47 protein-coding genes and 1 pseudogene (1 of these 48 only partly in view) are annotated in these 45,722 nt (G+C 42.1%); 40 read left to right on the top strand and 8 right to left on the bottom strand.

The window, feature by feature from the left end; translation table 11 throughout:
• Positions 1–366, top strand: a 366-nt coding sequence (locus tag ABID27_RS05865) for an LPXTG cell wall anchor domain-containing protein (RefSeq protein ID WP_354280906.1), incomplete at its 5' end; no start/stop codon positions are given.
• 316 nt (positions 367–682) lie between these two features.
• Here the strand turns inward: ABID27_RS05865 and ABID27_RS05860 are convergent.
• The 3 genes and pseudogenes from ABID27_RS05860 to ABID27_RS05850 all read right to left on the bottom strand — a co-directional run.
• On the bottom strand, positions 683–1,549 hold the full coding sequence (locus ABID27_RS05860; protein ID WP_354280904.1) for an IS982 family transposase: 867 nt from the start codon (positions 1,547–1,549) through the stop codon (positions 683–685).
• Positions 1,550–1,790: 241 nt separating this feature from the next.
• Positions 1,791–2,291 (bottom strand): SIS domain-containing protein, encoded by a 501-nt coding sequence (locus ABID27_RS05855; protein WP_354280902.1) that lies wholly within the window; start codon positions 2,289–2,291, stop codon positions 1,791–1,793.
• Positions 2,292–2,567: 276 nt separating this feature from the next.
• Positions 2,568–3,033 (bottom strand): annotated as a pseudogene (locus ABID27_RS05850) (amino acid permease); the annotation flags it as partial.
• A 95-nt stretch (positions 3,034–3,128) separates the two neighbouring features.
• On the opposite strand from ABID27_RS05850, the gene pynA reads away from it, so the two are divergent.
• The 29 genes from pynA (at position 3,129) to ABID27_RS05705 (ending at position 29,272) form a co-directional block, all read left to right on the top strand.
• Positions 3,129–3,815, top strand: coding sequence for a pyrimidine 5'-nucleotidase PynA (pynA, locus tag ABID27_RS05845; protein WP_354280900.1), 687 nt, complete (start codon positions 3,129–3,131; stop codon positions 3,813–3,815).
• A 7-nt stretch (positions 3,816–3,822) separates the two neighbouring features.
• Positions 3,823–4,656, top strand: a complete 834-nt coding sequence (locus tag ABID27_RS05840) for an MFS transporter (protein ID WP_354280898.1) — start codon at positions 3,823–3,825, stop codon at positions 4,654–4,656.
• Positions 4,657–4,665: 9 nt separating this feature from the next.
• Complete coding sequence (gene uvrC, locus ABID27_RS05835) at positions 4,666–6,453, top strand: excinuclease ABC subunit UvrC (RefSeq protein ID WP_253364064.1); 1,788 nt, start codon at positions 4,666–4,668, stop codon at positions 6,451–6,453.
• A 351-nt stretch (positions 6,454–6,804) separates the two neighbouring features.
• Positions 6,805–7,083 (top strand): ethanolamine utilization microcompartment protein EutM, encoded by a 279-nt coding sequence (eutM, locus tag ABID27_RS05830; RefSeq protein ID WP_027969986.1) that lies wholly within the window; start codon positions 6,805–6,807, stop codon positions 7,081–7,083.
• Between the two features lie 23 nt (positions 7,084–7,106).
• On the top strand, positions 7,107–8,114 hold the full coding sequence (locus ABID27_RS05825; protein WP_253364066.1) for a DMT family transporter: 1,008 nt from the start codon (positions 7,107–7,109) through the stop codon (positions 8,112–8,114).
• A gap of 3 nt (positions 8,115–8,117) precedes the next feature.
• Positions 8,118–8,402, top strand: a complete 285-nt coding sequence (locus ABID27_RS05820; RefSeq protein WP_253364068.1) for a hypothetical protein — start codon at positions 8,118–8,120, stop codon at positions 8,400–8,402.
• A 15-nt stretch (positions 8,403–8,417) separates the two neighbouring features.
• Positions 8,418–8,714, top strand: coding sequence for a BMC domain-containing protein (locus tag ABID27_RS05815; protein WP_253364070.1), 297 nt, complete (start codon positions 8,418–8,420; stop codon positions 8,712–8,714).
• Positions 8,715–8,731: 17 nt separating this feature from the next.
• Entirely contained in the window at positions 8,732–9,061 is a 330-nt protein-coding gene (locus ABID27_RS05810; protein WP_253364072.1) for a BMC domain-containing protein, read from the top strand.
• 15 nt (positions 9,062–9,076) lie between these two features.
• Entirely contained in the window at positions 9,077–10,423 is a 1,347-nt protein-coding gene (locus tag ABID27_RS05805; protein ID WP_354280895.1) for an aldehyde dehydrogenase family protein, read from the top strand.
• Positions 10,424–10,516: 93 nt separating this feature from the next.
• Complete coding sequence (gene cutC, locus ABID27_RS05800; protein ID WP_354280893.1) at positions 10,517–13,057, top strand: choline trimethylamine-lyase; 2,541 nt, start codon at positions 10,517–10,519, stop codon at positions 13,055–13,057.
• Between the two features lie 57 nt (positions 13,058–13,114).
• Complete coding sequence (gene cutD / locus ABID27_RS05795; RefSeq protein ID WP_253364078.1) at positions 13,115–14,104, top strand: choline TMA-lyase-activating enzyme; 990 nt, start codon at positions 13,115–13,117, stop codon at positions 14,102–14,104.
• A 24-nt stretch (positions 14,105–14,128) separates the two neighbouring features.
• Entirely contained in the window at positions 14,129–14,479 is a 351-nt protein-coding gene (locus ABID27_RS05790) for a BMC domain-containing protein (RefSeq protein WP_253364081.1), read from the top strand.
• Entirely contained in the window at positions 14,476–14,931 is a 456-nt protein-coding gene (locus tag ABID27_RS05785; RefSeq protein WP_354280890.1) for a EutP/PduV family microcompartment system protein, read from the top strand. The genes ABID27_RS05790 and ABID27_RS05785 overlap by 4 nt, the downstream gene beginning before the upstream one ends.
• A complete protein-coding gene (locus tag ABID27_RS05780; RefSeq protein ID WP_354280888.1) occupies positions 14,928–16,058 on the top strand; it encodes a 1-propanol dehydrogenase PduQ in 1,131 nt (376 codons plus the stop codon). The genes ABID27_RS05785 and ABID27_RS05780 overlap by 4 nt, the downstream gene beginning before the upstream one ends.
• Positions 16,059–16,113: 55 nt before the next feature.
• Positions 16,114–16,761: a hypothetical protein gene (locus ABID27_RS05775; RefSeq protein ID WP_354280886.1), complete on the top strand. Its 648-nt coding sequence runs from the start codon at positions 16,114–16,116 to the stop codon at positions 16,759–16,761.
• Complete coding sequence (gene eutJ / locus ABID27_RS05770) at positions 16,742–17,581, top strand: ethanolamine utilization protein EutJ (RefSeq protein WP_253364510.1); 840 nt, start codon at positions 16,742–16,744, stop codon at positions 17,579–17,581. The genes ABID27_RS05775 and eutJ overlap by 20 nt, the downstream gene beginning before the upstream one ends.
• Positions 17,582–17,593: 12 nt before the next feature.
• Complete coding sequence (locus tag ABID27_RS05765) at positions 17,594–17,890, top strand: EutN/CcmL family microcompartment protein (RefSeq protein ID WP_253364089.1); 297 nt, start codon at positions 17,594–17,596, stop codon at positions 17,888–17,890.
• Between the two features lie 18 nt (positions 17,891–17,908).
• Complete coding sequence (locus ABID27_RS05760) at positions 17,909–18,550, top strand: cupin domain-containing protein (RefSeq protein ID WP_253364091.1); 642 nt, start codon at positions 17,909–17,911, stop codon at positions 18,548–18,550.
• Positions 18,551–18,565: 15 nt separating this feature from the next.
• Positions 18,566–19,156 (top strand): BMC domain-containing protein, encoded by a 591-nt coding sequence (locus tag ABID27_RS05755; RefSeq protein WP_354280883.1) that lies wholly within the window; start codon positions 18,566–18,568, stop codon positions 19,154–19,156.
• A gap of 23 nt (positions 19,157–19,179) precedes the next feature.
• Positions 19,180–20,823, top strand: coding sequence for an acetaldehyde dehydrogenase (acetylating) (locus tag ABID27_RS05750; RefSeq protein ID WP_354280923.1), 1,644 nt, complete (start codon positions 19,180–19,182; stop codon positions 20,821–20,823).
• An 11-nt stretch (positions 20,824–20,834) separates the two neighbouring features.
• Positions 20,835–21,518 carry a phosphate propanoyltransferase gene (locus ABID27_RS05745; protein WP_435533068.1) on the top strand — a complete coding sequence of 228 codons (684 nt, stop codon included), beginning with the start codon at positions 20,835–20,837 and terminating at the stop codon, positions 21,516–21,518.
• Between the two features lie 16 nt (positions 21,519–21,534).
• On the top strand, positions 21,535–21,810 hold the full coding sequence (eutM, locus tag ABID27_RS05740) for an ethanolamine utilization microcompartment protein EutM (protein WP_354280879.1): 276 nt from the start codon (positions 21,535–21,537) through the stop codon (positions 21,808–21,810).
• Positions 21,811–21,830: 20 nt separating this feature from the next.
• On the top strand, positions 21,831–22,106 hold the full coding sequence (locus ABID27_RS05735) for a BMC domain-containing protein (RefSeq protein ID WP_253364096.1): 276 nt from the start codon (positions 21,831–21,833) through the stop codon (positions 22,104–22,106).
• Positions 22,107–22,126: 20 nt separating this feature from the next.
• Complete coding sequence (gene eutM / locus ABID27_RS05730; RefSeq protein WP_253364098.1) at positions 22,127–22,405, top strand: ethanolamine utilization microcompartment protein EutM; 279 nt, start codon at positions 22,127–22,129, stop codon at positions 22,403–22,405.
• Between the two features lie 98 nt (positions 22,406–22,503).
• The gene (nifJ, locus tag ABID27_RS05725; protein ID WP_354280876.1) at positions 22,504–26,133 is read left to right on the top strand and encodes a pyruvate:ferredoxin (flavodoxin) oxidoreductase; all 3,630 of its coding nucleotides are present in this window, start codon (positions 22,504–22,506) and stop codon (positions 26,131–26,133) included.
• Positions 26,134–26,487: 354 nt separating this feature from the next.
• Complete coding sequence (locus ABID27_RS05720) at positions 26,488–27,357, top strand: MerR family transcriptional regulator (protein WP_354280874.1); 870 nt, start codon at positions 26,488–26,490, stop codon at positions 27,355–27,357.
• A 153-nt stretch (positions 27,358–27,510) separates the two neighbouring features.
• Complete coding sequence (locus tag ABID27_RS05715; protein ID WP_253364104.1) at positions 27,511–27,636, top strand: DUF4044 domain-containing protein; 126 nt, start codon at positions 27,511–27,513, stop codon at positions 27,634–27,636.
• A gap of 86 nt (positions 27,637–27,722) precedes the next feature.
• Positions 27,723–29,036 (top strand): GTPase ObgE, encoded by a 1,314-nt coding sequence (gene obgE / locus ABID27_RS05710; protein ID WP_354280872.1) that lies wholly within the window; start codon positions 27,723–27,725, stop codon positions 29,034–29,036.
• Positions 29,037–29,107: 71 nt separating this feature from the next.
• Positions 29,108–29,272 carry a hypothetical protein gene (locus tag ABID27_RS05705; RefSeq protein WP_222349402.1) on the top strand — a complete coding sequence of 55 codons (165 nt, stop codon included), beginning with the start codon at positions 29,108–29,110 and terminating at the stop codon, positions 29,270–29,272.
• Positions 29,273–29,527: 255 nt separating this feature from the next.
• Here the strand turns inward: ABID27_RS05705 and ABID27_RS05700 are convergent, their stop codons facing one another.
• Positions 29,528–31,033, bottom strand: a complete 1,506-nt coding sequence (locus ABID27_RS05700; RefSeq protein WP_354280869.1) for an ATP-binding cassette domain-containing protein — start codon at positions 31,031–31,033, stop codon at positions 29,528–29,530.
• Positions 31,034–31,297: 264 nt separating this feature from the next.
• Here ABID27_RS05700 and ABID27_RS05695 point away from each other — a divergent pair, with 264 nt between their 5' ends.
• Positions 31,298–31,792, top strand: coding sequence for a P-loop NTPase family protein (locus ABID27_RS05695; RefSeq protein WP_354280867.1), 495 nt, complete (start codon positions 31,298–31,300; stop codon positions 31,790–31,792).
• Between the two features lie 11 nt (positions 31,793–31,803).
• Here ABID27_RS05695 and ABID27_RS05690 read toward each other — a convergent pair whose 3' ends face one another.
• Positions 31,804–32,544: an amino acid ABC transporter ATP-binding protein gene (locus ABID27_RS05690; RefSeq protein ID WP_253364112.1), complete on the bottom strand. Its 741-nt coding sequence runs from the start codon at positions 32,542–32,544 to the stop codon at positions 31,804–31,806.
• Positions 32,544–34,754: an ABC transporter substrate-binding protein/permease gene (locus ABID27_RS05685; RefSeq protein ID WP_354280865.1), complete on the bottom strand. Its 2,211-nt coding sequence runs from the start codon at positions 34,752–34,754 to the stop codon at positions 32,544–32,546. Before ABID27_RS05685 ends, ABID27_RS05690 begins: the two co-directional genes overlap by 1 nt.
• A gap of 158 nt (positions 34,755–34,912) precedes the next feature.
• Between ABID27_RS05685 and ABID27_RS05680 the strand changes: the two genes are divergently transcribed.
• From ABID27_RS05680 to ABID27_RS05640, 9 genes are all read left to right on the top strand, one after another.
• Positions 34,913–35,836 carry a CPBP family intramembrane glutamic endopeptidase gene (locus ABID27_RS05680; RefSeq protein WP_253364116.1) on the top strand — a complete coding sequence of 308 codons (924 nt, stop codon included), beginning with the start codon at positions 34,913–34,915 and terminating at the stop codon, positions 35,834–35,836.
• 92 nt (positions 35,837–35,928) lie between these two features.
• Positions 35,929–37,920, top strand: a complete 1,992-nt coding sequence (gene uvrB, locus ABID27_RS05675) for an excinuclease ABC subunit UvrB (protein WP_354280863.1) — start codon at positions 35,929–35,931, stop codon at positions 37,918–37,920.
• 138 nt (positions 37,921–38,058) lie between these two features.
• A complete protein-coding gene (locus tag ABID27_RS05670; RefSeq protein WP_354280861.1) occupies positions 38,059–38,226 on the top strand; it encodes a WXG100 family type VII secretion target in 168 nt (55 codons plus the stop codon).
• A 190-nt stretch (positions 38,227–38,416) separates the two neighbouring features.
• Entirely contained in the window at positions 38,417–39,094 is a 678-nt protein-coding gene (gene esaA / locus ABID27_RS05665) for a type VII secretion protein EsaA (protein WP_253364120.1), read from the top strand.
• Positions 39,091–39,351, top strand: coding sequence for a hypothetical protein (locus ABID27_RS05660; RefSeq protein ID WP_354280859.1), 261 nt, complete (start codon positions 39,091–39,093; stop codon positions 39,349–39,351). Before esaA ends, ABID27_RS05660 begins: the two co-directional genes overlap by 4 nt.
• A gap of 42 nt (positions 39,352–39,393) precedes the next feature.
• On the top strand, positions 39,394–40,686 hold the full coding sequence (locus ABID27_RS05655; RefSeq protein WP_354280857.1) for a hypothetical protein: 1,293 nt from the start codon (positions 39,394–39,396) through the stop codon (positions 40,684–40,686).
• Positions 40,687–40,882: 196 nt separating this feature from the next.
• A complete protein-coding gene (locus ABID27_RS05650; RefSeq protein WP_354280855.1) occupies positions 40,883–41,107 on the top strand; it encodes a hypothetical protein in 225 nt (74 codons plus the stop codon).
• Positions 41,108–41,324: 217 nt separating this feature from the next.
• The gene (locus ABID27_RS05645; protein WP_253364128.1) at positions 41,325–41,789 is read left to right on the top strand and encodes an 8-oxo-dGTP diphosphatase; all 465 of its coding nucleotides are present in this window, start codon (positions 41,325–41,327) and stop codon (positions 41,787–41,789) included.
• A gap of 201 nt (positions 41,790–41,990) precedes the next feature.
• Complete coding sequence (locus ABID27_RS05640; protein WP_354280853.1) at positions 41,991–42,815, top strand: transporter substrate-binding domain-containing protein; 825 nt, start codon at positions 41,991–41,993, stop codon at positions 42,813–42,815.
• A gap of 46 nt (positions 42,816–42,861) precedes the next feature.
• Here the strand turns inward: ABID27_RS05640 and glgB are convergent, their stop codons facing one another.
• Both glgB and glgA read right to left on the bottom strand, forming a co-directional pair.
• Positions 42,862–44,709 carry a 1,4-alpha-glucan branching protein GlgB gene (gene glgB, locus ABID27_RS05635; protein ID WP_354280851.1) on the bottom strand — a complete coding sequence of 616 codons (1,848 nt, stop codon included), beginning with the start codon at positions 44,707–44,709 and terminating at the stop codon, positions 42,862–42,864.
• Positions 44,710–44,771: 62 nt separating this feature from the next.
• Positions 44,772–45,722, bottom strand: the 3' portion of a protein-coding gene (gene glgA, locus ABID27_RS05630; protein ID WP_354280849.1) for a glycogen synthase GlgA. The gene runs 495 nt beyond the window's last position; only the last 951 of its 1,446 coding nucleotides appear in the window; its start codon lies beyond the right edge, outside the window; it ends in the stop codon at positions 44,772–44,774.

Below are 45,722 nucleotides of genomic sequence, written 5' to 3'. Positions count from 1 at the left end.
AAGGCAGAAGATTCAATTGCGAACCTACCAGAACTTCCAGATGGAACTAAAGTAGAGTTTGAAACCCCAATTGATACCACAACAGCAGGTGACAAACCAGGTAAAGTGATCGTTACTTATCCAGATGGTTCAACAGATACTGTTGATGTGACTGTTAAGGTTGTCGATCCAAGTACGGACGCTGATAAGAATGAGCCTAAGGCTAAAGACCAAACACAAGCTTTATCAAGTATTGCAAATAATAAAGATAGAGGAAATAAATTACCAACAACAGGTGAGGATGAGAATCCATTCTTTAACATTGCTGCTTTGACAATTATAGCTTCAGTTGGTTTATTATCTTTTTCAAAGAAAAAGGAAGATTAATTAATGTTTTGAGAAAAAATGTCATTAAACTTTTTTCCGTCATCGGTTTTTATACTCTATTTTCATAGCTAACTTGTTGAAACTGAAATAGAGTATAATTTAATTCTTGAAGAAAGTATAATTAGAGGATAACTATTAGAATTTAGTTGTCCTCTAATTTTTTTAAACAAATGTAAGTGCTCAATATCCTGTTTTATTGGGGACTTACGCCATTTCATTTAGAAAACAGTTAAAACCCTACCAGAATTTAATTTGGTAGGGTTTCAATATGAATAAACATTGTTTTGTTAAGTAGATATAATTTATACCCGTGGTGCTAGTTAACCTCAAAACATCTCAAATTATAAGCAAGTACAATTTGTTCAATTCTCAACTGCAGCCCTGTCATTTCTCTTGCTAGTGTGTGTTCTATATCAAAAAGAGCACAAGGCTCTGAAAAGCGTGTCTCGATAGTCCGTCTTATAGCCAATAATTTCCAATGATTATGTTGCTTAGCTCCCGCCATATTTTGACGTAAGGGAGTCCAAATATGATAGCCTTTCTGTTCCAAACTATCTTTCAATTTACGACTAAGGTAGCCCAAATCAGTCAAAATAAAAGATTTCTGGTAATTTTTGAGTAAGTCATCAACTGCTCTAATGTCATGAACAGAAGCTGGTGTCACAACATAGTTCAGAATATAGCCTCCTGATAAAGTGACCAGCATATGTACTTTGAATCCATAAAACCAAAGATGTTTAGAAGCATTGTAACCAATGTCTGCCAAATTATTAAAAATACGTGTTCTATAGTTACGGACAGGTTGACAAAGTGGTAAGGGGAAACTGTCTATGATAACAATGGCATCAGGAGAAATATGAGTATTCATAGCTTGTCTGATGACTTGAACTAGCCAAATCAATTGTCTTGCTCGTCGGTTAAAACGGCTTCGTTCTAGTAATCTTCTACAAGGAAACAGTTGACAGATACGATAGAAATGCCGTTGGGACGTTATTCCTAGTTCAGCTTGCAAGAGAAGCAAGACTAAGAGCGATTCATCTGAAACTTTACTTAAATGAACATTGTGTCGATTTTTTAATTGCTCAGGACAATAGTCTTGATAAAATTTAGAGCAAATACTTGATAATTGATGGATATTCCATTGTAAGTGATGAGATTTAGCGGTATACTGTAAGTCGCTCATTTGGACTACCTCCTGTTGGTTTAGACACTTACAATATAGTCCTTTTGGGATTTTTATTGTAGTTTGAGATTATCTAGCACCACGAGTTTGATAGCTAATTGGTAAAAGTGATAGCAAATAAGCCTTCTAGCAAAGGCTTATTTGCTTATACAGAGCTGAACAGTTTAATTTTTAATAAAATTATTCTTAGTAATAATGTTAAAAATAGTAAATAAATTAGTGTAAATTTTTATTGTTACCATCATATACAATTATCAATTAAGTACTCTATTAAATTAATGGTGTTACCAAAGAAAAAATTTAAATTTATATTTTCATAATCTGTTTCATTAGCAAAATTTTCAACGATAATACAGTAATCGCTTTCCTTGCTATAACTACTAGAAGTAGAGGCGGTTATTGCGAGTACGGTACCTCCATACTGTTTACATTTAGCTATTTTTTCTAATCCGCGTTTGTTCTCACCAGAGTGAGAAAACGTAATTAGAGTATGGGGTTCTCCGTTGGAAATAGTACTAATTTCCACTCCATTTAGATCTATTGAATATACCTTCTTAAGAAGTAGTTTCCTATGGGTATAATGAACAATAAATTCACAGAAACCCTCTCCAAAAAGATATATCTTCTTACTAAGAAATGCAAGCTGTAATTGATTTAAAATTTGATCCCAAGATGTTTTTGAGCTAGCAAAAGGGAGAGTAGCTAGGTTATAGTCCGCATTTTTATTAGCTATATTAGTCAAGTAGTAAATAAATTCTTTGAAATTGTTAAAACCTGCCCTTCTGGATAAGCGGCTTATGGAAGATGGAGAAGTGAAATTTTTGCTTGCAATAAAGTATATATAATAGCTTTGTCAGCTTGACTTAATTTTTCGTTTTAAGATAAACTAATTTTGTTTCTAATTAAGTTAGCTTTTTTGACCATAATAAATACTCCTAATTCTAATAAAATAGAATTAGGAGTATTTTACTTCGGTTTTATTTTATAGATACAGTACCTCAGTGCTAGTTGTTTTTTATTATTTTCCTTTAAATTTCCATTGGCTGTAGATTCCAAAGACGATGAGCCAGATGGTGGCGCTGATAGCTCCCATAAAGGTTGATTCTTGTAAGAAGAGGGAGATGTAAATAAAGGCGAAGAAGACTAATGTGAGTGGGTGGAGGATTTTGTAGGCTGGCATGAGGTAGCCGTCAGCCATAAAGTCGCTTGATTTGCGGTATTTTAGGTGAGGCAACATGGTCAAGGGATAGATGGCTACGTAGATACCGGATGATGAAGCGGTGATGAGGGTGAAGGCGTCTGATACACCTGGTATGATATTGATAAGGGCCGAGATAGCAATGATAATGGCAGAGCTAGGTACACTTGCTTTAGACAACTGATTGAGTTATTAGGGCGTTATGTGTTTCGTGCGTCAACTGATAGAGGTAGCTACTTTTTTGATGGCCGAAGGAGAAGGAGGAGGAAATAGCTGTTTTTACAAGGTTTTGTTTATGGTATAATACTAATAAACTGAGGGAGTTGAAGAAGTTGTAGCATTCCCTTTTTGAACTTTTCCAGGAGAAAGGAAACCCACATCTTGTCTTACAAATATTTACTTGTTGACCTTGACCATACCCTGCTTGATTTTGATGCGGCGGAGGAGATAGCCTTGACGCAGTTGTTGGAGGAGGCTGGTGTTGAGGATGTTCAGGCCTACAAGGATTATTACATTCCTATGAATCAGGGCTTGTGGGCTGATTTGACGCAGAAAAATATTAGCAAATCTGAACTGATTAACACGCGTTTTGCTCGTCTCTTTGCACATTTTGGTCAGGTTGTAGATGGATCCTACTTTGCGGAGCGCTATCAACATTTTTTAAGTCAACAAGGGCAGACCTTTACAGGTGCCAAGGTTTTACTGGATAACTTGAAAGCGCGTGGTTATCGTCTTTTTGCCGCGACAAATGGGGTGACCTTTATCCAAAAAGGGCGTTTACTTGCGTCGGAAATTGGTTCTGATTTTGAAAAAGTTTTTATTTCGGATGAAATGGGTGCGCAAAAGCCAGACAAGAAATTTTATGATTTGATTGGGGAGGCTGTTCCTGGTTTTGAGAAGGAAGATGCCTTGATGATTGGAGACAGTCTTTTGGCGGACATCCAAGGTGGAAACAATGCAGGAATCGACACGGTCTGGTTCAATCCTCATCACGCTGAAAATACCAGTCAGGCACGACCAAGCTACGTTGTAGCTGATTATGATGAGTTGATGGCCTTATTGCCATAGGAGATTTATGTTTCAAGTATTATTGCTGATGATTTATCTGGCTTTTGTCAGTCTCGGTTTGCCAGATGGATTGCTAGGAGCTTCATGGCCGTCAATGCGAGCTCAGATGGACTTGCCCATGTCTTATATGGGAATTATTTCTACGATTATCTCTATCGGTACCATCGTTTCTAGTCTACAAAGTGACCGCTTAACGAAAAATCTTGGGGCAGGAAAGGTAACTGCTTTGAGTGTTGCACTGACAGCTTTTGCTTTGTTTGGCTTTGGAATAAGCCTGTCTTTTGTCTGGTTGTGTGTCTTTGCAATTCCCTATGGTCTGGGTGCAGGAAGTGTGGATGCCGCCTTAAATAATTATGTGGCGCTGCATTATTCTAGCAAGCACATGAGTTGGTTGCATTGCATGTGGGGGCTAGGTGCCTCGGTAGGACCCTATGTTGTGAGCTTTACATTAGGGCAAGGGCAGGTTTGGAACAATGCCTACTTTTATGTGGGGATGATACAAGTCGCTTTGACAATAGGCTTATTTGCTAGTTTGACCTTGATTGGACTTCTTTTGGTGGGATTAGGTTGCGCGCCTATTTATCCCTGTATCATTCACTCGACACCTCATCATTTTGGGAAAGACAGATCTCAGGCAGTTATCGGTGTACAGATGGCGAGCGCCTATGTTGGAACAACGGTATTGCCACCGTTGTTTGGTCTTTTGGGGCAACAGCTGAACCTAGGACTTTTTCCTTTCTATACTTTCCGTTATTCTCATCGGAATGGTAGTAATGCACGAGCGATTGGTTCCCATTCATCACTAATGCAAAACATAGCTTTGGCTATGTTTTTTTGGTAAAATAAATCTATGAATGAACTCATTAAACATAAATTGGAGTTGCTGCCAGACAGCCCTGGTTGCTACTTTCATAAAAATAAAAATGGCCAGATTATTTATGTGGGTAAGGCTAAAAATCTGAAAAATCGGGTTCGGTCTTATTTTCGTGGGAGTCATGACACCAAGACGGAAGCCCTCGTTTCTGAAATTGAGGACTTCGAATTTATCGTGACGGAGTCCAATATTGAGGCCCTGCTCTTGGAGATTAACCTCATTCAGGAGAACAAACCGCGCTACAATATCATGCTCAAGGATGACAAGTCCTATCCTTTCATCAAAATTACGGCTGAGCGTCATCCGAGACTCATCATCACGCGGCAAGTTAGAAAGGATATGGGGCAGTATTTTGGTCCCTATCCAGATGTAACAGCAGCCAACCAGACTCTCAAACTATTGGAGCGACTGTATCCTTTTCGTAAGTGTAAAATGCCTGAGGACAAGTACTGTCTCTACTATCATTTAGGGCAGTGTTTGGCTCACGGGGACAATATGCCCAGTCAAGAAGACTACGCTAAAATGGCAACAGAGGTCAGTCAATTTCTGACGGGGCATGATGATAAAATTATCAAGGATTTGCAGGTCAAGATGAAGGCGGCATCAGACAGTTGGGAGTTTGAAAAAGCAGCCGAGTATCGCGATTTGCTGGATTCGATTGCGACCTTGCGGACCAAGCAGCGTGTCATGGCCAAGGATATGCAAAATCGAGATGTCTTTGGTTATTATGTGGATAAGGGCTGGATGTGCGTCCAGGTATTTTTTGTACGACAAGGGAAACTCATCGAGCGAAATGTCAATCTTTTTCCTTACTATGATGATGCCGAAGAGGACTTTTTGACCTATATCGGGCAGTTTTATCGTGACCAGCAGCACTTGGTTCCGAGTGAAATTCTCATTCCCCAAGACATTGATGCAGAAGCAGTTGCAGCACTGGTGGATGCCAAGATTGTCAAGCCGCAGCGCGGAGAGAAGAAGCAGTTGGTTAATTTGGCTACAAAAAATGCGCGTGTCAGTCTAGAGCAGAAGTTTGACTTGCTAGAAAAAGACTTGAAAAAAACGCACGGAGCCATCAAGTCACTGGGTGCACAATTAGGGTTGGGACGACTGCGTCGAATTGAGGCTTTTGATAACTCCAATATCATGGGGACTAGCCCTGTGTCGGCTATGGTCATGTTTGTCGATGGCAAGCCGAGCAAGAATAATTACCGCAAGTATAAAATCAAGACAGTAGATGGACCAGATGACTATGCCAGCATGCGAGAGGTCATTTATCGGCGCTATAGTCGGGTTAAGCGGGAGCATTTGCCGGAGCCAGATTTGATCATCATTGATGGTGGACAGGGGCAGGTCAATGCGGCCTTGGATAGCCTGAAGAGGTTGGGGATGGATTACATTCCCGTTGCGGGTCTGCAGAAAAATGACAAGCACCAAACGCATGAATTGCTCTTTGGCAATCCATTGGAAGTGGTTGAGTTGGCTCGCAATTCGCAAGAATTCTTTCTCCTCCAACGCATTCAGGATGAGGTGCACCGTTTTGCTATTAGTTTCCACCGACAAGTTCGGTCTAAGAATAGCTTTGCCTCAACATTGGATGGTATTGAAGGGCTGGGACCAAAACGCAAGCAAGCTCTACTCAAGCATTTCCGTTCCATTCCTAAAATTCAGGCTGCCAGCTTGCAGGAAATTGCAGATTTAGGCTTACCTTATCAGGTAGCTGAGCGAGTCAAGGACAAATTAGCCGAGCGAGATAAGGAAAAATAGAAAAACGAAGAAGTCGAAAGGCTTCTTTTTTGTTTGAAAAATGAACAGTGACAAAGTTAGTCCTAAGGGGAAGGTTTTAGAAATAGAAAAAACAAGTAATAATTCAGAATATTCTGTCCAACTAATCATTCATTAGAAAAATTTTCACAAAAAAAGTCCATTTGTAATCAAATTCACAAAAAAATAATTTTTTAAAAATATATTGACTTTATCGCAATGGAAAGGCTTACAATTTAAGCGTGATGAAGATTAGATAACTGGTAAACAGAAAAATGTCGACAGTTTCTGCTTATCGTTAGGCTATCGATCATAAGTCTATTAAAAAATAAATTTTATAAAGGAGGTTGTATCATGAGTTCTGAAGCATTAGGAATGATTGAAACAAAGGGTTTGGTCGGTGCGATTGAAGCGGCCGACGCGATGGTCAAGGCTGCCAATGTGACCTTGGTCGGAAAGGAACTAGTCGGAGGCGGGCTTGTCACAGTCTTAGTCCGAGGAGATGTGGGTGCGGTTAAGGCGTCAACCGATGCAGGAGCAGCAGCAGCACAACGGATTGGAGAACTCATCTCTGTCCATGTTATTCCACGTCCTCATACAGAAGTGGAAACCATTTTACCAGTGAAAAAATAGAATGAAGAAGGAGTGGTTTTTCCATGGGACAAAATATGAATAATGGAAGTCAAGCGTCAGCTCATCAACAAATGGTCGAGGTGACCAAAAAATTCCATGCGATTGGGATTCGAAGCGGGATCATTTCGGGCTTGTTTTATGGTTTGTATTCCTTTGTAGTGATGATTATTAGTGGGTTTGACCCGATAAAATCAGCCGTGGGAATTTTTGCAGCTCCCTTTGTAATGGGAGGTTTGAATGACTTTATGGGAGGCTGTGTTCTCCTTCTCAATGTCATTCGTACAGGTAAATTTAAAGAGCTGGGTAGAAGTTTAGCAACCAAGCCTGGAAAAATTATGCTCCTAGGATTTGTCTTGGGTGGCCCAATTGCAAACGGTGCTTACCTTGTTGGTTTGTCACTTGCGGGTGCCTTTGCTATCCCAGTATCTGCTACAACAGCCGCTTTCGGAGCACTGTTTGCAGCGATTTTCTTAAAACAAAAAATCACTCCTCGTGTTGGAGTCGGTATGGTTCTCTGTGTTGCTGGTGCCGTTATCTTAAATTTGGTCAAGCCAGAAGGTGCCACCAACTTTACATTGGGGATTCTTCTAGCTATAGTCGCAGCGATTTGTTGGGGACTTGAAGGATGTATCTCTAGTTTTGGTGGGGCAATGCTTGACTCTGAAGTAGCCGTAACCCTTCGTCAGATTGTATCAGGCTTGATTCAGATGGTTATCATCGTACCACTCGTTGGTGCAACAGGCTTATTTACAAAAATGCTTGCCGCTCCACTTCCAATGCTTCTCTTGTTGGTGTCTGGTACTCTGGTTGGTATTTCTTACACTACTTGGTATAAATCAAATGCCATGGTCGGTACAGCTATTGGGATGTCTCTCAATATCACTTACGCTTTCTGGGGAGTTTTCTTCAGTATTCTCTTCTTAGGGCAAGCATTGACACCAACGATTACGATTGGTTCAATCATTGTCATTTTAGGAGCGATTGTCGTTACGACAAATCCACTGGATTTATTTAGAAAAAGCGAGGTGTAAGCGATGGGACTCTTACCAGCAAGAACAGCTGTTTTGAATTATATGAGTACAGTAGAAAAGGCTGATGTGCATCAAGTAATGGAGGCCTTAAGATCTCAATACGGTACGGAAAAACAATTTACAGTTCCACTTTTCCTTGAACATCTTATGTCTCTGGAGTGCAATGGCTATGTGGAACAAGTAGGCTATGATTTGGATGAACAGCAAAAACTGAGAATCTTCTACAAAATTAACGCTGACGGCTTAGATGCTGTCAACAAATATATTGCAGCAGAATATAAAAGATAATCGGAGGAATTATCAATGAGATATTATGGTGGACAAGCCTTGGGCTTAGTCGAAACTCTGGGACTGGTACCTGCCATGGAAGCATGTGATAAGATGCTAAAGGCGAGTGACGTAAAACTAGTATCCTATGAAAATGTCGGCTCAACTCTCGTAACCGTCATGGTTGTAGGCGATGTAGCTGCCGTGCGCGCCGCTGTAGAAGCAGGAGCCGCAGCTGCCGCAGCAATCGGGAAATTAACGGCTCACAATGTGATGCCAAGACCAATCCCATCCGTCGGTGATATTGTGTCAGTACATGATATTGACAATTAGGCGTAAAGGAGAATACCGTGAAAAGATATCAAGCAATTGGGGCAATCGAAACATTTGGTTTAGTCTTCGCATTAGAAGCGGCAGACGCCATGGTTAAAGCCTCTGAAGTTGACGTTATTGGCTATGAAAATGTAGCTTCTGGTTATATCTCTGTCATCGTTCAAGGAGAAACAGAAGCTTGTAATACAGCTGTAGAAGCAGGTGTATGCGCTGTTGAAGCAATGGGGGCTGAGGTATACAGTCGCGTTGTGATTCCTGGACCACACGAAGATCTTCGCAAGATTATTGATCGTTACTCATTGTCTGTTTTATTACCAGAAAGTCCAGAACCTGAAGTTCAATCCTAAGAAAGTGTGTAGAGTATGTTGTATATTGACAAAGATTTAGCATCCATCCAAGAAATCCGAAATTTACTGTTGAATGCTCAAACTGCTTTTGCTCAATTACAAAAATTAACTCAAGCTGACTTAAATAAGTATAGTGAAGCGCTTATTCAGAAATTGCAGCAGGATGGGGAGAACGGTATCAAGGAGTTTGTGGCGAAAAACCAATATGCCAAAGAAGAGGATGAACTTTTTCTTTGCCAAGAATTCCTAAAACGGTTTGAAGAAACAATTCAGCAAGAAATCTATACAGGTATGATTGGAGGGAGCAGTCAGGACAAGGTTATTGAGATCGGTGTTCCATTAGGGATTGTAGCCGTATTGCTACCGGCCTATCCGACCTACACCTTACTGGTCAATCTCTTATTGCTGGCTCTCAAATCTGGAAATTCTATGGTACTTGTCGCCAATAAACTGGCAAAACCATCGACGATGGAAGCTATCAATCAGCTCATAGATTTTCTAACTGAGCTAGGCTATCCTGAGGGAGCGTTGAGTTTGGCTGAGTTGACGAATGACGCTGGCATATCAGAATTATTGCTCAGTGACAAGCTTTCGCTGCTTATCAATATTGGCTGTCCCGAATACATCACGAAAGAATTTCGCACCAATACCCCCCTTATCTATGGAGGGGAGTCCTCGGGTCCAGTCTTTATCGAACGGACTGCAGATTTGGAGAAGGCTGTCAAGGATGTCATCCACTCCAGAAGTTTTGATAATGGGATTTTACCAGGTTCAGAGCAATTTTTGGTAACGGAAACTGTCATCGCAGACCGGATCAAATGGCTCATGGAAGCCAATGGTGGGTACATTTTGACAGAAGAAGATACAGAGAAGCTAGTGGCATTTTTGAAGACTTCTGAAAAGAATGTTATCACCAATTACAATGGACAATCTGCTAATTGGCTAGCCAAAATGGCAGGTTTTACCGTTCCAGAAGACACACAAGTCTTGGTATCAGTACAAGAATACATGAATGATGAAGACTTTTTCAATAAGAAATTACTTTGTCCTATCATCGTCCTCTATCGTGAGCCAGATTGGACCCTAGCTTGTGTAAAATGCATGAACATCTTATCTGAGTTGAGAATGGGGCACACACTGACCATCCATTCGTCAGACTGGAAAATTATCAAGGAATTTGCCATGGTAAAAGCAGTCGGACGGATCGTGGTCAATGCACCCACAGCTTGCACCGCGATAGGTGTGAAATCTAGTTTTTCACCGTCGCTCATACTAGGCGGAATTACCACAGGACGTGGCTACCGTTCAGAAAACATTACTCCAAGACACCTCACATATACCCGTCAAGTTGGATTTGAGTAAAGGGAATAGAAAAATGTAGAGTTACGACAGAATGGATTGCTCTCAAAATAGAACAATCTGCTAACTTTAGTTGAAAGAGAGGAAAAGATCCATATGGATATGAATGAATTTACAGCCAAATTAGAAGAGGCTACAAAACAATTAAGTGAAGCAGAACGTGCCTCACTCGTTAAAATTTTCCAAAGTGTTTCAGAAGATATTCAAAAACCAGAAGGTAAAGCAGCACTAGTGCTTGCAAGTGAAGGAACTGAAATTCCAGATGGAATCACCCCACGTTTGCAAGCCTTGAAAAATCAATACTTAAAAGCTCGTCCAACAATTTCCTTGATCCGTGCGATTAATTTGACACGCGTGTCAAAAGAAAATGAAGGAATGCCAAAAGCGGTTCTTCGCGGAACAGCCTTCAAAGAATTTTGTAAGATTGCTCCATTAGTCATTCAAGACCATGAATTATTGGTTGGTGCACCAAATGGTGGTGCACGTTGGGGAGCCTTCTCTCCAGATATTTCTTGGCGTTGGCTCCGTGACGAATTGGACACAGTTTCTACTCGTCCACAAGACCCATATGATTTATCAGAAGAAGACAAAAAAATCTTGGTTGAAGAAATCTTCCCATACTGGACTGGCAAATCAGTCGATGAGGCTTGTGAATCACAATACCGCGAAGCAGGTGCTTGGGAATTGTCAGGTGAATCATTTGTTTCAGATTGTTCCTACCATGCACAATCAGGTGGTGGTGACTCCAACCCCGGTTATGATGTGGTTGGTATGAAAAAAGGGATGCTGGATATTATCGAAGAAGCCAAGGCCCACTTGGAAAAGTTGGACTACGGTAATCCAGATGATCTCGATAAGATTTACTTCTATAAAGGCCAAATTCTGACAGCGGAAGGTGTTATCATTTACGCCAAACGGATGTCAGAATACGCAGCTCAATTGGCAAGTAAAGAAACAGATCCTAAACGTAAAGCCGAGTTGGAAATGATTTCTCAAGTCAATGCCAATGTTCCAGCTCATAAACCAGAAACATTCTGGGAAGCGATGCAGTACCTGGTAACCATCCAACATTTATTGCTCTGCGAAGAAAACCAAACAGGTTTGTCAATCGGTCGTGTGGATCAATACATGTATCCATTTTACAAGAAGGACCTGGAAGAAGGTCGGATGAACGACTTCCAAGCCTTTGAAATCGCAGGCTCTATGTTTATCAAGATGTCTGAAATGATGTGGTTAACATCTGAAGGTTCATCTAAATTCTTCGCGGGTTACCAACCATTTGTCAACATGTGTGTCGGTGGTGTAACGCGTACAGGTAACGATGCTACAAACGATTTGACCTACTTACTTATGGATGCCATCCGCCACGTTAAGGTTTACCAACCTACGCTAGCAACTCGTATCAACAATAAATCTCCACGTAAATACTTGCAAAAGATTGTAGATGTAGTCCGTGCAGGACTAGGATTCCCAGCTTGTCACTTTGATGATACACACATCAAAATGATGTTGGCCAAGGGAGTATCAATGGAAGATGCGCGTGACTACTGCTTGATGGGTTGTGTAGAACCTCAAAAATCTGGCCGTCTCTACCAATGGACATCCACAGCTTATACACAATGGCCAATCTTGATTGAAACAACATTGAACCATGGTATCCCACTTTGGTATGGTAAACCAGTCACACCTGACATGGGACCTTTGGATCAGTATAAGACCTTCGAACAATTTGAAGCAGCTGTTAAAGAAACCATTAAATATGTCACAAAATGGACATCTGTCATGACCGTTATTTCTCAACGTGTCCAACGTGAATTGGCTCCAGTACCATTGATGTCTATGATGTATGAAGGTACTATGGAACACGGCTGCGGCGTTAAATCTGGTGGTGCCATGTACAACTTCGGTCCAGGTGTTGTTTGGTCAGGTCTTGCAAACTACGCAGACTCTATGGCAGCCATTAAGAAACTTGTCTTTGAAGATAAGAAATACACATTGGAAGAATTGAATAAGGCTTTGGTAGCTAATTTTGAAGGCTATGACCAAATTAAAGCAGACTGTCTTGCAGCACCCAAATATGGTAATGACGACGATTATGTAGACAGTTTTGCAGTAGATATTATTGAATTCACTGAAGAAGAACACCGCAAATACCGGACACTTTACTCTGTATTGAGCCACGGTACCTTGTCTATCTCAAACAATACTCCTTTGGGACAAATCACAGGCGCATCCGCTTCAGGTCGTCGTGCTTGGAAACCATTGTCAGATGGGATCTCACCAGACCACGGAATGGATGTTAAAGGCCCAACTGCCATTATCAAGTCAGTATCTAAGATGGCAAATGAAAACATGAACATTGGTTTGGTACACAACTTCAAGATTATGGCTGGTTTGCTGGATACACCTCAAGGAGAAGAAAGTTTGATTACACTCTTACGTACAGCAAGTATCCTTGGAAATGGTGAAATGCAGTTCAACTATCTGGACAATGCAACATTGATTGATGCACAAAAACACCCAGAAAATTACCGTGATTTGATTGTGCGTGTAGCTGGTTACAGTGCCTTCTTCGTAGAATTGTGTAAAGATGTACAGGACGAAATCATTTCCCGTACTGTATTGACAAAGATTTAGTGATGAAAATTCCGCTCATTGCCATGCAGGGAGTGAGCGGATGGTAAGGAAGCAGTGATGGGAATGCAGAAGAAAAAACACGAGACAAGAATCAATGTATTCAATGTCCAAAAATACAATCTTTATGATGGTCCTGGTATCAGAACAATTGTGTTTTTCAAGGGATGCCCAATGCGATGCAAGTGGTGTGCCAATCCAGAAGGACTGGAATTTGGTTCAAATGTTATGTACAAGGAAAGTCTATGTAAACCATATAATTCCTGTGCAGTAACTTGTCCGCTAGGTCAGATTTGCTTCTCATATAAACATCCAGAAAGCCCTAGTCCTTTTGATTACGCTGACAAGGAGCACCCGATTGATATCCGTAAGTACAAAAAACGCCTTCCAACCAAGGAAGATATCAAGGGCTGTCCTGAGGGTGCTCTAACTGTCGCGGGAGAATCCAAGACCATTTCTGAGCTCATGTCCATCATTCACGAAGATGATGCCTTCTATGATATGTCGGGTGGGGGAGTTACCCTATCCGGTGGTGAATGTTTGGCTCAGCCAGAAGGAGCCCTTGCGCTGCTTCAAGCTTGTAAGCAAGACGGTCTCAATACTGCAGTTGAAACAGCTGGTCACGTACCCAATAAGGTTTTTCAAGCTGTGGCACCTTACGTAGACCTTTTCTTATTTGACATGAAGCATATGGATTCGAAAAAACACAATGAATGGACGGGTGTTGGAAATGAACGAATCCTCACCAATCTGAAATACGTCATTGAATCAGGCTATAATATCAAAATCCGTATGCCTATGCTGAAGGGAATCAATGATAGCCAAAAGGAAATTCAAGCCATTATCGAATTTCTCCTTCCTTATAAGGAATATGGTAATTTCTACGGGATTGACTTGTTGCCTTACCATAAGTTAGGCGTCAATAAGTATAATCAGTTGGGACTTGAATACAAAATCGAAGGCGATCCTTCACTGAGTCAGTATGACTTGGACAGGATTGAATCCTATATTATGGCCTATGATTTCCCAGTGACCGTTGTAAAACACTAATCGTTCGCAAAAGGAGGTGCAGTCTTGATTGAAGGAATAGGAAAGATTGATCGGATTATTCAAGAATCCGTTCCTGGTAAACAAATTACCTTGGCTCATATGATTGCTGCGCCTATACAGTCTGTGTACCAAAGTTTAGGTGTTGACGAGTCAGGTGCTATCGGAATACTTGCCTTGACCCCATATGAGACGGCTATTATTGCAGCAGATATTGCAGGCAAGGCAGCCAGTGTTGATATCTGTTTTGTCGATCGTTTTACGGGCTCAGTGATGTTTAGCGGGGATGTGCAGAGTGTACAAACTGCTCTCCAATCCATTTTGACCTATTTTGAAGCACAACTAGATTTTACGGTTGTGAACGTGACACAATCATGAAAAAAAGAATAATGGTGATTGGTCCAACTGAAATTGAGAAGGAAAAAATGGTCGAGTTGTTTGAGGAAAAACACCATTTTCCCCATGTCCGGTCAGTGGTTTATCTGGACCAAACGATTCAGATACCAAGCTCTTATCTCAGGGGCTCCGATATGATGAAGCACATTATTGCGATACAGCAAAATGCAAGCGCTGTCCTGATGCTCTTGTCTGCTAACCGAACATTTCCAGTGTATTCTCCAAACTTTGCGAAAGTATTTCGTATCCCAACGATTGGCGTCATTCTCTCTACTGAAAACGAAGAAAATCGTGCGGGTGCGGGGATTGCGCAATGTCGGCGAGAGTTTGAAGAGGCCAAAGTGGATAGTATCCATGAGCTGGACTTGGAGAATGCAAGTCAGTGCCAACAATTTTTACAGACAATGAACCAAATCAAAGAAGGAATGATATGAAAACAAAAGAATTTAGTGTAGGACCTAAATTTGTGATGGGACATCATTCTACCGAAGAGCTTTCCAAGTTATCTGTAAAGAAAGCCTACATCATTTGTGATCCCTATATGGACCAAAGTCATATGGTGGATGCAGTCTTGCAGGAATTGAAAAAAGCAGGTGCGGAGACAAAGGTCTTTTCAAAAGTTGTCCCAAATCCTACGATTGAAGTGATTGCTGAAAGTATATCAGAAATCAAAGACTTCAAACCAGACTTAGTCATTGCCTTGGGTGGGGGGTCAGCGATTGACTCCACAAAAGCAGTGCTAAAAGTATACACTGAGTCCGAAAAAGTAGCCAAACCGCAGATGATTGCGATCCCGACAACCAGCGGCAGTGGTAGTGAAAATACAGCTTTCGCGGTCATTTCGGACCCTAGTAAAAATGAAAAATTTGTCATTATTGATGAGTCGATGGTACCAGATTTAGCCATCTTGGATACCTACTTTACCATGACAGTTCCACCTGCCGTTACAGCTGATGCTGGAATGGACGTTCTGACGCATGGTTTAGAAGCCTACGTAGCCAATGGAGCTACAGATTTTTCCGATGCATGTGCTGAAAAATCAATCAGTCTCGTCTATCAGTTTCTTTTTGAGGCTTATAAGAACGGAGAAAATCAGTTTGCACGTGGAAAAATGCATAATGCCTCAGCGATTGCTGGGATTGCTTTCAACAATGCAGGCCTAGGAATTTGCCATAGCCTCTCTCATGCAATCGGAGCTTTCTTCCATTCTCCACATGGTCGGATTAACACCATGCTGTTACCACATGTGATTGCTTTCAATGCTTCATTGGAAGAAAAAGAAGAAACGGCTGTTGCTAAGCGCTATGCTCAAGCAGCTCGAGTGCTTGGCCTCTATGGCTCCACTCCAAAACAAGGTGTCCGAGCATTGATCTATGCCATCACACGACTGGCAAAACAAATGAACATGCCGATGACCATTGAGGGATTGGGTATTGACCGTCATGAATTTGAAAAAATGATTCCTGAAATGACAAAACGTGCGTTTGCAGATGCTTGTACAGCTGGCAATCCACGTGCTGTTACCATCGAGGATCTCGAGGCTATTTATCGAGCCTTGTAGGGAATGGAAACTTGAAGGAATCATCTGAAGTCGTTAAAAAGAAAGAAGTCCTTTTATGAAATTTTTAACCGAAGATGATTTGCGTGTCGAGTATCATCAATTTCCATTTGAAACCTTTACCGTCAAAAAAACAGAGCGACTCACACCTGGTGCACGAACCTTTCTGTTGGACCGCAAGATAAACATTGTGGATGAAAACGAAGTGAAGTTACCGGGGCAATTCAAACCGTATGCGTCCAAAGAATCGGAGAAACCGTCTACCGGACCATCGAATGGGAGCGGGGGTTCTCAGCCAATCTGGCTGGATATCCGTTGTGAGTTTCTGCAAACAGCTTATGATGTTGTGAGTAGAGACCTAGTACTCGCTCAAGAATTAACTGTCTTGGAACGGCATCTGGCAACTGTCCTCGCAGGAGGAAAAGCGATTCTACCACCTACTAGTAGTGATATGGCTGTGATTGAAAAAGTGGATAAGTCCTTTATCCACGGAAACTTGTCAAATGTCGGCATGTTTCTTCAGTCAAGCACCGGCCAGATACTCGTAAAATTATATCCACTGTATTTCCATTTAGAAAAAGCGATAGAGGAGCTGCAAGTTCAGGAAGATGAGCTGCAGGTATTGCTCAATCGGATTGGCCAACTTATCGCCCATTACTTACAGACTAGAGAGGAAGCGACCAATGATGCTACAAGAGTTACCTAAAACCTGTGACCAATACGTTGAAGAATTTGAGAATGTAGAAGTCAAGCCTATCAAAGGAACCAGCGATGTTTATCTGACAGGTGTGGATTTAGGAACGGCTTATATTGTTCTGGTTGTATTGGACCAGGAAAAAAATATTGTAGCGGGTGCTCACCGACCTGCTTCCGTCATTAAAGATGGAATGGTCGTGGATTATATCGGTGCCATTCGGATTGTTCGAGAGTTGAAAGAATCACTGGAAGAACAACTGGGCACAGAGCTGCTTTATGCGGCTGCTGCTATTCCACCAGGGACAGATAGTCTAGATGGCGGAGCGATAAAAAATGTAGTCCAGGGCGCAGGCTTTGAACTGACTACTCTATTGGATGAACCAACAGCGGCTAATACCATTGTTGGACTTCAAAATGGAGCGATTGTGGATATTGGCGGTGGTACGACAGGGATTTCAATCTTGAAAGATGGAAAAGTGATGAAATCAGTTGATGAAGCGACTGGTGGAACTCATTTTTCACTTGTAGTAGCTGGTGCTTACAAGCTTGATTTTGATGAGGCAGATGCCTACAAACGAGATCCAAAGCACCACAAAGAGTTGCTTAGTGTATTGAAGCCTGTCATTGAAAAGGTAGCTTCTATTATCAAACGAAGTATAGAAGGAATGGATGTCGATGTGATTTATCTTGTCGGTGGCACGAGTTGCTTGGCAGGAATCGAGACCATCATCGAAAAAGAAACCAACATCAAAACCATCAAACCCAAAAATCCAATGTTTGTAACACCGATTGGCATTGCAATGAATTGCAGTCAGGATATTATCTATTAGAAAGAGGCCGATATGTTAGTTGCAGAATTAGTCGATACCATTTGGGCGACAAGAAAATCTGAAGCCTTGAACGGTGTGAAATTTCTACTCGCTGAAGTTAAAGGTGGCAGTAGGGCCGGTGATCTTCTAGTTGTCGTAGACATGATTGGAGCAGGCATTGGTGACCGAGTGATTATTGCGACTGGATCTGCAGCTCGCCGAATGATGGGAGATGACCAGATGCCTGTGGACGCCGCAGTTATCGGTATCATTGATGAAAACTATGACCAAGTCAAAAAGCAAAATGGAAAAATAGAACGTTTCTCGTAACGTAGAAAAGGAGAAAACATGGCAAAATTAATTACAGCAAAAGATGTGTTGGATTGCCACCAAGCTGGAAAGACCACTTGTTACCTAGAACCAGGGACAATTGTCACACCAGCTGCGCGTGATGAAGCAAAGAAACACGGTATTTGTTTTGAAGAAGGAAGAGAAGTCAGTTGCTCAGCCCAAGTATCTACTGAAAAAGGCTTGGACGGCATTACTTCTGATGAATTATTGACCTTACTAAAAAAGATGTTATTGGCTGGTGACACAGAGCCTACCAAGGAAATTCCACCTTATCGATGCGTTTCCCATGCAAATGGCTTAAAAGTGGTCAAAGGTGGTACCGTCCGTATGGATGATTTTGACACAGGTACGCCAGGTGCTAAGGTTGGTTTCCAAGAATTAGTCAGCCAAAATGAATCAAAAATGAGTGCAGGTTTCTTGACGATTAACCATTCGAGCTTCGCTTGGAAATTACCATATGAAGAAATCGACTACGTCATTTCAGGAACAGTTTCGATTGAAATCGACGGTCAAACCTATGTCGGTCGTGCTGGAGATGTCTTGTTTGTCCCATCTGGTTCAGATGTTGTTTGGGGTTCGCCTGATAATGCCAAAATTTTCTACACTACCTATCCTTCAAACTGGGCAGACTTGATGTAGTGAGAGGTCTCCCGTATGAAGGCTTTAGGAATGATTGAAACCTATGGTTTTATTGGTTCTGTAGAAGCAGCAGATGTCATGTTAAAATGTGCAGATGTTTCGCTTTTAGGAACCGAAAAAGTGAGTGGTGGTCTATACTACATTAGTATAACGGGTGATATTGGGGCCGTTAAAACAGCAGTTGATGCCGGAGCTGAGGCTGTTCGTCGTCTCGGTGAAAATCACCTTCAAGGTGCCCATGTTATTCCACGTCCGGATGATCAGTTAGCAGAACTCCACCACCCAGTTGCAGCAACTTTAGAAATTGTAACAGAAGAGTCAGTAGAGCAAGAAACGGCTGATGTGGAACAAGAAATTGCTACCTCACCAGCGTCAATAGAAATAAGAAAGCATGAACCAACAACTGTTGAACAGACAGATGAAGGATTGACTTTTAAGCAATACAAACGCAAATTGGAACGAACAAAAGCCTCTGAATTGCGTGACCTTATTTCCGTAAATGCCCATCTAGACATAGCAGAAGAACAGCTAAATAGTTTAGTGAGACGTGACATGATAGCTCTTCTCTTAGAAGATTTTAAAGTGCAACACAAACAGAAAAAATAAAAAAGAATTTTGGGGGTCGGATGATGAAGACATTAGACGTTGATCTCTGTTCAATCCAAGAAGCACGAGATCTAGTAAGAAATGGGAAACAAGCCGCCAATGTAATAGCGACATTCTCAGATGAACAAATTGATGCCATATTGAAAAATATTGTGAAGGCAGTCGGCGCCAATGCTTACTACCTAGCTGATATGGCCGTTGAAGAAACAGGTTTTGGTAAGGTTGCTGATAAGGCCTATAAAAATTATGCAGCATCCTACTTGCTTTATCAAGAAATCAAGGACATGCAAACATCAGGCATTCTTGATTTTGATGAAAAGAACAAGGTATTCAGTGTGGCAGAACCAATGGGGCTCTTGCTAGGGATTACCCCATCTACCAATCCCACTTCAACAGTTATTTTCAAGGCAATGATTGCGATTAAATCACGCAATGCTATTGTATTTGCACCGCATCCATCAGCGAAACGTTGCAGCAATGCAGCAGTGGATCTTGTGCGAAAAGCAGCTGTCGAAGCAGGTGCGCCAGAACATATCGTAGGTTCGGTTTCCAATCCATCCTTGGCAGCGACAAATGAATTGATGAATGCTAAAGAAGTTTCAATGATTATCGCAACGGGTGGGCCTGGTATGGTCAAAGCAGCCTATAGTTGCGGGAAGCCTGCCATTGGCGTAGGTGCTGGAAATTCACCGGCCTACATCGAACGAACGGCCAATGTAGAAAAAGCAGTACAGGCAATTGTGGCATCAAAAACCTTTGACAATGGGACAATTTGCGCTTCAGAACAGTCGATTATCTGTGAAGAAGTCAATAAGGACGCTGTCATCCGTGAATTGAGCAAACAAGGTTGCTATATGATGAACAAAGAGGAAATAGATAAGGTTTGCGACTTGCTCTTCCGAGGCAATTCACATGGATGCAATCCAGCCATGAATCCTAAGTTTGTTGGACGCGTAGCTACAGAAATTGCAGAAGCAGCAGGTATTGTGGTACCAAAAGATACAAAAATATTGGTCGGTCCACAAGCTGGAGTTGGCCAAGGCAATCCACTCTCCTTTGAAAAATTAACAACCGTCATTGGTTTTTATGTCGTTAAAAATTGGGAAGAGGCTTGCGCTCTAAGTATTCGTCTCTTGCAAAATGGTATCGGGCATACTATGAGCATGCATACAGAAGATCCAGATATGATTCTACGCTTCTCTTCGAAACCAGCATCCCGTATTTTAATCAATACAGGTGGCAGCCAAGGTGGGACAGGTATTTCAACTGGACTTCCCGTATCATTTACGCTGGGATGTGGTACAGGCGGTGGAAGCTCTGTATCTGAAAATCTTTCTCCAAAACATCTTGTCAATATCAAGACAGTTGCTTATGGAGTGAAGGAGGTTACCACATTGACCGATGACCCTGTGTTTCAATCCTTACCAAAAACAGCCATGCCAACAGAAGTCAAACCAGATGCAGTTTGTTCAGCAAGTGTCCACGTTCATCAAGTTCAAGAAACCCCTAAACAAACGGATAGATTGAAGCAAACACCGCAATCTATCCAAGAAACGTTTGAGCATCAACAAAAAGAATGTCCTCATCAAGAAGTAGTATCAAGTGCTACCGGAGTTGACAACGAAGCAATCGTTCGTGAAATCTTATCAGCGCTCAGACAAAAATAGGAGGTGATTTGATGGAAGAATTAGAAGACCTATTTTATCGGGTAATTGACCATCTGGGAGGTCAACCTGTAGAGGTAGAAGAGGCGAAGCCGCTTGTTATTCAACCGACAAGACTAGATGTGGAGGATTTCGTCATTCCACTGGGGGTTTCCAATCACCACATTCATTTGTCTCAAGCGGATGCGGATACCTTATTTGGTACAGGATATGAGTTTCAAAAACTCAAGGACCTCTCTCAAACTGGTCAATTTGCTGTACAGGAATGCGTATTTGTAGCAGGTCCAAAAGGAATCTTAGAAAAAGTTCGCATTCTTGGTCCAGTTCGTTCGCACAGTCAAGTAGAGTTGACCGTGTCAGATTGCTTTAAATTAGGTATCAAAGCTCCACTTCGTTTGTCAGGCGATTTGGCAGGCTCTCCAGGTTGCACCTTGATTGGTCCAAAAGGCTCTGTCCAACTAACCAAGGGGTGTATTGTCGCAAAGAGACATATTCACATGTCTCCCTTAGATGCTAGAGAATTTGGCGTACAAGATGGTCAGGAAGTCTCGCTGGAATGCTCAGGTGAACGTGGTGGTATTCTAAAAAATGTGACCATACGTGTCCATGAAAGCTTTAATCTAGAGTGTCACTTAGACACTGAAGAAGCCAACGCCTTAGGTGTATCGGCCAAAAATAAACTAAAATTAATAAAGTAAAAGGTAGGTAGATATCATGCACTCAGAAGCACTAGGAATGATTGAAACAAAAGGTTTGATTGGCTCTATTGAAGCAGCCGATGCTATGGTGAAAGCCGCCAATGTCACCCTTATCGGCAAAGAACATGTCGGTGGTGGTTTAGTCACTGTTATGGTTCGTGGTGATGTCGGTGCTGTTAAGGCAGCTACAGATGCTGGTGCAGCCGCAGCCCAACGTATCGGCGAACTTGTATCTGTACATGTAATTCCACGTCCACATACAGAAGTGGAAACCATTTTAGCTCATAAATAAAGAAAAGGTAGGTAACACTCATGCACTCAGAAGCACTAGGAATGATTGAAACAAAAGGTTTGATAGGCTCCATTGAAGCAGCCGATGCCATGGTGAAAGCCGCCAATGTCACCCTCATCGGCAAAGAACATGTTGGTGGTGGCTTGGTAACTGTCATGGTTCGTGGAGATGTCGGTGCTGTTAAGGCAGCTACAGATGCCGGTGCAGCCGCAGCGCAACGTGTCGGCGAATTGATTTCAGTTCACGTCATCCCACGTCCACATAGCGAAGTGGAAAGCATTTTAGCACACAAATAATCAGAAGGTAGGTAGAAATCATGCAATCAGAAGCACTAGGAATGATTGAAACAAAAGGTTTGATAGGCTCTATTGAAGCCGCCGATGCGATGGTGAAAGCCGCCAATGTTGTTCTTGTTGGTAAAGAACATGTCGGTGGCGGTTTAGTCACTGTCATGGTTCGTGGAGATGTCGGTGCTGTTAAGGCAGCTACAGATGCCGGTGCAGCCGCAGCGCAACGTGTCGGCGAATTGATTTCAGTTCACGTTATTCCACGTCCACATAGTGAAGTGGAAACAATTTTACCTAAACACAACTAATACGACAACGATTGAAATGAAAGTGAACGCCTATCCTAAGTAAGAGGGTCGGCGTTTTCTCTCAAACGAGCGGAACTGTAAAGGATAGGGAGAAGGCTATGGCACATCAAGCAATTATGGATGGGAATACAGCAGCAGCTCACATAGCGTATGCCTTTAGTGAGGTTGCAGGAGTCTACCCCATTACCCCAAGCTCAACAATGGGAGAAAGTGTCGATGTTTGGCAAACCCAAGATCGAAAAAATATTTTTGGACAATCTCTGCAGGTGGTTGAAATGCAGTCAGAAGCAGGTGTGGCAGGTTTTATACACGGTTCGCTCAAGACAGGAGCCTTGACCACAACCTTCACCTCTTCACAAGGCCTCTTGCTCATGTTACCAAACATGTACAAAATTGCAGGCGAACTATTGCCAACGGTTTTTCATGTTGCAACACGCTCAGTCTCTACGAATGCGCTGAGCATCTATGGAGACCATAGTGATGTGATGGCTGTCCGCCAATCAGGCTTTGTCATGCTAGCAGAAAGTACTGTTCAGGAAGTGATGGACTTATCTGCAGTTGCGCATTTAGCCAGCCTTGAAACCAGTCTTCCATTCCTGAGTTTTTTTGATGGATTTCGTACAAGTCATGAATTGCAAAAAGTGACGGTTTTAGAAGATGAGGAACTAAAATCTCTCCTTCCTCAAGATGCACTGGAAACTTTCCGCTCACGCGCAATGAATCCCAATCATCCGACAGTATCAGGGACCAATCAGGGACCAGACACTTTTTTTCAACAACGCGAAACGGTCAACCGACATTATCAAGTCACTCCCTATGTTGTCAAAAAGTACATGGATAAAATCAATCAAATCCAAGGGACACATTATGATGTGGTGAACTACTACGGACATCCGCAAGCTGAACACATCATGATTGCGATGGGGTCTGTTTCGCAAACAATCGAACAAACGGTGGATTATCTAAATCAGTCTGGGCGAAAAGTTGGCTTTATCCAGGTACATTTGTATCGACCATTTCCGGCTGAAAGATTATTGGAACTTGTACCGACAACGGTTACTGCAGTGGCTGTTTTAGACCGAACCAAGGAGCCGGGCTCAGTCGGCGAACCGCTACTATTAGACGTACAAGCTGCTTTCTATGGAAGTTCTCTGCGTCCAAAAATTATTGGTGGTCGCTATGGTATTGGTTCAAAAGACACTAGCCCAGAGCAGATTGTGGCTGTTTTTGATGAGTTGCAAAAGGCACATCCGCAGAAACAATTTACAGTGGGGATAGAAGACGATTTGACTCACTTGTCATTGCAAGTTGGACCAAAACTGGACTTGACGCCCTCAACCACCTATCAGGCCAAATTTTGGGGATTGGGTGGAGATGGCACGGTTGGAGCTAGCAAGTCAATTATCAAATTGTTAGGGTATCACACCACGCAAAACATTCAAGGTTATTTTTATTACGATTCTCGTAAGCAACGCGGCTTGACGATTTCTCAACTACGTTTTGGAAATGAAGAGATTAAATCTAGTTACTCTATTCAAACGACCGACTTTGTAGCGGTTTCAACACCAGCCTATTTGAGAAAGTACGACCTGCTCAAGGGATTGAAAGATGGTGGAGTTTTTCTACTCAATACACCTGATAATGCCGAAGAAGCATGCCGTAAATTGCCCAATGACATGAAGCGCTACTTAGCTGAGCATCAAATTCAATTTTACATTGTAGATGCCTTTCAGATAGCGCAGGAAGTTGATATTTTTCCAAGAACCAGTCTGTGTTTGGAAGTAGCCTTTTTTGAGATTGTGAAGTTCTGGCCTACTAGCCGACAATTATTGGAAGCAGAAATGCAAGCAGTCTATGGGCAACAGTCATCAGAAAAAATGACCAAATACCTAGAGGCCATTCATCGTTCAATCGGTGCTGTCAAACAAGTTTTCGTTGATCCAGAATGGGTGGATTTGCCACGAGATAAAAAACTATTCCAAGGAGACCTGAACTCATTTTCATGCCACATTCAGCTGCCTGTCAATCGCTTAGAGGGGGGTACTTTAGCAGTCAGTGCTTTAGTAGAAAACGGCATGGCAGCAGGGGATATTCCACTCGGACTGGCTCCGCAAGAAAAGCGCAACCTTGCCTGGGAAGTTCCTGTATGGGACGCCGAACATTGTGTGCAGTGCAATCGTTGTTCATTTGTATGCCCTCATGCGTCCATCCGCCCATTTTTAGCAGAAAAAGATGAATTGCAGGTAGCTCCAGAAGGTTACCGAGTCATGGATTTCAAAGGCAAAGACGGACTGTATTATCGGATTCAAGTCTCTGTAGAAAATTGTACAGGGTGTGGCTTGTGTGTGAATGCTTGTCCCAAGACAGGTGAAGCCTTGAAAATGGTACCAGTAAGTCAGCTTGCTCAAGAAGAAGTCAGCCAAGAAAATGTCAACTGGGCCTTCGCGCAAACCTTGCGGTCTAAGGAAAATCCAGCTAAACCAGGTACAGTTGCCCATACCCAATTTGCGCAACCCCTACTCGAATTTTCAGGAGCATGTGCAGGTTGTGGTGAGACACCTTATGTGAAATTATTGACCCAATTATTCGGAGACCGTATGCTGATTACCAATGCAACAGGTTGTTCGTCGATTTGGGGAGCCATGGTCCCAACGAGTCCCTACAGCAAAAATTGCCACGGTCAGGGACCAGCTTGGAGCAATTCCTTGCTCGAAGATTCCGCAGAATTTGGTTACGGTATGGTCGTGTCGAATGAAGTTCGGCGCAAAGCCTTAATTCCTCTTATGAAAGCAGCGAAAGAGGTTGCAAATTCAGACTTATCACAACTCATCGAAGATTGGATAGCGCACATGGATGAAGGACGTGGATCGCGCGCACGAGCTAGCAAGCTGGCTAGTCTGCTAAAGGAAGTTCGCGCGGATCAGCCGATTTTCCAAGAATTATATGACAAACGGGATCTGTTTGTGAAACCGTGTCAATGGATTATCGGAGGAGATGGCTGGGCCTATGATATTGGTTACGGTGGCCTGGACCACGTTATTGCCAGTGGAGCAGATGTCAATATTCTGGTATTGGATAATGAAGTCTATTCCAATACAGGTGGGCATTTATCAAAAGGCACACCAACATCCGCCATTACCAAGTTCTCCGCCGGCGGAAATCGCAGTGCTAAAAAGGATTTGGGGATGATGGCAATGACCTACGGCAATGTCTATGTGGCGCAAGTTGCGAGTGGAGCTAATCCAGTGCAAGTGATTAAGGCTTTTGAAGAGGCTGAAAATTATTCAGGTCCATCTATCGTGATAGCCTACGTTCCATGCATCACGCACGGTTTACAGGGGGGGATGAGCCAGACTCTGATTGAGGCGAAAGAAGCAGTAGAGAGTGGCTACTGGTCGCTCTACCGCTACAATCCGCTACTAGCAGAGCAAGGAAAGAATCCGATGTTATTGGACTTTAAGCGGCCAGATTTTAAGCAAATGATTCCGTTTATGCTCAAACAAGAACGATTTGCCGCCTTGCAACAAGTCAACTCAACCGAGGCAGAAAGGTTGTTTGACAAGACTGTTGCACAGGCAAGACGTCGTTTTGAACAGTATGCAAGTCTGTCTGGTGATTTGGAGGCCTTTCGGAAACGTCAAGAAAAGGCAGTAGCCTCTAAGCAGGTTACTTCTATGGCAGACCACGAAGACGGCTTACAAGCAATTTTAAAAGAATTAGAATTCTAATGTGAACAAGGATTTTACTCTTCAAAGGGCAAAATCCTTTTCCGCTATTTCTGAGAGATTGAATGTGAAAAGATAAGAAATCACGAAATTATATACAAAAATAAAACATTCCACTAAGGGAAAAGTTTGTCTTTCTAATAAAGGATAAATTGATAGAAAATTGCATTTTATGAGGACGGATGAGTTGCCTAACCACTGATAATAATGGATTTTTTAAGAAAAAAAGAAAGAGAAATAATTCACATACTGCTACAAAAATAACTTGACATTACAACTATGGAAAGGTTTACAATTTTATTGTATAATAAGACATCGAATAAATTATAAAAATATTAAAGTAGAAAGAGGAGAAGCATGGTAGAAGAAGGTTTGTTTCCCATTGGGAAAGCCGCGAGCATGAGCGGCGTTTCAGCTAAGACATTGCGCTATTATGAAAGTTTGGGGCTTATCCTCCCCAAGTACATCTCAGAGGATACCAATTATCGCTACTATGATAAGGCTACTTTACTTTTGATTCCGATGATTAAGTATTACCAACAAATCGGTCTTAGTTTGAAACGGATTAAAGAGTTAATTTCCTTCAATGGGTGTTCTAACCATTATAAATATTTACAACAACGCCGGGATGAATTAGAAGCCGAACGACAACAACTATTGGTCTCTATGACGTCAATCGATGATTGGTTACAGTTGATTATCGAAGGGGAAATTTGCCTGCAAAACAATCTAACAACCATCAAGGGACCGACGATTAGCTTAAAGTACTATCAGGAAGAGACTTCCTATTACCACATAGAACAACCCTATAAATATTGTTACAAGGAGTCAATTATCAATCTCGAATGGACAAAATTTCTAGAAGAAAAGAAGTTAGAAGTATCTGGTCCTGTGATTTTAAAATATGATTCCTATGAGAAAAAAATGGCTGGGGAAATTCAATCTTCCACTATCTTACAACACGTCTTTCCAGAGTCAGCAGATTTTGGGAAATTCGGCGGATTTATGGCCTTAAGCTGCTACCACATTGGCTCTCTTAATGCCATCGGGGAAACCTATCAGAGTATGATTCAGTTTGCAGCTGAAAATCACTATGAGCTCAAGAAAGAATGCTATGAACGCCATGTTATTGACTATTGGGTAACGCAAAATGAAAGTGAATTTGTAACAGAAATCATAGTACCTATCGTGACAAAAGATAAACTCAGAGTTAGTTGTCCCGAATAAACCAACCCCATTTATCATCCTTTGACGGATCAAAACGCTAGAGGATGATTTTTTTACACATCTTTTTGCTAGAAGGATAGGCAAAGTTTGGAAAAAATATCCTTTTTATGCTAAAATAGAGAGAAAATGATTTAAGTTATAAAAGGAGAAGCTATGGCTTTCGGAGAAGAAAAACACAAAAAAACAAGATTTGAAAAAGTAACCTTGGTCATCGTTATTTTAATGGTTATCGTGACCGTCGCAGGATTACTCCTCCCAGCAATCAGCGCGATCCTATAAGATCATTTGTTTATAGAAAAGTAAGGGAGTGGCGCTTGCCTTTCAGGGCAGACGAACCACTCTTTTTTAGGAAAGATAGGTAAATTATGAGTATGTTTTTAGATACTGCCAAGATCAAGGTCAAGGCAGGTAAGGGCGGTGACGGGATGGTTGCCTTCCGTCGTGAAAAGTACGTTCCTAATGGCGGTCCTTGGGGCGGAGATGGCGGTAAGGGTGGTTCAGTGGTCTTTCGCGTAGACGAAGGCTTACGCACCTTGATGGATTTCCGATACAACCGTGTCTTCAAGGCTGAAGCGGGCGAAAAAGGGATGACAAAAGGGATGCACGGCCGTGGGTCAGACGATCTCATCGTGCGTGTCCCTCAAGGAACGACTGTTCGCGATGCAGATACAGGCAAAATTATCACCGACTTAGTAGAAAATGGACAGGAGTTCGTGGTTGCTAAAGGCGGTCGAGGTGGCCGTGGCAATATCCGCTTTGCGACACCGAAAAATCCTGCTCCAGAGATTTCTGAAAATGGGGAACCAGGTGAAGAACGCAATTTGGAGCTAGAATTAAAAGTTCTTGCAGATGTCGGTCTAGTCGGCTTCCCATCTGTTGGTAAGTCAACACTCCTCAGTGTCATCACCTCCGCAAAACCAAAAATCGGAGCCTACCACTTTACAACTATTATGCCAAATCTTGGCATGGTCCGCACCAAATCAGGCGAATCTTTCGCTGTGGCTGACCTCCCCGGATTGATTGAAGGGGCTAGTCAAGGTGTGGGTCTGGGAACGCAGTTCCTTCGCCACATTGAGCGGACGCGCGTTATCCTCCATGTGATTGATATGTCAGCCAGTGAAGGTCGTGATCCGTACGAAGACTACGTTTCAATCAATAAAGAGTTGGAAAGTTACAATCTCCGTCTCATGGAACGTCCGCAAATTATCGTCGCCAACAAGATGGACCTGCCTGAATCAGAAGAAAATCTCAAGGAATTCAAGCAAAAGTTGTCCACTAATTATGATGAATTTGATGAGCAACCACTCATTTTCCCAATCTCAAGCTTGGCGCACCAAGGTTTGGAAAATCTCTTGGAAGCAACGGCTGAACTCTTGGATAAAACAGATGAATTCTTGCTTTACGACGAGTCAGAATTCCAAGAAGAGGAAGTTTACTACGGCTTCAATCCTGATGAGCCAGAATTTGACATCACACGTGATGATGATGCAAGCTGGATTCTCTCAGGTGACAAACTTGAAAAACTCTTCACCATGACCAACTTTGATCGTGACGAATCTGTCATGAAATTTGCCCGCCAATTGCGCGGTATGGGTGTTGATGAAGCCCTCCGTGCGCGTGGTGCCAAAGACGGCGATATTGTTCGTATCGGCAAATTTGAATTTGAGTTTGTAGATTAGAAATGAAAATTAAGCTAGTCTAGCCATCACGCATTCTAATCTAGTTTACTGACTTTTTGAAAGGAGCAATTATGGGTGATAAGCCGATATCCTTTAAAGATAAGAATGGGAATTTTGTATCTGCGGCCGATGTTTGGAATGCAGAAAAATTAGAAGAACTCTTTAATCTACTCAATCCCAATCGAAAATTCCGTTTGGAACGAGAGCGATTGGCCAAAGAAGAAGCAGAAAAATAAAAGGAGAGTGGAACAAAAATCGTTATTTCATAGAAATCGATTTTGTCGTCTTACCTCCGCACAGTTTACTAGCTCAAAAAAGTCCAGTGGACTTTTTGAGGTTGGAATCGGGCTAACGGACGGAGTTAGTTACAAGATTCGAAATTGCTTACGCAGAAAGGAATGAGAACGTTCAGTCAACCCCTGCGTCAAACTGTTGAAATTATAAAAAATCAAGAACCTAGGACTGAGTCCCAGGTTCCTTTTGCTATTCATCTAAACTTGTTGTTCTAATCGATTTTCGTCCAATCTATCGACAGTCTGGCAGACTGTCTCAACAAACTGACGGTCATGGGAAACAGTGATCAGGCAGCCGGGAAAGTTCTGCAAGAGCCGGCAGATTTCAGGCATAGCAGTCGGAGAAAAATGCCGAGTTGGTTCATCCAAGATGAGGACATTATTATGTTGGTAGACCATCTTTGCTAGAAACAGTTTGGCCTGTTGACCACCAGAGAGCTGACTGATGGGATGCTGAATTTCTTGGCGGTTAAATTTGAGACTGGCCAGCAGCGTACGAGCACGCTCTGGATGATCACTTTCAGCTAGAAAATCCAGTGCACTGCACTCCATTTCCATCTCCTCAGCATAGTTTTGCGGCATGTAGCCGAGAGATAGGTTGGATTTACTGGCCAGCTCATCCTTGATTTTTTTCAGCAGCAAGGTTTTGCCGATACCATTTTCCCCAATGATAGCCACCTTGTCTTGCCCCAAAATTGTCAGCGAAATGCTTTGCCCAGTCACTAATGGCTCTTGATAATAATCCAGTAAGACCTTCTGTGAAGGCAAGGACTTGACCTGATGAAAGAATAGTCCGATGACGTCAGGATTATCGGGTAGCTCTGTAAAATTTTCTGCCTCGCGGAGGTAGCGTTCCTCCTGAGAAAGAAGATTTTTCATCTTTTTAGCAAGCAATCGGCCTACTGGGGCGCATTTTTCTCGTACTAGCGCATCGCGTACAGCTGACTTGGTCCGATGCAGTGTCTGAAGACGCTGAGCTTGTTCTTTCCGTTCCTTTCTAGCTAGCTGTTCCTGTCTCATCAGACCAGTCTGTCGGCTTTCTTGATAGCTTTGATAATCTTGGCAAACAAAGCTAGAACGTGCTTGACTTCCTTTTTTGATTTGTTCCAGATGAATGATTTTCGTAGCCGTCTTTTTGAGCAATGCCTCGTCATGCGAGATAAAGATAATGGTCAGTGGACTGTTACCAATCATGTTCTCCAACCAGGCAATGGTCTCCATATCTAAGTCGCTAGATGGTTCATCTAGGAGCAATAAATCCGGTTGTTTGGCGAGGAGTTTGAGCAGTTGGAGCTTGATTTTTTCTCCGCCAGAAAGTTGCCTCACTTTCATCTCTGGCTTGTCTAGAATTTTGCTATCAACTTGCAGTTGCCCAGCTAATTGATAAAGAAGATTGAAGTCGAAACTGGCATAGTCAATATCTCCAAAGAGAAAATCATCCACTGACTTTTCAGCCTCTTCCCTTGGTAAAATCTGTGGCAGATAGCCCATAGACGAAAAATGGTTGTCAATCAAACCATCTATTTGCAGATAATCCGTCACTAAATCTTGATTGTAGATAGCTTGAAGTAGGCTGGATTTGCCCGTTCCCTCTTCGCCGATAATAGCGAGCTTATCTCCATTTTGGATAGTCGCTGAAAGATTTTCTACCAATGTGTGCAAATCTTTTTGCTGCCGAATCGTCAGAGTGTGTAATTGTAGCATATAGCCTCCTTGTCATGAAAAAAGAACCCTGCTGTCTAGCAGAGTTCGTGCATGCACAAAAAGACCGAATTTCCGGCTATAGACAGGGCACACAAATAAGTCTCTCTAGACAGATACCATACTAGAAAGTCATCCTTTTGCAAATGGAATGACAAAGACTTAATTGATCAATGCACCTTACCTCCGAGTTTTTCTATCTTTAGTATAGCAAACTGTCTTGAAAATGCAAGTAGGAGATGGTAAGATGGGGAAAAGGAGTATCTTATGAAGCGTATCATTGTCATTGGTTGTCCTGGTTCAGGGAAATCTACTTTTTCTATAAAGTTAGCAGTCATAACTAACTTACCTTTAGTTCATCTGGATCAGCTAAATTGGAATGCGGACCGGACGACAGTCGATAGTGCTGTCTTTTTGGAGCGACAAGCCCAAGCTATCCGTCAACCAAGTTGGATTATTGATGGAAATTACGGGTCTAGTATGGAATTTCGTCTTAAGGCTTGTGATACGATTATTTTTCTAGACTATCCTCTAGAGGTCTGTTTAGAAGGCATAGCCAGCAGGGTTGGAACTGTTCGCCCAGACATGCCTTGGGTTGAGACAGAGCTGGATGAAGAATTTCTAGCATTCATTCGAAATTTTTCACACACCAGTCGGCCTAACATCCTGTCTTTACTCAGTCAATATCCAGATAAAGAACAGTATATCTTTCATAGCAGAGAAGAAGCAGCTCAGTTTTTAGAGAAAATGAAAAAGCCCTAGAAGGGCTTTTCTTATACATTCAATACCTTTTCCAAGAATTCCTTGAGACGTGGGTGTTGTGGATTATCGAAGATTTGTTCAGGAGTGCCGTCTTCTAAGAACTCACCGCCATCTGTGAAGATAACGCGGTTGGCAACCTTGCGAGCAAATCCCATTTCGTGGGTAACGATAAGCATGGTCATACCTTGCTCAGCCAAGTCCTTCATAACATTCAGTACATCGCCGACCATTTCAGGGTCAAGGGCTGATGTAGGCTCGTCAAAGAGCATGATGTCAGGATTCATAGCTAGGGCACGAGCGATAGCCACACGTTGTTTCTGACCACCAGACAGGCTATCTGGCATGGCGTTGCGTTTGTCAGCCAAACCAACCTTGTCTAACAATTCCATCCCCACTTTTTCAGCTTCAGCCTTGTCCATCAATTTGTGCTCGATAGGAGCGAAAGTGATGTTTTCCAAAACGGTCATATGTGGGAAGAGGTTGAAGTGTTGGAATACCATTCCAACATTTGCACGGAAGGTATCGACATCCGTCTTTGGATCTGTCAAGTTAAATCCATCGACCATGACGTGACCGCTTGTAATGGTTTCAAGCAAGTTCATGGTACGAAGGAAAGTTGATTTACCAGAACCAGAAGGTCCGATGATACAAACCACATCCCCTTCGTAAAATTTTGTGGAAATACCTTTTAAAACTTCATTTTTTCCGTAAGCTTTATGCAAGTCTTCTACATTAATTTTCAATTGAGCCATTATTTGCCTCCTTTTTCAAGTTTACGTGCCAATCGTGTCAAGAGAGTGATGACCACAAGGTAGATAATCGCCAAGATTGCGTACATACGGAATGATTGGTAGTTACGGGCGATGATGATTTTACCTGCTTGGAAGAGTTCAACCAAACCAATCGCTGAGATGATGGTTGTATCTTTCAAAGTAATAACGAATTGGTTGATAAAGTTTGGAAGCATAAGTTTTGCGGCTTGTGGCAAGATAATCTTACGCATGGTTGTGTTGTAAGAAATACCCAAGCTGCGAGAAGCTTCCATTTGTCCAGCTGGTACTGCTTGGATACCACCACGAACGATTTCAGCGATATAGGCACCAGAGTTAAGAGAGAGGGCAATAGTACCTGCGACAAAGTCGTTGATAGGCGATTGGTTACCAGTCATGGATTCAATCAAGTTTGGAATGCCCCAGAAGATGAAGGCGGCCACAATCATAAGCGGGATACCGCGTACCACATCAACGAACACAGAAGCAATCACACGAAGTGATTTGAACGGGCTAACTGCAAACATACCGAAGATAATACCGATTACGATAGCAATGGCAAATGAGAGTAGCGCCAAACCAACTGTGATACCAAGTCCAGAAAGAAGTTGACCGTAGTTGTTTTTCAATAGTCCGAAAATCGTTGATTCATCGACAGTAGAGCTTGATTTAGCAGAAGATGAGCTGTTTTCAGAAGTGTTGAAATACTTATTGAGGATTTCGTTGTATTTTCCTGATTTAACCAGAGCTGCAAGTCCGTTGTTGAACATTTCGACCAACTCAGGATTGCTTCCTTTTTTAACAGCAAATCCGATGGCACCAGTTGAAATTCCTTTGATAGGTGTTTCAAAATCACGACCTTGTTGGATAGCGTAGAGCAATACAGCTTCATCGTCCATGAGGGCACCGATTGAGCCGGAGTTCAAACTGTCATACATGCTAGATGCTTCATCAAATGCTTTTAATGTATAACCATACTTTTTAGCATTTTCTTCTAAATAGGCATAAGAAGAAGTACCGTTTTTGGCACCGACTGTTTTGCCTTTTAGATCTTCGTAAGCTTTAATCGGACTGCCTTTTTTAACAGCTAACAAGATGTTAGAAGTGTAGTAAGCATCGGAGAAATTAAAGATTTTCTTACGAGCATCTGTGATGGTCATCCCAGCGATAACTGCATCAGCTTGTCCCGCTTGGACAGCATTCAGTGCAGCATCAAATCCAGGATTTTGGATAGTAACCGTAAAGCCTTGTTGTTCAGCGATGGCTTTGATCAACTCGATATCAATCCCAGTATAGTTGCCATCTTTTCCTTGGTATTCAAATGGAGCAAATGATGAATCAGATGCGATAACATAGGAACCTTTGACTGGAGTTGCTTTTGCAGAGGCATCTCCTGATAGGCTTAATGTTGAACCATAATCTGTTTTTTCTGATGAGCTAGAAGTGTCAGAACCCAACCATTTTTTCATGATTTTATCATAGGTGCCGTCTTCCTTCATAGCTGCTAAAGCTTTGTTGAAATCTGAGATGAGGTATTCGTATTTGCTGCCTTTTTTAACAGCGAATCCAAATGAACCAATTGCTTCGCCATCCATATTGATAGCCAAGTCTTGATTTTGTTGAATCGCGTACTTGATAACCGCTTCATCGTCCATTACTGCATCGACAGCTCCAGCTGAAAGGCTGTTGTACATTGTGTCGCCAGTATCAAATGTCTTGATAGAGTAGCTGTATTTGCTCTTGTTTTCATCAAGGAAAGATTGAGCAGCAGTCCCGTTTTTCACACCGACTGTCTTGCCTTTTAAGTCCTTGTATTGTGAAACAGTCTCAGATTTACGTGTCGCCACAACAATTTTTGTGTCAAAGTAAGGATCTGAGAAGGTAAATACCTTTTTACGAGCCTCTGTAATCGTCGTACCAGCCATGAGGGCGTCAGCCTGACCAGATTGAACCGCATTTACCGCAGCATCAAATCCAGGGAATGTCTGGTTGGTTGCCCAGCCAGAACGGCTTGCTACTTCATTAATAATATCGACGTCTAAGCCTTTATAAACTTGGTCTGAGTCTTTGAACTCAAATGGTGCATAGGTTGAATCAAAGGCGATATCAATGTTATCGTCTGCCTGTACACCAGTGAAAAGAAAGAATGCAGGCAAAATAGTTGCCATCAGCATGAATAATTTTTTCTTCATTTCCAATCTCCTTCTAAAGATATGATTATTAGTATAGCAGAATTTTCAGACAAACGCAAATCGCCTGTGTTAGAAAATATGACATGAAACAGGTGTTGACAAATTGATTGTATAGTTGTATTATACGTATAATATAAAAAACAATTTGGAGGTAACAAATGAAAAAGAAAATGTTAGAAGCGCCAACTGTCTTGTACGACAGGATGCCTAGTTGGTTATTTGTACTATTAGCCTGTATTATGGTAGAAATTTTCTTCTTTGTGGGTTCGCTTGTTGCGGGGATGATTTTAGGGCCGATTATAATGGCAGTTGGATTAGCAAGTGGTTCGAGTTTGGATTCTGTGACATCTACTTTCACGAGTTTGCATTTTGAATTGATTTGCTTTGGTTTTGTCGCAGCGGGTCTCATGCTTTGGGTCAAGTTTGTGGAACGTCGACCAATTTCTAGTTTGGGATTTTTCAAGGTGAAGCGAGGGATCCTAAAAGAAATCAGTCTGGGGTGGCTAGTAGGAACGGTGCTCTTTTCAGCAGCTGCTCTCCTGTCTTACCTCTTGGGAGGCTTGACATTTGTCGGTGTTGACTTTAGTGTCGCTAGCATTGGCTTTGTCTTGTCGCTCATCCCTTTCTGGTTTATTCAAGGAGGGACTGAGGAACTCTTGACGCGTGGATGGTTACTTCCCTTGACCAATCGTCGGACTAATCTGGCTGTAGCAGTGGGGGTATCCAGTTCCTTGTTCGGTCTGATGCATTTGGGAAATGATCATGTGACACTGATTTCTCTGTTAGGCCTAGTTCTATCCGGTATTTTTATGGCTTTGTATATGCTGAAGACGGACAATATCTGGGGCGTAGCTGCATTGCACGGTGCTTGGAATTTCACACAGGGAAATCTATTTGGTATCGCGGTCAGTGGTCAGGCTGCTGGTAAGAGCCTCTTGCATTTTGCGGTCAATGCCAAGAGTCCAGAGTGGATTTCTGGAGGTGCATTCGGGACAGAGGGAAGTCTAATTTCTTGCTTGGTTGAATGTGCTGGGATTGTCTATCTGATTTGGGCCTTGAAAAAAGAAAAATCCACTTTATAATATAGAAAAGAAATCGGTTTCAGATGGCCGATTTTTTTATTTCCCATCCTCCTATGGTACAATAGTTCTAACTTAGTAAAAGAGGAAAGTATATGATTGATAGACGAACAGACCAGCCATTTAAATTGGTCTCAAAATATGAGCCATCAGGAGACCAACCACAGGCCATCGAAGCCTTGGTGGACAATATCGAAGGTGGAGAAAAAGCGCAGATTCTTCTTGGAGCGACGGGGACAGGTAAGACCTACACCATGAGTCAGGTCATCAGCAAGGTCAATAAACCAACCCTTGTCATCGCTCATAACAAGACCTTGGCAGGACAACTCTACGGCGAATTTAAGGAATTTTTCCCTGATAATGCGGTCGAGTATTTTGTCTCTTACTACGATTATTACCAGCCGGAAGCCTATGTGCCGTCATCGGATACCTACATCGAAAAAGATAGTTCGGTCAATGATGAGATTGATAAACTGCGTCATTCAGCGACATCGTCACTTTTGGAGCGCAACGATGTGATTGTCGTCGCATCTGTTTCCTGTATCTACGGTTTGGGTTCACCAAAAGAATACGCAGACTCAGCAGTGAGTTTGCGACCAGGTCAGGAAATCTCGCGTGACCAGCTCTTGAATCAACTCGTTGATATTCAATTTGAGCGCAATGATATTGATTTTCAGCGGGGGCGTTTTCGTGTACGTGGCGATGTGGTGGAAATCTTCCCAGCTTCTCGTGACGAGCATGCCTTTCGTGTGGAATTTTTCGGTGATGAAATTGACCGTATTCGTGAGATTGAAAGTCTCACAGGTAAAAATCTAGGCGAAGTGGAGCACTTGGTTCTTTTCCCAGCGACTCACTTTATGACCAACGACGAGCACATGGAAGTTGCCATTGCAAAAATCCAAGCAGAGCTAGAGGAGCAATTAAAGCTCTTTGAATCAGAGGGAAAATTATTGGAAGCGCAACGGTTGCGTCAGCGGACTGAGTACGACATCGAAATGCTTCGTGAAATGGGCTACACCAACGGTGTCGAAAACTATTCTCGCCACATGGATGGGCGGAGTGAAGGCGAGCCACCCTACACGCTACTTGACTTTTTCCCAGAAGATTTTCTGATTATGATTGATGAGAGCCACATGACCATGGGGCAAATCAAGGGTATGTACAACGGAGACCGCGCTCGTAAAGAAATGCTGGTGAATTATGGTTTTCGTTTGCCGTCTGCCTTGGACAATCGTCCGCTTCGTCGGGAAGAATTTGAGAGTCATATCCATCAGATTGTCTACGTTTCTGCCACACCAGGTGATTATGAAAATGAGCAAACGGATACCGTCATTGAGCAAATCATTCGTCCGACTGGTCTACTTGACCCAGAAGTGGAAGTGCGTCCAACCATGGGACAAATGGATGACCTGTTGGGAGAAATCACGGAGCGTAGCCTAAAAGGCGAGCGGACCTTTATCACAACCCTGACCAAGAAAATGGCAGAGGATTTGACCGATTACCTCAAAGAAATGGGTGTCAAGGTCAAATACATGCACTCGGATATTAAAACGCTTGAGCGGACGGAAATCATTCGTGACTTGCGTCTGGGCGTCTTTGATGTATTGGTTGGGATTAACCTTTTACGTGAGGGAATTGACGTACCAGAAGTGTCACTGGTTGCCATCTTGGATGCGGACAAGGAGGGCTTCTTGCGTAATGAACGTGGTCTGATTCAGACTATTGGTCGTGCCGCGCGTAATAGTGAGGGCCACGTGATCATGTATGCGGACAAGATTACGGATTCTATGCAACGGGCCATAGATGAGACAGCTCGCCGTCGCGAAATTCAGATGGCTTATAATGCGGAACACGGCATCGTTCCACAGACCATCAAGAAAGAAATTCGTGACTTGATTTCTGTGACTAAGGCTGGCAGCAAGGATGCAGAAGAAGAAGTTGTGGACTATTCCGCACTCAATAAGACCGAGCGCAAGGATGCTATAAAAAAACTCCAAAAACAAATGCAGGAAGCAGCTGAATTGCTTGACTTTGAATTAGCAGCCCAAATTCGTGACTTGGTATTAGAGTTGAAAGAGATGGAGTGAGGAATTTTCATACCCAGATGATAAAATAGCGAATATTTTCAGAAAATAAAATAAATTGGTGCAATTGACTATAATATCATTGAAAAAATATTTATTTTAGATATAATTTTCTTAAATAAAACTTAAAGGAGACAGCTTATGTCACAAATCCGAGTATCACCTGAAACCCTTCAATCTTGCGCATGTGAGTATGGTAAAGCATCTAACGACATTACGACAATTTTAAACAACTTACAAAGATTGCAAGATACCCTTCGTTCTGAATGGGAGGGTGCGGCGTTCCAAGGTTTTGATAACCAATTTTAACGAGCTGAAATCAAAAGTTCAAAATTTTGCAGAGTTGATGCAACAAATCAATACACAACTTGATAAAACTGCTCAAGCGATGCAACAAAATGACCAAGACCTTTCTCGCAACTTTGGTCTAAATTACTGATTTAATGAAGTTGGGGAAACTCCTCAACTTCATTTTTTTACTAGGAGGAATATGTTAGGAATGAACAGAAAATTATTAGTACTCATGTCTAGTCTGCTAGTTACAACAGCTGGTGGTGCAACTTATTTTGGGATTGTCAAGCCGACTTCAATACGGAATTCGGTGACACAAAAGCAAGAAACTGTCGAGTCCAATGATATTAAGATTGCGTTTGTCAATGAGGATACAGGGGTAAACTACATTGACCAATTTGTCAATATCGGAAGTACCTTGGTAAAGTCATTTGATACTAGAACAGACTATCCAATTGAAATTGTGTCACGCGCAATCGCCGAGCATGGTCTTGAAAATGGGTCCTATCAATTAATGGTCGTTCTTCCTAGTAAGTTTTCATCGGATTCACTAGCATTGGAGCATCAATCGCCAACCCAAACGAGCTTTCAATACCAGATTAAGTCTGACAAACAAATTGTGATTCGTAAGGCAGAGCAGGCGGTTTCTGACTTAAAGACACAGTTTAACCAAGACCTCATTAATATTTATTTTTCAAGTATCATAGGAAATCCTCAATCGGCTCAAGGGCAGGTTGCGACAGCGGTAACACATGAGGGAAATTCCCTAACTGCCTATCAAAGCAATCTTCTTCAGCCACTGGGGGCTACTCTCAATCATTTGCCGGGATTAAGAGCTCACCGGATTCAATTTTGTCTACCTACTCTTCCTTTAATGATGCTTTGAATCATACAAATGAAAGTTTTTCTTCTATTATAAATGTTGATAAAACTTACGATACAGAATTGTCAGTGATTCAGGAAGCACAAACCAAGTGGCAAACTTCTATTGGGCAACGAGAACAAAACATTGCTCAATACGATGAGTCCCTCTCTAAGCTGTCGGTAGCGGACCAGCTTCAACAACTACAAACAGTAAAAACGACCTTCAATGATGGTCTGAGCAATCCAACTACTTGGGATGAAACAATTACTAAATCTTAAGGTATCAATGCGTTAGCTCTATCAGATGCGGATAAAAAATACTTGAAAAATATCAATGACTTTGTTGCATGGTATGCTGACAAATACAATAAACCATTACCGTCAGTGACAAGCAGTGCACAAGTGGAACGGACTGATAAAATTAAAAATCATATTTTGTCAGGACTTGCTGCAGGCGGTGTGCTGACATTTCCAAACGTAACAGGTGAAGTAACAGATGTTAGAATTTCAGTTCCGTCGCAATATACACTTTCTATTAATGGCTATCAGACTCGTCAATTATCTGTCACTGAGTATCAAGTGCTCGTATCTGGGACACAACCCCAATTAACGTTGCAGTATCAATTAGGTGTAGCCTCACCACAACAACTGAACGTCCTTTCCCCAGCTGTTGTTCAAGCTGTTGTTACAACAAGCGAAAAAGCTGACATAGCTGTTGCTAAAGAAAAAATAGAAGAGGTTTCAGTTGCTGATGCTAGCACGGATACGTCTATAGATAAGTCTACAAGTCCTGATGCAACGAATGGAAGTACTACACCGACACCAGCTGTTCCGAAAACAGAAACCAAAGTGACAACTGTATATGAACCTGAGAGTAAAGAATTCAAACGGGAATATTCCGCTTCTTCAACTCTATTCCCTTATGAAAGTTATGCGGGAGATTCAGAGTCAGCAACATTATTTGCTGATATCCATGGTTATCTGGAGTTGGCTGCTATTGTTCAGACGATTTTTGGAACGGATTTAAGACAGTCGTTTGATGCATCGGTAGCAGGGAAAAACGGTTTGTTGAATTCGGCTGATATGGAAAGCCTAAAAACGATTCTAGGTTTAGCCTATGCATTGCAACATACTAAATGGATGCGAGGCAGTGAAAACGGGGAACGAGTGAGTTGGTCAAATGCTATCGTACCAATGTCCGTACTATCTGGAGTGGCGGTAATCAGTGGACTTATGATTTTTGCAATTATGGGTAGCAAACTAGATGTTATCGGCAGTCAGTTTATCACTTTAATGATGGCAGGAGTTGTTTTATTATTGGTATTCTCATACAGCAATAATCTCCTCCTTAAATACTTTAAACATATTGGTTTCTTAGTCTCAATTGGTTTACTTATGCTCTATATCATCAGTGCTTCGCAGCTGTTTGATGTACAATTTGCAACGACCAATCAAGGAATTGCATCTGTTTCACCACTGACTTATACAGAAAAAATGTTCCAATTACTGTTAAGCCATCAGGAGGGATGGGGATTAATCTTTGGTATTTTACTCTTCTTGATTCCAGCTTTAGGTGGACTAAATGTCTACCTTTATAAAGAGATGGAAGACTAATTTTTGAACATATGACATCTATCCTAATTTAGTATAACTAGATTGGGATTCTTGTCTATTTATTCGAGCGGAAAGAACGATTCGAGGTTGATGACTGGAGTGAACAACGAGGTGGTAATGAGATGAAAATAAAATTGAAGACGCTCCTATTTACGGTTTTTTACTACCAATCACAGTTTATGCGGCAGATGGTAATTTGAAAATCGATACAAATATTCAAACCCCAACTGAGCAGCGCGATGTTTCGTACATTGAGCAAGAGACAGAGTTGTCTAAGCTTTTTAGTCCAGAAGCGACTAAGAATATTAACAAGTTACAGGATGAAAAAACAGAACAGTATTCTAAAGACAAACAGCCGCTTTTTATGAAGAAGTTGACCCAAGAGAATCTTGTCAAACAGTACCAGACATTAAACAAATAGGAGATTTTTGGTATGCAATTAAATAAAATGGATAAATTATCGATGGAGTTGTGCGATAATATAGAGGATATTTTTCGGGTGAATTTTGCTTGAAAATCCAATTTTCAACCGTCACTGATTTTCGTATATTGAGAAGTCAGCCAAAAGCTGTTATACTAAGTACAACAAGTATTGACATACTTGTCAATACAGAGCTAGTAGAAAGAGGAAGATTGGAATGCCACGTAGCCAGGAAGTGATTTTAACCAATATGTGTCTGATTGAGGATGCGGACCGCAAGATTGTAATGCAAATTCGAGATCCTGAGCGCTATACTTGGTCAGGAGCTGCCTTGCCAGGTGGGCATATTGAAGTGGGGGAAAGTCTCCATGAGGCGGTTGTTCGGGAAGTGTATGAGGAGACCGGGCTTCTTATTCGCAATCCCAAGTTGGTTGGGATGAAGCATTGGTATACAAAAGAAGGTGTCCGATATCTGGTTTTTCTCTATCGGACTATTGACTTTGAAGGGCAGTTGCGTTCTTCGGAAGAAGGGGAAGTGCAGTGGGTAGATCGGGCGGATTTGTCAGAGATGGAGCTCGCTTATGATTTGCTCAATTTGCTCCGCGTTTTTGATGAAAAGGAGCTATCTGAACTGTTCTATCGGGAACGGCTGGAGGACGATTTTATCCGTGAGTTTTGGTAAAATAGGACAAATTCACTTTGAATTTGTCTTTTTTATGCTAAAAAATCAAAAAATATTGAATAAAAATTCAAACTACGGTTGACAATTGTATAAAAATGAATTAAAATAGTCACATACTTTTGAAAAACAAGTGAAATGTAATCGAAATTCACTTTCAAAAACCGATACTGGAGACAGTAGGCAAAAGAAAAGAGGATTATTATGAAATTCAAGAAAATGTTAGTGGCAGCAACAACTGTATTGGCTGGTTTGACTTTGATAGCATGCTCATCGTCTAGTCAATCAACCTCCTCCTCATCTGCGGTGGACAAAATTAAAGAAAAAGGGACACTTGTGGTAGCCACAAGCCCAGACTATGCACCGTTTGAATTCCAAACCCTGGTCAATGGTGAAAACAAGGTTGTAGGTTCGGATATCTTATTGGCTGAAAAGTTGGCCAAAGATTTGGGCGTTAAATTGGAAGTGTCAACCATGAGCTTCGATAATGTCTTGACCAGTGTTCAAAATGGGAAAGTTGACATTGCCATTGCTGGCTTGTCTTACTCAAAAGAACGCGCGCAAACATTTGATTTTACCGATCCATACTACTCTGTAGCCGATGTTTTGTTGGTTAAAAAATCATCTCTTGACAAGTTTACAAAACCTGCGGATTTGAAAGGTAAATCATTGGCGGTGCAAAAAGGGACAACCCAAGAAGCTTACGCGCAAGCAAAATTGTCAAATGCCAATATCGTCTCACTCACTGGTATGAGTGAAGCTGTGACGGAGTTGAAAGCTGGTCAAGTCTATGCAGTCTTGCTCGATTCAGCAGTGGCAGAAGGCTATGTCGCACAAAATACGGACTTGGCAGTAGCGTCTGTAACATTTGATCCTAAGGATGGAAACAAAAAAGTCGTTGTTTTAGCAAAAGGTCATGAAGACTTGCAAAAGGCTTTGAACAAATCTATCAAGGAAATCACAGAAAATGGTGACTATGATAATTACTTGAAAGAAGTGGCTAAATACAAGGCAGTCGACGGAAAATAATCGACCAGTTTATGGCTAGCAATAATAAAAGAGGTGGGACAAAGTCCTAACCTCTTTTTGTTACGTCTTTCAGATAGAAGGTGGTCAATCGCGGAATGGTAATGCGCGCTCCCGTTTCATTGGTTTGTAATTCGAATGATTCCGTCGGGAGAATAGCCGTTGAAAAGACAAGTTTGTAGGTTTTACCAGCAGGTAAGTCCAATGCCAAATCAAAAATATCTTGGTCATTGAAATTTGAGATGACCAAAATCTCTTCATCATCACCAAAGCGTGAGAAGGCAAAGCAATTTGCTTCTTCAGCTATGGCTGCCCACTTAAATCCTTTTTCGTGTGCTTGATAGTCGTATTGCCAAAATGCAGGATGCTGGCGATAATAGTTGGTCAGATACTGCATCATGCTGTGGAAGGATTGGTGGACAGGGTAGTCCAGCAAGAGCCAGTCCATCTGTGTGTATTCGTGCCATTCTCGGATATGCCCCCATTCATTGCCCATAAAAAGGAGTTTCTTTCCTGGATGAGCAAAATAGTAAGCATAGTAAGCGCGTGCCAGATGGAATTTATCTTGGTAGTTACCATCCATTTTTTCGACAATCGAATGCTTGCCGTGGACGACTTCATCATGCGAGAGTGGGAGAATAAACTGTTCGTTTTGGTTGTAATACATACCAAATGTGATTTCGTTGACATGGTGCTTGCGGTAGATAGAGGGACGACTCATGTATTTGAGTGTATCATTCATCCAACCCAAGTCCCATTTCATATCAAAGCCAAGTCCATCTGCATCGAGTGGATGGGTAACACCTGGGTAACTTGATGAATCTTCAGCAATCATGACAACGCCTTTGAATTCTTGGTGGACAAGAGCTGTGACGCGTTTGATAAAATCGATGGCAGGTTGATTGATTTTGTCTGGTTCTGTCTCTCCTCGCCAGTAGAGTAGATAGGATAGGGCGTCAACACGGATACCATCGAAGTGAAATTCATTGAGCCAGTAGTGGATATTTGATAGGAGGAAAGAGCGAGTTACGCCTTTGCTCAGGTCAAAATTCGCAGTACCCCATTGACGATTTTCACGATCGTGTTCTTCTTGGTATTCGTAGAGCCAAGAGCCGTCAAATTGATAAAGTCCATGCGCATCTTTGCAGAAATGAAGCGGTACCCAGTCGAGAATAACCCCGATTCCAGCTTGGTGGCATTGGTCTACTAGGTATTTGAGTTCGTCAGGTTTTCCATAACGACTAGTTGGGCTAAAATAGCCGGTCACTTGGTACCCCCACGAAGCGTCCAAAGGATGTTCCATGATGGGGAGAAGTTCGATATGGGTGTATCCTTGCTCTTTTATATAATCAATGAGAAGAGGTGCAAGTTCCTTATAGGAGTAAAAGTTTTCTCTGCTGGCCCCCTCACCTGTTTGGTTGATAATTTTTTGCTTCCAAGAACCTAGATGCACTTCATAGACGGAAAATGGACTTGTTTTGAAGTCGTAATCTGTCCGTTGGTAAATCCAATCTTGATCCTTGAATTTATAGCGCGAATTGTAAGTTTGTGAAGCTGTATCCGGGCGTAGTTGGCTAAAGAAAGCATAGGGATCAGCCTTATATAATTCACGTCCATCAAGTGTAATAATGAGATATTTGTAATTTTCATGGGCGGTTAAACCATCAATATAGACTTGGTAGACACCGCCAATCTCGTGTTCTAAAGGATGCGACTTTTGCCAACCATTAAAGTCCCCAACCAGATAAACAGAGCTGGCATTTGGGGCGTAAACACGAAATTGTGTGCCGATTAGTTTATTACCTTTTTTGACCAGGTGAGCGCCCATTTTTTCGTAAAGGCTAGTGTGTTCACCACTTTGAAGGTAATAGAGGTCTAAATCACTAAATGTATTCATTCTTCCTCCTTAAATCCTTGAAAAGGCGAGGCCGAGTTTGTTCCTCGCGTCTCGCCTGAGTGTTACTGTGTAATTTCTCTGTAGAGCCAAATGTATTTTTCAGCGGAAACTGGCCAGCTGACATCTTTTTCCATAGCTTGCTCGACTAGTTTTGTCCAATCCTGTGGTCGTTCGTAATAGGTTTCAAGTGCCAAGTCATAGACGTACTTCATGCTTTGAGCATTTTTCTCGAAGAAACTAAATCCTGTACCCTGGAGATTTTCTCGGTTATAAGGGATAACGGTATCTCGTAGTCCACCCGTTTCACGTACCAAAGGAAGTGTACCGTAATGCATGGAAATGAGCTGACTGATGCCACATGGTTCAAAGATGGATGGCATGAGGAAGAGGTCACTCGCTGCATAGATTTGATGAGCAAGAGGCTCGTTGTAGCCACGGTAGAAGGCGAATTTATCCGGATAAGCTTCTTTAAAATGATTGAATGCATTTTCGATATCTTGCTCGCCATTTCCCAAAACCACAAACTGAACTCTAGCTTGAAGCATATGGCCTAGCATCTCTGTCAAAAGATAGAACCCTTTTTGGTAAGTCAGACGCGAAACAATGCCGACGAGGAGAGTGTCTTCGTCTTGGGGCAAGCCAAACTGTGCCTGCAAGGCTAGCTTATTCGCCTTTTTATCAGCTAAGTGTTGGCTATCAAATGGCTTGACAAGGGCAGGATCGGTTTGTGGATTCCAGACATCGTAGTCAATTCCGTTGACGATACCGCAAAGGTCATGTTGGCGGAGAGCAAGGACATGCTGCATATTTTCGCCAAATTCTTCGGTTAAAATTTCCTGCGCATAGGTTTCCGAAACGGTCGTTACCTTGTCTGCGTAAAGGATGCCTAACTTCATAAAACTAATACAGTCATCGTAGAAGCGTGCAGTGCCATCCAGATAGTAACCGTAGTCCATACCGAGCGCAGACCAGAGGGATTGTTTGTTGAAAATGCCTTGGAAAGCTAGATTATG

The sequence above is a fragment of the Streptococcus gallinaceus genome (assembly GCF_040545695.1).
Lineage (GTDB): Bacteria > Bacillota > Bacilli > Lactobacillales > Streptococcaceae > Streptococcus > Streptococcus gallinaceus.
This window is presented reverse-complemented; position numbering and strand designations above follow the sequence as displayed.

Excerpts from the sequence above, each read along its gene's own strand:
- ABID27_RS05785 (WP_354280890.1), top strand. The coding sequence starts at position 14,476 with ATGAAAAAAAGAATAATGGTGATTGGTCCAACTGAAATTGAGAAGGAA.
- ABID27_RS05640 (WP_354280853.1), top strand. The coding sequence starts at position 41,991 with ATGAAATTCAAGAAAATGTTAGTGGCAGCAACAACTGTATTGGCTGGT.
- ABID27_RS05820 (WP_253364068.1), top strand. The coding sequence starts at position 8,118 with ATGGGACTCTTACCAGCAAGAACAGCTGTTTTGAATTATATGAGTACA.
- cutD (WP_253364078.1), top strand. The coding sequence starts at position 13,115 with ATGGGAATGCAGAAGAAAAAACACGAGACAAGAATCAATGTATTCAAT.
- ABID27_RS05755 (WP_354280883.1), top strand. The coding sequence starts at position 18,566 with ATGAAGGCTTTAGGAATGATTGAAACCTATGGTTTTATTGGTTCTGTA.
- ABID27_RS05695 (WP_354280867.1), top strand. The coding sequence starts at position 31,298 with ATGAAGCGTATCATTGTCATTGGTTGTCCTGGTTCAGGGAAATCTACT.
- ABID27_RS05705 (WP_222349402.1), top strand. The coding sequence starts at position 29,108 with ATGGGTGATAAGCCGATATCCTTTAAAGATAAGAATGGGAATTTTGTA.
- ABID27_RS05645 (WP_253364128.1), top strand. The coding sequence starts at position 41,325 with ATGCCACGTAGCCAGGAAGTGATTTTAACCAATATGTGTCTGATTGAG.
- ABID27_RS05735 (WP_253364096.1), top strand. The coding sequence starts at position 21,831 with ATGCACTCAGAAGCACTAGGAATGATTGAAACAAAAGGTTTGATAGGC.
- ABID27_RS05840 (WP_354280898.1), top strand. The coding sequence starts at position 3,823 with ATGTTTCAAGTATTATTGCTGATGATTTATCTGGCTTTTGTCAGTCTC.
- esaA (WP_253364120.1), top strand. The coding sequence starts at position 38,417 with ATGAACAGAAAATTATTAGTACTCATGTCTAGTCTGCTAGTTACAACA.
- ABID27_RS05690 (WP_253364112.1), bottom strand. The coding sequence starts at position 32,544 with ATGGCTCAATTGAAAATTAATGTAGAAGACTTGCATAAAGCTTACGGA.
- ABID27_RS05685 (WP_354280865.1), bottom strand. The coding sequence starts at position 34,754 with ATGAAGAAAAAATTATTCATGCTGATGGCAACTATTTTGCCTGCATTC.
- ABID27_RS05860 (WP_354280904.1), bottom strand. The coding sequence starts at position 1,549 with ATGAGCGACTTACAGTATACCGCTAAATCTCATCACTTACAATGGAAT.
- ABID27_RS05805 (WP_354280895.1), top strand. The coding sequence starts at position 9,077 with ATGTTGTATATTGACAAAGATTTAGCATCCATCCAAGAAATCCGAAAT.
- glgB (WP_354280851.1), bottom strand. The coding sequence starts at position 44,709 with ATGAATACATTTAGTGATTTAGACCTCTATTACCTTCAAAGTGGTGAA.
- nifJ (WP_354280876.1), top strand. The coding sequence starts at position 22,504 with ATGGCACATCAAGCAATTATGGATGGGAATACAGCAGCAGCTCACATA.
- ABID27_RS05680 (WP_253364116.1), top strand. The coding sequence starts at position 34,913 with ATGAAAAAGAAAATGTTAGAAGCGCCAACTGTCTTGTACGACAGGATG.
- ABID27_RS05775 (WP_354280886.1), top strand. The coding sequence starts at position 16,114 with ATGAAATTTTTAACCGAAGATGATTTGCGTGTCGAGTATCATCAATTT.
- eutM (WP_253364098.1), top strand. The coding sequence starts at position 22,127 with ATGCAATCAGAAGCACTAGGAATGATTGAAACAAAAGGTTTGATAGGC.
- ABID27_RS05670 (WP_354280861.1), top strand. The coding sequence starts at position 38,059 with ATGTCACAAATCCGAGTATCACCTGAAACCCTTCAATCTTGCGCATGT.
- ABID27_RS05750 (WP_354280923.1), top strand. The coding sequence starts at position 19,180 with ATGAAGACATTAGACGTTGATCTCTGTTCAATCCAAGAAGCACGAGAT.
- eutM (WP_027969986.1), top strand. The coding sequence starts at position 6,805 with ATGAGTTCTGAAGCATTAGGAATGATTGAAACAAAGGGTTTGGTCGGT.
- eutJ (WP_253364510.1), top strand. The coding sequence starts at position 16,742 with ATGCTACAAGAGTTACCTAAAACCTGTGACCAATACGTTGAAGAATTT.
- uvrB (WP_354280863.1), top strand. The coding sequence starts at position 35,929 with ATGATTGATAGACGAACAGACCAGCCATTTAAATTGGTCTCAAAATAT.
- ABID27_RS05700 (WP_354280869.1), bottom strand. The coding sequence starts at position 31,033 with ATGCTACAATTACACACTCTGACGATTCGGCAGCAAAAAGATTTGCAC.
- ABID27_RS05715 (WP_253364104.1), top strand. The coding sequence starts at position 27,511 with ATGGCTTTCGGAGAAGAAAAACACAAAAAAACAAGATTTGAAAAAGTA.
- ABID27_RS05780 (WP_354280888.1), top strand. The coding sequence starts at position 14,928 with ATGAAAACAAAAGAATTTAGTGTAGGACCTAAATTTGTGATGGGACAT.
- eutM (WP_354280879.1), top strand. The coding sequence starts at position 21,535 with ATGCACTCAGAAGCACTAGGAATGATTGAAACAAAAGGTTTGATTGGC.
- ABID27_RS05825 (WP_253364066.1), top strand. The coding sequence starts at position 7,107 with ATGGGACAAAATATGAATAATGGAAGTCAAGCGTCAGCTCATCAACAA.
- ABID27_RS05760 (WP_253364091.1), top strand. The coding sequence starts at position 17,909 with ATGGCAAAATTAATTACAGCAAAAGATGTGTTGGATTGCCACCAAGCT.
- ABID27_RS05815 (WP_253364070.1), top strand. The coding sequence starts at position 8,418 with ATGAGATATTATGGTGGACAAGCCTTGGGCTTAGTCGAAACTCTGGGA.
- cutC (WP_354280893.1), top strand. The coding sequence starts at position 10,517 with ATGGATATGAATGAATTTACAGCCAAATTAGAAGAGGCTACAAAACAA.
- ABID27_RS05745 (WP_435533068.1), top strand. The coding sequence starts at position 20,835 with ATGGAAGAATTAGAAGACCTATTTTATCGGGTAATTGACCATCTGGGA.
- ABID27_RS05720 (WP_354280874.1), top strand. The coding sequence starts at position 26,488 with ATGGTAGAAGAAGGTTTGTTTCCCATTGGGAAAGCCGCGAGCATGAGC.
- uvrC (WP_253364064.1), top strand. The coding sequence starts at position 4,666 with ATGAATGAACTCATTAAACATAAATTGGAGTTGCTGCCAGACAGCCCT.
- obgE (WP_354280872.1), top strand. The coding sequence starts at position 27,723 with ATGAGTATGTTTTTAGATACTGCCAAGATCAAGGTCAAGGCAGGTAAG.
- ABID27_RS05765 (WP_253364089.1), top strand. The coding sequence starts at position 17,594 with ATGTTAGTTGCAGAATTAGTCGATACCATTTGGGCGACAAGAAAATCT.